This window comes from Streptomyces sp. NPDC041108 (assembly GCF_055592645.1).
Map to the genome: position 1 here is coordinate 296,421 of NZ_JBVIYK010000001.1, position 56,409 is coordinate 352,829.

The following is a 56,409-nucleotide window of genomic DNA, read 5'->3' on the forward strand; positions in this document are numbered from 1 at the left end:
GAGTCGCTCCCGGCGGCGGGCGCCGGCCTGCTGGCCGCGCTCGCCTGCGCCCTCCTCGGCACGGCCGTCGGCGCGCTCACGAACTGGCCTCTGCTGCGCTCGCCGGGCCGGTCCGTGCCGACCCTGCTGCTGGGTGCGCTGCTGGCCCTGGTCGTGGCCGGCTCCCCGGCCCGGATCGCGGTCACGGCCCTGGTCGACGGCTCGCGGCGGGCGGCCGTCCCGGTCCCCGTCCTGCCCCTGATCGCGGCCGGTCTGCTCACGGCGGCCGCGACCGCCGTGGCGTGCGCCCTGACGACCCGCCGCTCAGCCTGAACAGGCGGTCCGCTCGGCCTCCCGCCACTCGCACACCGGGCAGAGCGTGATCCCCCTGTGGGACTCCGGGTACTCGGTGGGCTCGCGGCACAGGACGCACTCGGCGAAGGGCTCCGCGTCGTCCGCGGCAGGGGCGGACCCCTGAGCAGCGGTCGTCTCGTCGGTTCCGCGGTGGTCGCTCATCCCTCCAGCGTAGAACGGGCGGGCGCAGGGCGGACCGGTGGCGCCGCGCCCCGCGCTGCTCAGCCCCGCGGGACCCCGCGGGCGTACGCCCCCGCTCCCTTCGCCGCCGTGGCGGCCGTCGTCCCGACCAGCTCCGACACCTTCACGAACCGGAACCCGCGCGCCCGGAGCGCCGGCACGATCTTCCGTACGGCCCGTTCCGTGACCGGTGCGGCGCTGCGCGTGCAGTGCATGACCACCACGGACCCCGGCCGCACCCCGTCCAGCACCTGCCGCACCACGTCGTCCGCGTCCGTCGCGAACGCGTCCCCGCTCACCACGTCCCACTGCACGGCCGTCACCCCGGACGCGCTGAGCCTGCGCAGCGCGCGGCTGTCGTAGCAGCCGCCGGGGAACCGGAAGTACGGCATCGGGTCCGTCACGCCCGCCTCCCGGAACACCCGGTAGGCGCGCTCCAGGTCGGCCCGCATGCGTTCCGGCGCCATGGTCGGCAGGCCGTGGCAGTCCTCGGTGAAGGCGTGATGGCTGTACGAGTGGTTCGCCACCTCGAACAGGGGGTCCCGCCCGATGGACCGCGCCTGGATCGGGTACTCCTCGGCCCAGCGTCCCGTCATGAAGAGCGTGGCCGGAACGTTCAGCCGGCGCAGTGCCGCGATCAGTTCCGGATTGTCGAACCGTTCACCGGCGGCGGCCCTGTCCCCCTGGTCCGCGGTCATGTCCGCGTCGAAGGTGAGCGCGACGGTCTTGTCGGTGCGGCTGCGGAGACCGTGCTCGAACACCGGGGTCAGTCCGGCCGGGCCCGGCGCGAGCGTGGGCGGACGGGACGCCGCGGCCACCGAGGGGCTGGCGGTGGCGGTGACGATACGCGTCGAGGGCTGCGGGGTGCCGCAGGCGGAAAGCCCGGCGCCGAGCGCGCCGAGTGCGCAGAGCGCGGTGATTCTTCGTACAGGACTGATCACCGTACGAACGTACGGCGTGGGCTCGGCGGACAGCCGGTTCAGCCGCCGAACGACAGGGAGTCCGACGCGAAGTCACCCGCCTGGGCGACGAAGGGTACCCAGGCGGCGGGGGAGAGGGACCGGCTCCGGGCTGCCGGGGAGCTTGGAGTCACGGATGTACTCGGTGGAAGGGAGGGCGGCGACCTCTCCGCAGTCGTCGCCCTCGGTGCCGCTGTACGTCGACCATCGAACAGGGAGGTACGGGCCATGCCCGTACCTCCCTGTTCGGTCCCGCGTCAGGTCATGGTCACGTACGACGCCACGGCCCCGTCACCGCGAAGGTCGTCCCCGGGGTGTAGCAGTTGACGTACATCGTCCGGCCGTCGGGGGAGAAGGTGACGCCGGCGAACTCGCCCCATTCGGGCTCCGCCGGGGTGCCGATGTTCTGGGCGTTGCGGGCCATGGCGTAGACCTCGCCGCGGCGGGTGACACCGTAGACGTGCTGTGCGCCGTTGCCGTCCTCGCAGACCATGAGGCCGCCGGAGGGCGCGAGGCAGATGTTGTCGGGGGACTCGCCGGGGAGCTGGAGGTCGGTGTCGGGGCCGAAGGCGATCACCAGGGTGAGCGTGCGGTGGTCGGGGTCGTAGCGCCAGATCTGGCCGTAGTGGTCGGCGGCCGAACCGTCCGCGCTGCGGGCGAAGGACGAGACGAAGTACACGCAGCGCCCGCCCCAGTAGCAGCCTTCGAGTTTCTGCGCGTGGGTGATGCCCTTGGTGCCGAAGTCCTGGTGCCGGATGGCGGTCCGGGTGGCCAGGGGGTCGGGGACGTCCACCCACTCGATGCCCTCGAAGCAGGCTCCGGGGTCCTGGATGGGGGAGAGGTCCGGCACGCCGGGGACCCGCATCGCCTGGAGCCGGCCGCCCGCGCGGAGCGAACCCAGGCCGCCCTTGGGCTTGTCGGGCAGGAAGCGGTAGAAGAGGCCGAAGGGGCGCTCGAAGGCGTCCTCCGTCTCGTAGACGACACCGCGCCTGGGGTCGACGGCGATCGCCTCGTGCTGGAAGCGGCCCATCGCGGTCAGAGGCACGGCCCCCGAGCGGCGCGGGTCCGCCGCGTCCACCTCGAAGATGAAACCGTGGTCCTTGGTGTAGCCGTTGGTGCCGGCCCTGTCCTCGGTCTCCTCGCAGGTCAGCCAGGTGCCCCACGGGGTGGGTCCGCCCGCGCAGTTGACGGCCGTGCCGGCGATGGCGACGCCCTCCGCGAGGACCTTGCCGCGGGCGTCGAGCGTCAGGGACGTACAGCCGCCCTTGCCCATCGGGTCGTAGGTCAGACCCTCGACCGTGGGGACCGGGATGCGGCCGGTGTGCCGGTTCTCGTGGTTGCGGACGAGGTGGACCCGCCCGTGTCTGCCGGGGAAGGCGGACATGCCGTCGTGGTTGCTGGGGACCGGGCCCTCACCGGAGCGCAGGGCGTCGCCCTCACGGGACAGGGCCTGATAGCGGAAACCTTTCGGCAGATCGAGCAGACCGTTCGGGTCGGGGATCAGGGGGCCGTAGCCGGAGTGGCCGAGGTCGCTCTGGGCGGCGGCCGAGCCCGCGAAGAGTTCGGAGAGGGCTCCGGTGAACGCGATGCCTGCGATGCCTGCGCCGGAACGGGCGAGGGCCTGACGGCGGGTCACTGACACGGGACTACCTTCCTGTTGGCGGACAGGATGTGACCCGCCTGTGTGTATCACGCGGTCACGGCCACGTGAACCACGCGCAGAGAAGGAAGCGGAGGAGTCGCACCCGTGTCACTCGGTCGGCGGGAGCGGGGACGCGGGGGGCGGGGAGGGCGCCCGGGGCGGCTGGGGCGGGTCCGGCGCTGGGCCTGCCTGGGCTCGTTCCAGGAAGCGGAGCAGCTCCACCGGGAAGGGCAGGACGAGGGTGGAGTTCTTCTCCGCGGCGACCGCCACCACCGTCTGCAGCAGGCGGAGTTGGAGGGCGGCGGGCTGCTCGGACATCTGCTGCGCGGCTTCCGCGAGCTTCTTGGATGCCTGCAGCTCCGCGTCCGCGTTGATGATGCGTGCCCGGCGTTCGCGGTCGGCCTCGGCCTGGCGGGCCATCGAGCGCTTCATGGTGTCGGGCAGGGAGACGTCCTTGATCTCCACGCGGTCGATGGTGACACCCCACTCCACCGCCGGACTGTCGATCATCAGCTCCAGGCCCTGGTTGAGCTTCTCGCGGTTGGAGAGCAGGTCGTCGAGGTCGCTCTTGCCGATGATCGAACGCAGGGAGGTCTGGGCCATCTGGGAGACGGCGAAGCGGTAGTCCTCGACCTGGACGACCGCGTTCGCCGCGTCGACGACCTGGAAGTAGACGACCGCGTCGACGCGTACGGTGACGTTGTCGCGCGTGATGCCCTCCTGGGCCGGCACGGGCATCGTCACGATCTGCATGTTGACCTTGCGGATGTGGTCGATGCCGGGGACGACCATGGTGAACCCGGGGGCTCTGGGGGTGCCGCGCAGGCGGCCCAGCCGGAAGACCACACCTCGTTCGTACTGTTTGACGACCCTGGCCGCGGCCGCGACGTAGACGACCGCGGCGGAGCCGATCGCTGCGGCGGTGATGACCAGCGTCTCGACCATGACGACCCCCTTGAGTCGTCCGCCATCCGTGCGCCTACCACGATATGTCGGAGGTGGGGGGCGGGGCGACCGCCGGCCGGGGGTGGGTGGACGGAGCGCCCCGGTGCCCCGGCGCGGAGGCCGGGGCACCGGGGCGCCGTGGCCCGGTCAGAGCGTGCCTGACGTGGCCTTCTCCAGTTCCGGAACGGTCATGCGCACCGGTTCCGTGCCGGTCGTGCTGTGGCGGGAGGCCCAGTTCTCCAGGGCCGTGCGGCAGGCGTGGTCGAGGTGGTGGAGTCCGGTGAGGTGGAGCTCCACCGGACGGTCCTGGGGGAGGGACTCCAGGTTGTCGAGGATCTTCGGCAGACGCAGGAAGGTCGCGTTGCCGGAGAGGTACGCCTGGACGGGGCCGGCGCCCTTGTCGATGACCTCCAGCTTGATGTGCGAGGCCTCCCAGGCGGTCTTGGCCACGGAGAGGGCCAGACCGATCAGCACGCCCTCGAACATGTTGACCGCGACGATCGCCACCGCCGTGGCCACCAGGATCAGGGCCTCGCCCCGGTGGGTGCGCCACAGGGAGACGACCCCGCGGAAGGGGATCAGCTTGAAGCCCGCGTGGACCAGGATGCCGGCCAGGGCGGGGAGCGGGATCAGGGCGAGGGCGCCCGGCAGCAGGGCCGCGAACAGCAGCAGCCAGACACCGTGCATGACCCGGGACGCCTTCGTCCGCGCACCGGCCTGGAGATTGGCGGAGCTGCGCACGATCACGGCCGTCATCGGCAGCGCGCCCAGCAGACCGCACACGGTGTTGCCCGCGCCCTGGGCCATCAGCTCCTTGTCGTACTCGGTGCGCGGACCGTCGTGCATCCGGTCCACGGCCGCCGCGCTGAACAGGCTCTCGGCGGAGGCGATGAGGGTGAAGGCGAGGATCGTGCCGAGGATCGCCACGTCCGCCAGCTGGCCGAAGGCGTCGAGGCCCGGGGGCTGGATGGCGTCCAGCAGGCCCTTCACCTCGACGTTCGCCACCGGCAGGCTGAAGGCCAGGGTGGCGAGCGTGGCCAGCAGGACCGCGGCGAGGGCGCCGGGCACCAGCTGGGCCTTCTTCGGCAGCCGCTTCCACAGCACCAGCACGGCGACGGTGCCCGCGCCGATCGCCAGCGAGGCGAGCGCGGTGGTGCTGCCCAGAGCCTCGACGAAGGCGCCGGGCAGGCCCGCGATCTTGTCGATGCCGGAGGCGGGAGCCTTCAGACCGGCCGCCGCGTAGAGCTGACCGGCGATGATCACGAGCCCGATGCCGGCGAGCATGCCCTCGACCACGGAGACGGATATCGCGCGGAACCAGCGGCCCAGCTTCAGCGCGCCCATGGCGAGCTGGAGCAGACCGGCGGCGAGCACGATCACCCCGAGGGCGGGCAGCCCGAACTGGCGCACCGCCTCGAAGACCAGCACGGTCAGACCGGCCGCCGGGCCGGAGACCTGGAGGCTGCTGCCGGGCATCAGACCGGCGACGAGACCGCCCACGATGCCGGTGACCAGGCCGAGTTCGGCCGGGACACCGGAGGCGACGGCGACGCCCACGCACAGCGGGAGGGCGACCAGGAACACGACGAGCGAGGCGCCGAGGTCCTGTCGCAGATGGGGGAACCTGGATATCAGAGAGGACGGGGACGATGCGGAAGACATGGAGGTCCTGGAAGTCTCGGAGGTCTGGTCGGTCGTCTCGGACACCTGGCCGTCGCTCACAGGGTCTCGAACCGGTCGGTGTCCGCGCGGTGTTCGCGCACGGCACCGGTGTGGACCTCGTAGTACCAGCCGCGCAGCCGCAGTCGGCCGTCGGCGAGGCGCTTCTCCACGCACGGGTAGGAGCGCAGGCGCAGCAGCTGGCTGAGGACGTGGTTCTGCACACCGTCGGCGACGGCCGGATCCTCGACGGCCCCCTCGGGGCGCGGGGTGGCGTGGGTCAGCCAGTCGCGGACGGCCGGTACGGCGTCCAGGTCGTCGCCGCGCACCAGGGCGCCGACGGCCCCGCAGTGCGAGTGTCCGCAGACCACGATGTCGGTGACGCCGAGGACCTCCACGGCGTACTCGATGGTGGCCGTCTCGCCGGTGGGGCGGTCGGGGGCGTACGGGGGGACGATGTTGCCGGCGGTGCGCAGCTCGAAGAGCTCGCCGGGGCGGGCGCCCGTGATCAGGGCCGGGACGACCCGCGAGTCGGAGCAGGTGATGAACAGGACCTCGGGGGACTGGCCTTCGGCCAGCCTGGCGAACTCCTCAGGGCGCTGTCCGAAGGTACGGGCGTTGTCGATGAGGGGCTGCATGATGTGGTGACTCCTCCTGGCGCGCCTCGGTGGCGCGTCGGGCTTGCACGGCAAGGTGTGGGGGGAACGAAGCTGACGTGGCTCAGCAGCGGAAGACCTGGAGAGCGGCCGGGGTGTGGGCCGTGCGGGATCTCGCCGCCCGGTGGTGCCGGGGCGAGGGGTGTTCGGATCGGCTCGTGGCCGCCGGGTCCTCCTCCCGCGACGGACGCGCGGGGGCCCCGGGAACGGTGTGCGGTGCCGCGCGATGCCGGTCGCGGGTGCGGAGCGGACCGGTCGGGTCCTGAGCGGGTGCGCATGTGCGGTGGGTGGCCGCCTTGTCACGCACCGGCTTCGCGGCGGGAGTGTTTCCGGGCTCGGCTTTGGCCTTGACGTGACCAGGCGTGTGCGCGGCTGCGAAGGAAGCCGCGGGAGCGAAGAACGTGAGGGTGAGCAGGACGGCGGCTAGGGCCGAAAGGACGGTCCGGGTCGTCGTACCACGCAATAGGGGCCTCCTCCCTGGCGGTTCTTCGTGTCTCCCACGCGTCGACAGTTGCCCGACTTGGTCAACCATTGGTCAACCGCTGGTCAAGAAACACGTTAACCCTGCAAAGTTGTTTGCAGGGTTAACTTAACGTTGCGAGCTGAAGAGAGCCTGAAAAGCGAGGGCGGGTTGGCCGGAATCCACCCTTGACCTGGGGGAGTTCGTCAGGGGCGGCGTGCGATCGGTGCTGGTGGGGTCAGTGCTCCACGAGCCGCTTCGCGTCGCGCGCGAGGGCGGTGAGGCGGGAGATGGCGCGGAAGTACTTCTTCCGGTAGCCGCCGTTCAGCATCTCCTCGCTGAACAGCCGGTCGAAGGGCAGCCCCGAGGCGAGCACGGGCACCTCGCGGTCGTACAGCCGGTCGGCGAGCACCACGAGACGCAGGGCCGTGGACTGGTCCGGGACCGGCTGGACGTCGGTCAGGCAGACCGCTTCCAGGCCGTCCGTGAGGGCGCCGTACCGGCTGGGGTGAACGCGCGCGAGGTGGCCCAGCAGATGCGGGAAGTCGTCGAGCGAGGCGCCCTCGGTGGCGTACGCCGCCTTGGTGACCTCCTCGTCGGAGTACGGCTTCGGGGCCTCGGGCAGACCGCGGTGGCGGTAGTCCTCGCCGTCGATGCGCAGCGAGCGGAAGTGGGCCGACAGACCCTGGATCTCGCGCAGGAAGTCGGCCGACGCGAACCGGCCCTCACCGAGCTTGCCCGGCAGCGTGTTCGAGGTGGCGGCCAGGGCCACGCCCGCGTCGACCAGCTTGCCGAGCAGGGTCGACACCAGGACGGTGTCGCCCGGGTCGTCCAGCTCGAACTCGTCGATGCACAGCAGGCGGTGCCCGGAGAGCGTCTGGACCGTCTTCTGGAAACCGAGGGCGCCGACCAGGTTCGTCAGCTCCACGAAGGTGCCGAAGGCCTTGAGGGAGGGTTCGGCCGGGGTGGCGTGCCAGAGGGAGGCGAGCAGGTGGGTCTTGCCGACGCCGTAACCGCCGTCCAGGTAGACACCGCGGGGGCCGGCCGGGACCTTGGGGGCCTTCGCCCTGCCGAAGCCGAGGAAGCCGCGCCTGCCCGCGCCGGTGGCGTGCGCCCCGCCGAGACCCGCCGCGAAGCCGCTCAGGACGCGGACGGCCTCGGTCTGGCTGGGCTGGTTCGGGTCCGGGAGGTAGGTGTCGAAGCGGACCGCGTCGAAGCGGGGCGGCGGCACCATCTCGGCGACGAGCCGGTCCGCGGGGACGTGGGGCTCGCGGGTGCACAGGGACGAGGGAGCCGCTCCGGGTATCGGGCCGATTCCGGACACGGTGGCTGAGGACGACGACACGGTTACCGAGTCTAAGGGTCGTGCCAGACTGCACGACATGCGACGCCTGTTCCCTGTGACCGAAGAGACAGCGGCCCCGACACGCGATGGGGCCGGTGGTGCGAAGGCGACCGAGGTTCGAACGTCCGGCTCCGTCGACCGGGAGTGGAGTCTCGACGAGCTGGCCGCCGCGTACGCCTATCCCGAACCGGCGCCGGGCGGGCGGAAGCCGTGGCTGCGCGTCAACATGGTGTCCACGCTCGACGGCGCCGCCCAGCACGACGGCCGGTCGCAGCCGATCTCCAGCGACGCCGACATGCGGATCTTCGGCACCCTGCGGGGGCTCGCGGACGTGGTGGTCGTCGGCGCGGAGACCGTACGTCAGGAGGGGTACCGTCCGGCCCGGGCGCGCGAGGCGTTCGCCGAGGCGCGCCGGGCGGCCGGGCAGACACCCGCCCCGGCCGTCGCCGTGGTGAGCGCGAGCCTGGACCTGGACTTCTCGCTGCCGCTGTTCAGCTCGCCCTCGGTCCCCACCCTCCTGCTGACCGGTGCCGCCGCGCCCCCCGACCGGGTCGCGGCCGCCGAGAAGGCCGGAGTCCGGGTCCTGGTGGCCGGGGACGGTGCGGGGGTCGACCCCGCGCGGGCCGTACGGGCCCTCGCCGGCCTGGGGCTGACCCGCCTGCTCAGCGAGGGCGGGCCCCGGCTGCTGGGGCAGCTCATCGCCTCCGACGTCCTCGACGAACTGTGCCTGACCGTGTCGCCGATGCTCACGGCCGGGGACGCCCAGCGGATCGCCGGAGGCCCCTCCGTAGCGGTGCCCACGCGCTTCGCGCTCGCCTCGCTGCTGGAGGAGGGCGGGTTCCTGTTCGGTCGTTACCGTCGCACGTGAAAGCGGGCGGAATCTTCCGTTCCGTTTGGCGTTCGCCGGGCACACTAGAACCCTGAGGAGTGAGGGCCCGCGGGGCCCTCCGATTAGAAGGGCGCCTGTGGTGTCGTTCACCAGCGTATTGATGATCGAGAAGGCTCTGACCTCGGCGGACGTGGAGTTCGTCACGACCCTGCACGGCGACGAGCGTGCCTTCTTCCATGTGCTGCTCCAGCCCCGGGGCAATCAGGCCGACCGGCTGCTGCGAGCCATCGACGACCTCGCCCTCGGAGAACTCGACGAGGCGGCGCGGGAGGGGGAGACGCCGGAGGGGGAGCAGGCGCTCGACGCCGGGGAGCGGGCCCTGGAGGTGTCGTTGCAGGCGCTGCGGGCGGCCGGGAGTGCGGCCGAGGGGCGGCTGATCGAGGATCACCCGCTGGACGCGCTGAAGTCGCTGGTGGAGGAGGTGCGCGCGGACGAGGTGCTGGTGCTGACCGATCCGCACTACGTGGAGGAGTTCTTCCACCGGGACTGGGCGTCGCGGGCCCGGCACAAGGTGGGGGTGCCGGTGCTGAAGCTGTTCTCGCACGCCCGGGCGTAGGAACGCGGGCGCCGTGGGCGCGGGCGCGCGGCTCCCGCCCCACGGCCCAGGGGGACCCGGTTGCGCAGGCAATAGGGTGGGGGTGCGCCCGCTGTGGGGCGTGGATCGTCTTCGTACCGTCGCTTGGAGAACACGCATGGCTCCCGGACTGCCCACCGCCATGGAACGGCCGCACTTCATCGGGATCGGCGGGGCCGGGATGTCGGGGATCGCGAAGATCCTCGCGCAGCGGGGGGCCGAGGTGGCCGGGAGCGACGCCAAGGAGTCGGAGACGGCCGAGGCGTTGCGGGCGCTCGGGGCGACCGTGCACATCGGGCACGCGGCGGACCACCTCGCGGACGACGCCACGTGCGTCGTCGTGTCGTCGGCGATCCGGGCCGACAACCCCGAGCTGGCCCGCGCCGCCGAGCTGGGGATCCCCGTGGTCCACCGGTCGGACGCGCTCGCCCGGCTGATGGACGGTCTGCGGCCGATCGCCGTGGCCGGCACGCACGGCAAGACCACCACGACGTCCATGCTGGCGGTCTCGCTGGGCGAGCTGGGGCTGAAGCCGTCGTACGCCATCGGCGGCGACCTCGACGTACCCGGGTCCAACGCGCTGCACGGGGACGGGGAGATCTTCGTCGCCGAGGCGGACGAGAGCGACCGGAGCTTCCACAAGTACGCGCCCGAGGTGGCGATCGTCCTCAACGTCGAGCTGGACCATCACGCCAACTACGCCTCCATGGACGAGATCTACGAGTCCTTCGAGACGTTCGCGGGCCGGATCGTGCCCGGCGGCACCCTGGTGATCTCGGCCGACCACGAGGGCGCGCGGGAGCTGACCTCCCGGCTGTCCGGAGTGCGCGTCGTGACGTACGGCGAGCGCGAGGACGCCGACGTGCGGGTGCTGTCGGTCGTCGCCCAGGGGCTGAAGAGCGAGGTCACGGTCCTGCTGGACGGCCAGGAGATCACCTTCGCCGTGTCCGTGCCGGGACGGCACTACGCGCACAACGCCGTGGCCGCGCTGGCGGCGGGCGTCGCCCTCGGGGTGCCGGCGGCCGAGCTGGCGCCCGCCCTGGCGGCGTACACCGGCGTGAAGCGGCGCCTGCAGCTCAAGGGCGAGGCGCGGGGCGTCCAGGTGATCGACTCCTACGCCCACCACCCGACCGAGATGACCGCCGACCTGGAGGCCATGCGGGCGGCCGCCGGGGACGCGCGGATCCTGGTGGTCTTCCAGCCGCACCTGTTCTCCCGCACCCAGGAGCTGGGCACCGAGATGGGGCAGTCCCTGGCGCTGGCGGACGCCTCGGTCGTCCTCGACATCTACCCGGCCCGCGAGGACCCGATCCCCGGGGTCACCAGCGAACTGATCATCGGGGCGGCGCGGAGCGCGGGCGCGGACGTGACGGCCCTGCACGACAAGGCGGAGGTGCCCGGCACGATCGCGGGAATGGCGAAGCCGGGTGATCTCGTTCTCACCATGGGCGCGGGTGACGTGACGGACCTGGGCCCGAAGATCCTGGACCGACTCTCCGATTGAGGGGCTGAGACGCATGTCGTACGACGTCGAGAAGCCGGACGAGCAGTGGCGCGCGGAACTGACGCCGGCCGAGTACGCCGTGCTCCGACAGGCCGGCACGGAGCCCGCGTTCGTCGGTGAGTACACCGACACCAAGACCAAGGGCGTCTACTCCTGTCGCGCCTGCGGGGCCGAACTCTTCACCTCCGACACGAAGTTCGAGTCGCACTGCGGCTGGCCGTCCTTCTACGACCCGAAGGACACCGACGCGGTGGAGCTGCTGTCCGACCGGTCGCACGGCATGGTCCGCACCGAGGTGCGGTGCGCCCGGTGCGGTTCGCACCTCGGGCACGTCTTCGAGGGCGAGGGGTACGCCACCCCGACCGACCAGCGGTACTGCATCAACAGCATCTCCCTGACGCTGACCGCCGACGAGAGCTGACACGGTCGCCGGCCGTTCGCCGTTCGGCCGCCGGTGGAGAGAGCCTGTCCGCAGGCCCTCTCCACCGGCTCCGGAGCCGCGGGTACGCCGACCGGGTGCCGGGTGGTTCAGCCGCCGTGCAGGGCCGTGCGCAGCGTGCCCGTGGCCAGGGTGATCGCGGCCTCGGCGGCATGTGTTCCGCGCAGGGCGTCGAGCATGACGAAGTCGTGGATGACGCCCTGGAAGCGCACGGCGGTCACCGCCACGCCCGCCTCGCGCAGCTTGTTGGCGTACGCCTCGCCCTCGTCGCGCAGGACGTCGGCCTCGCCGGTGACGACCAGGGCCGGGGGCAGGTCCCTGAGCTGTTCGACGCTCGCCCGCAGCGGGGAGGCGGTGATCTGGGCGCGCTCGGCCTCGTCGGTCGTGTACTGGTCCCAGAACCACCGCATGCCGTCGCGGCGCAGGAAGTAGCCGGTCGCGAACTGGTGGTAGGAGGCGGTGTCGAAACCCGCGTCCGTCACCGGGTAGAACAGCACCTGCCGGACCAGCGGCACGTCACCGCGCTGCTTGGCCATGAGGGTCAGCGCGGCGGCCATGTTGCCGCCGACCGAGTCCCCGGCGACGGCCAGCCGGCTGCCGTCCAGGTCCTTGGACGCGCCCTGCTCGACGACCCACTTCGCGACCGTGTAGTTCTGCTCGATCGCGACCGGGTAGCGGGCCTCGGGGGAGAGGTCGTACTCGGGGAAGACCACGGCGGCGTTCGCTCCGACGGCCAGTTCGCGCACCAGACGGTCGTGGGTGTGCGCGTTGCCGAACACCCAGCCCGCGCCGTGGATGTAGAGAACCACCGGCAGGACGCCCTCGGCACCGGCGGGCCGCACGATCCGCGCCCGCACACTGCCCGTCGGACCGCCCGAGACGGTGACCCACTCCTCGTCGATCTCCGGTTTCGCGATCTCGCCGGACTGCACCTCGTCGACCGCCTTCCGGCCCTCGGCGGGCGGCAGTTCGAAGAGGAAGGGCGGGTTGGCGGTGGCCTCCGCGAACGCGGCGGCCGCCGGCTCCAGGACCGGACGGGTCGGATCGAAGGTGTCGGACATGTGGATCTCCTGGTCTGGTGCGGTGCGTCTGCAGGTGGGTGGTGCGGTGTGGTGCGTCTGACGAGGGAGGCGCGTGGTGTTCGGGCGCGGTGCTTCGTCCGCGTCCGGCGCCTGCTCCGGCCGGCAGGCTAGAAGCGGAAGGCCGTGGGGAGTCGTCCGCCGGCGCACCGGAGTCGGTCCGAGAGCGCACTGACCGGGAGCACCACCGCGTGTCAGATCCGTCCGCCGGGGCGTCCCGCCGTGTCCCGCCACTCGCTCGGCGACATGCCGTACGCCGCCCGGAACACCCGGCTGAAGTGGGTGGCGCTCAGGAAGCCCCAGCGGCCGGCGACCGAGGCGATGGTGCGGCGGTTGCGCAGGCCGTGCACCAGGTCGCGGCGGCACTCCTCCAGGCGGCGGCGCTGGATCCAGCGGCCCACGGTCGTGCCCTCGTCCCGGAAGAGCTTGTGCAGATAGCGCACCGAGATGTGGTGGGCCCCGGCGATCACCTCGGGCGACAGGTCCGCGTCGGCGAGGTGCTCGTCGATGAACCGCACGACACGCGCCACCATCGGCGACCGGTCGCCCGGTGTGTCCGACACCTCCCGCCCCGACCGCTCCGTGGCGAGGGTGGCCAGCAGGTTCACGGCGTTCCGGGCGAGCATCTCGGCGACCGGGGGATCGGCGGAGACCGTGTCGGCCAGCTCGGACAGGAACGGCGACAGCAGCGTCCCCAGACGGGAGGTCCGGGCGACCGGGGCCGCCACGACGTGCCGCAGATCGCCGTCCTCCAGCCCCAGTTCCTCGCGCGGGACGAGGAACACCTTCAGCCGGCAGTGCTCGGGCAGATCCGGCGACGGCGGGTGGCCGGCGTCGTAGAAGCAGATGTCACCCGGCCGGAGGTGGACGTCCGGTATCCGCCCGGCGAGCGGCGCACCGGTCCCGCCCACCCCCACCAGCAGATACGTGCCACCGGTCCGCCCGGTCAGCCGGTACGCGTCCGCCCCGGGCCGGCCGCCCCCGGGCAACGCCCCGGCCGCCCCGTCGAGGACGGAGACACGGAGGCCCGCCGTCTCCACGAAGCCGGTGTCCGACCTGGTCATCTCTCTTCTCCTCCGCGGCAGTTCGAGCACGGCGTCAGCCACTGCACTCGGAGCGTAGGAAGGGAGATGTGAAAAAAGAGTGACCGTGAAGTGACGGCGGCCGCTACGGGGAGTCCGGGCCTGAGCCATGGGCGTGGGCGGCGGCCAGTTCGGCGGCGTAGACGCGCAGCAGCTCGTGCTGGGCGTAGCGGCCGGGCGCGCGCTCGGTGACGAGGTGGGCGTCGGCGAGGCCGTCGAGCAGGAGCCGGGCGCGGCGGACCGTGATCCCGGCCAGCGCGGCGGCCGCGCCGGGGGTCAGACCGGGCCCCGGGTGCCGGGCCAGCAGCCGGAACAACCGGGCGCTCTCCGGCTGCAGCCGACGGTAGGACCGGGCGAAGGCGGCGCGCAGGTCGGGTGATGCGCCGGGGTGCGGGCCGGGCTCCCGTCGGCCGGCGGCGGGGCCGGTGGGGGTGTCGGATCTCGACGGCGGGGCGGCGAAGGCGTCCAGGGTGTCCCGGGTGTGCCGGAGTTCGCTCGCGAGGGCCGTGAGCGGGACGTCCGGGTGGGCGGCTGCGCGGGTGGCGGCGATCGTCAGGGCCAGCGGCAGCCGGCCGCACCGGGTGACGATCTCGTCGGCCGCCCCGGGGTCGGCGGCCGGCCGGGCGTGACCGGTGTGCGCCGCCAGCATCGCGCGCGCGTCCGCCGCCGACGGCAGGTCCAGGCGCAGCGGATGGGTGCCCGAAGCGATCAGACCGGCCAGCCCGTGGCGACTGGTGACCAGGGTCAGACAGCCGGGCGAGGCCGGCAGCAGCGGCCGTACCTGCTCGGTGTCCGCCGCGTCGTCCAGCACCACCAGCAGCCGCCGGCCGGCCAGCAGACTCCGGTACAGCCCGGCCAGGGAGTCCGTGCGGTCCGGCATCCGGGCGGCGGGCACCCCGAGCGCGGTGAGCAGCGCGCGGAGCGCCGCCGCCGGGTCCAGCGGTGCCCGGACGGGGTCGAACCCGCGCAGCCCGACATCGAGCCGGCCGTCGGGGAAGCGTCCGGCCACCTCGTCGGCCCAGCACAGTGCGAGGGCCGTCTTCCCGATGCCGGGCATCCCGCTGATCAGCACGGACGCGGGTGCGTCCGCGGTGGTCCCGGTGGCGGGGGCGGCCTCGTCCGTGATCTCCGCCAGACGGCCGAGTTCGGCTCGCCGTCCGACGAACACCCGTGGCGCAAGCGGCGGTTGGGCGGTGCCGGTGGCAGGCTGGGAGGGTGCCCGACGGGGGGACGGCGGCGCGGGCGAGGAGACGCCCGGTTCTGCGTCCGTGCGGGCGGCGGCCGTGGCAGTCGGCGGGCCGGCTGCCGGTGTGCGTGTGGCGGGGCCCGGCGGCGCGGCCGGCCGGGCGGCCGCCGGGTCCGGACCCGTCGACGCCCGCGACCGGCTCGGTCCCCACTCCTGGCGGAGCACCCTGCCGTGCGCCGCGACGAGTTCCGCGCCGGGTGCCACTCCCAACTCCTCGGCCAGCAGCCGTCGTACGCGCTCGTACGCGGCCAGCGCCTCCGCCTGGAGGCCGGATGCGGCCAGTGCCATGACGAGCGCGGCCTGCAACGACTCGTCGAGCGGGTCGCGTTCGAGGGCCTGCCGCAGCCGGGGCAGCACCTGCTCGCTGCTCCCGCTCAGGAGCGCCGCGTCGGCGGCCATCCGTGCCGTGGCGGCCAACTCGCGTTCCACTTCGGCGAAGACGGCGTGCTCCCGTACGACGGCGGGCATCCCCATCCCCACCGGGCCCCGCCACTCGCTCAGCGCGTCCAGGAAGTGCCGGGACGCCACCTCCGAACGCCCGGTGGCCGCTGCCCGCTTGCCCCGTTTGGTGAGCGCGCGGAACCGCAGCAGATCGGCCTCGTCCTCGGCCGCCTCCAGCAGATAGCCCCCGGCGCGGCGCAGCAGCCGCCGTCCGGGTGCCCGGGGCGACAGCCCGGGTTCGAGCAGCCGCCGCAGCGAACCGGCGTACCGGCGCACCACGTTCCGCGCGCTGGCCGGTGCCCGCTGCGGCCACAGCACGTCCACGATCTCGCCCGCCGGCACCGGACGGCCGGCCCGGACCACCAGCAACGCCAGCAGGGCCCGCTGCTGGGGGAACCCGAGGTCGAGTTCCGTCCCGCCCCGGCGGACCCTGAGCGGCCCCAGCACCTCGAACCGCATCAACGCCCCCGCGGGACCCGGGCCGCCGGTCACCCGCATCGCTCGCTCGCGATCAGGTCCCGTACCCGGTCGGCGTCGGGGTGGCCGAGGGTGATGAGCAGGGTGAGGGCCTGCTGCCGGACCTCGTGGGCGGTGCGGTGGTCGCCCATCGCCGCGTGCGTGTCACCGATGTGGACGAGGGTGCAGGCCTCCAGGTACGGCACGCCCAGCTCCCGGTAGAGGGCGAGGGAGTGGCCGTAGCCGACGAGGGCGTTCGGGTGGCGGCCCTGGTGGTGGTGGGCGTACGCGAGGGTGTGCCACGTGGCGGCCTGGCCGTAGCGGTCGCCGAGCCCCTGGAGCAGGACCAGGGCCTCCTGGCAGTGGCGCAGGGCCTCCCGGTACTCGCCGAGCAGCGCGTGGTACCAGCCGACGGAGTTGAGGACACTGGCGTACGCGGCGTGGCTGCCCGCGCCGCGGAAAAGGTCCATCGCCAGCCGGTTGTGACGGAGGGCGCCGGGCAGATCGCCCTCCTGGTCCCGCGTCCAGCCGAGACTGCGATGGGTGTCCGCCAGGCCGATGTCGTCACCCAGGTCGGCGAAGATCCGCAGCGCACGATCGAGGCGGGGGCGGGCGACGCCGTGCAGACCGAGCCGGCTCTCGGCCCTGGCCAGCGCGCGCAGCCCCCTGGCCTCGTACACGGGATCGGCCAGCCGCAGGGCCGCGTCGAGGGCGATCCGCTGGATCGCCGCCCAGTCGTGCCAGTGGCCCCGGCGGTCGAGGAACGGCTCCAGCGACCAGGCGAGCAGACACGCCGACCGGTCGCGGCCGGACCGGGCCGCCGCTCCGACGACGGCGAGCAGCACCGGATACTCGGCGGTCAGCCAGGCCAGCGACTGCTCGTGGCCGACGAGCGGCTCGGCACGGACACCGGCGGGCAGCGGCCCCGGGGGCATCGGGTCGGCGTACGGGGCCAGGAGCGGTTCGGTGGCGTGCGCGGTGTGCAGGTAGTACGCGTACAGCCGCTCGACGGCCGCCTCGCGCCCGGCGTCGGGGACCCGGTCCTCCAGGAGTTCGGCCGCATGGGCGCGCAGCAGGTCGTGCAGGGCGTACCGGCCGGGGGCGGGCTCGCCCACCAGGTGGACGTCGGCCAGCTCGGCGAGGAGCGACCGTGTCCGGCGCACGGGCAGTCCGGCCAGTGCGGCCGTCGCGGACACGGAGAAGTCCGGCCCGGGGTGCAGGGCGAGCAGCGGGAAGAGGCGCGCCGCCTCGGCCGACACGGCATCCAGCGACCAGGAGAAGACCGCGCCCACGTTCGCGGAGGCGTCCGTCCGGCTGAACGCGTCCAGGCTGCCGTGCGCCGCGCGCAGCTCCGCCGCGATGGCCGACAGCGGGAAGTCGGGGTGGACGGCGGCCCGCGCGGCGACACAGGCCAGGGCCAGCGGAAGCCCGCCGCACCGTGCCGCGATCTCCGCCACCGCCCGCGACTCACCCGTGAGCCGCCGGGCACCCAGCCGGCGTTCGAGGAACACCCGTGCCTGTCCGGCGTCCAGCGGCCGCAACGCCAGCGTGTGCGCGCCGTGCGCGGACACCAGGCCCGACAGCTGGTCGCGGCTGGTGACGATGGTGAGGCAGCCGGGCGTGCCCGGCAGCAGGGGCCGCACCTGCTCGGTGTCCCGCGCGTTGTCGAGCAGCACCAGGAACCGGCGCCCGGCCAGCAGGCTGCGGTACAGCGCGGCCTGGGCGTCCACCCCGTGCGGCATCCGTTCGGGCGGTACGCCCAGTGCGTCGAGGAAGATCCGTACGGCTTCCCCCGCCCGCATCACGGCACCCGAGGGCGCGAACCCGCGGAGGTTGACGTAGAGCTGGCCGTCCGGGAAGCGGTCCGCGACGCGATGGGCCCAGTGCACGGCGAGCGTGGTCTTGCCGATGCCGGCCATCCCGCCGATGGCGCTGATCACGACGGTGCCGGCGGACGGCACGTCGCCGCCGGCGCCGGAGCCGGGACCGTCGAGGAGGGCCAGTGCCTGCTCCAGCTCGGCTCGGCGGCCGGTGAAGGCCGGCAGGTCGTGGGGGAGCTGGGCGGGCACGGCGGCGGCCGGAGCGCACGGCACCGGAGCGGCGGGGGGCGTGGCCGGGGCGTCGGCCTCCGCCAGGGCCTCCGCGTGGACTTGGGCTCGGGCCTCGGCTCGGGTCCCGGTTTCGGCTCCGGCTCCGGCTTCGGCTCCGCCTAGAGACCCGGTTCCGGCTTCGGCTCCGCCTAGGGTCCCGGCTTCGGCCTCGGCTCCGCCTAGGGTCCCGGCTTCGGCTTGGGCTTCGGCTCGGGTCCCGGCTTCGGAGGGGGCGGGCGCGGCCGTACCGGCGCCGCGTACGACCGCCGCGTGGGCCTCGCGGAGTTCCGCTCCGGGATCGATGCCCAGCTCGTCGGCGAGCCTCGCACGGGCGGCCCGGTAGGTGCCCAGCGCCTCCGCCTCGTGCCCGGCGGCGGCCAGCGTGAGCACGAGCCGGGCCAGCAGCGGTTCGTCCGAGGGGTCGTCGGCCGCGGCCTGCCGGAGCAGGGGCAGGACGGCGGCGGGGGCTCCGGCGCGCAGCGCCGCGTCGGCCGCGTCCCGCAGGGCCGCGGGCCGTTCACGGTCGACCGCCCGGAACCCGGCGCGCTCCCGCACCTCCTCGGACAGCCCCGCCGCGACGCGGGGCCCCCGCCACAGGCCGAGGGCCTCGGTGAGCAGCGCCACGACCCGGCCCGGCGACTCGCGGCCGTCGGCACCGAGGCGACGCGCCTCGTCCCGCAGCCGGCGGAACCGCAACAGGTCCAGGGAGTCGGCGTCGACCGCGAGCCGGTACCCGCCCGCGTCCCGCATCAGCCACCGGCCGGGCGCCCGGTTGGGCAGGCCCGGCTCCAACAGCCGTCGCAGCGTGCCCACATGACGTCTGATCACATTCACCGCGCTGTCCGGAGGACGGCGCCCCCACAACACGTCGACGATCTCGCCGACCGCCACGGGCTGCCCCGCCCGCACCAACAGCAGCGCCAGCAGCGCCCTTTCCTGTGGACGCCCCGCCGCCGGCTCCACCCCCGCCCGCTCCACCCGGACCGGCCCCAGAACCGCGAACCTCACCGGCTCCAGCGCCAATTGACCCTCCTGATATCTCGTATCTCGTATCTTCCCCGCGCCCCATGACGATACGTGACAGGCCGAATCGCCCAGAGTCACGTCCGCGTTGCCGTCGGTGGGCGGGCCGGACCCGGCCCCGTCTCCGGTGCGCCGCCCCGAAGGCCCACCGGCCACGGTGATACTGCTGTGCATCAGATGGATCTCCGGAAAGAAAGGGGTGCGGTCGGTGAACTCGGTACGGACAGAAGGCCGTTCGATCTCAGCGGGGGCGGCCGGATCCGCGGGGCGGCACGTGGTGATCGTCGGAGGCAGCCTCGCGGGGCTGCTCGCCGCGCGGGCCCTCGTCGGTCACGCGGAGCGGGTGACGATCGTGGAACGGGACCGTCTCCCGAAGGAGGACGCGCGGGGAGCGGCGTCGCGGCCGGGGGTGCCGCAGGGCCGCCATCCGCACGTCCTGCTGGAGGGCGGCCAGGTGGCCCTCGACGCGCTGCTGCCCGGGTTCATGGCCGAGCTGACGGCGGCGGGCGCGCCACGGGTCGGGATGCCGGCGGACATGGCGCAGTTCCAGAGCGGCCGCTGGTTCCGGCGGATGCCCGCCTCGACCCACATCCACACCGGGTCGCGGGCGCAGATCGAGGGGCTGGTGCGGCGCCGGGTCCTCGCCGAGCCGTCGGTCACCCTGATCGAGGGGACGGAGACGGTCGGCCTGACCGGGGACGCCGCGCGCGTGCGGGGCGTCCTGGTGCGCGAGCGCGGCGAGGGGGCCCGGGGCGAACAGCGGGAACTCGCCGCCGATCTGGTCATCGACGCCTCCGGCCGCGGTACGAAGGCGCCGCGATGGCTGGCGGCCCTCGGTGCGCAGGCCCCGCGCGAGGAGATCATCGACACGGGGCTCGCCTACGCCTCCCGCGTCTACCGCGACACCACCGGCACGCTCGGCGGCGGCCCGTCCGCCGGCACCCTCGGCCTCCATGTCGTCCCCGACCCCACGCAGCCGTACGGTGCCGTCGTCGTCCCCTTGGAGGACGGCACCCATCTGGCCACCTTCTCCGGCCTGCGCGGCGACGAACCGTCCACGGACGAGGAGGAGTTCGAGGGCTACGCCGAGCGGCTGCCGCACCCCGTGGTGCACCGCTGGATGCGCGACGCCGAGCCGCTGTCGCCCGTCTCCGGCTTCCGGCGCACCGCGAACGTACGGCGCCGCTACGACCTGCCGGGCCGCCGCCCCGCCGGCTTTCTGGCCACCGGCGACGCCCTGTGCACCTTCAACCCGATCTACGGGCAGGGCATGGCCGTCGCCGCGATGGGCGCCGTCGCCCTGCGCGACGCGCTGGCCGACCCGCGCCGTACGCCCACCACCCGCAGGGTGCAGCGGGCGCTGCTCGCGGCGTCGCGGCAGGCGTGGGACATCTCGGCCGGGGCGGACAAGAAGATGCCGGGGGCGATCGGCAACGCGGTCGCGGGCCGCCCCGCGGACCGCGTCGCCGGCTGGTACCTGCAGCGGGTGCGGGAGCGTGTCCCGGGCGACCCGGTGGTGGGCCGTGCCTTCCGCTCCGTCGTCTCCCTCAGCGAGCCGCTGGGCGCCCTGCTGGCTCCCGCGGTGGCGCGGGCGGTCCTCTTCGGGCCCGTCAAGGAGACGCCCGCCGAACCGCCGATGGCGCGGGAATGAGGTGAGGGCGCGAGGCGGGGAGAGAACGGTGCCTCCCGGCCCTTGACGCCGATGGAAAGCGCTTGCCACACTCGCGGCCCGCCACCTGAAGCACCTGCCGCCACACCGCCGTACGGTCCTGCGCCGTCGTGCAGCCGCGCCACTCCAGGTCACCGGCCCTTCGGGGAACCCCTCGACCACCGTACGGCCCGGTCGAATCGGGTTCGACGCGGGCCGCCGCCCGGGCCTCCGGCCGGTTCCGGCCGGGGCTCACCCGGGTCCCGGGCGAGTCCCGCCGCATCCCGGCCGGGTCCTGCGCGGGTCCGCGACGGAGTGCGCGGCGGACGGCGGACGGCTCGGCAGGCGCGCCGAACCCCTCACAGGAGAAGCCGAGATGGGACGCAGAGCCGCAGCCCGGACCGCCGACACCAGCACCCCCCACATCCGCGGCGCGGCGCCGGGCGACCCGGCCGCGGAAGCGGTCGACCGGTCCGCCCGCCCCGCCGCCCGCCGTACGCGAGCCCTCGTCACCGCCGCCTTCGCCTGCGCGCTGCTCACCGGCGCCGCCACGCTGACCGCTCCCGCGCGTCCCGCCGCGGAGCCGACGGCGGCCCCCGTCGCCGCCGAGGCGGGGACCGCGGCGGCGTGCGGAGAGGGCGCGTACCAGGCGGAGGCCGTGCTCAGCGGCGGTACCTGGACCGCCAGGCGCGGCAGCACGGTCACGTACACCGGAACCGACATGCGCGCGGCGATGCAGGCCGCCGTCAACAGCCTCACCGCCGGCCGGACATCGAAGGAGCGGGTCGTCGTGCGTGGCTCGGGGTCGATCGGCGCCGGCTCCCGCGTCTCACTGCCCAGCCACACCGTGCTCGACGTGTGCGGCACGATCGACGTCACCGGCACGGGCTCCGGCGACCAGGCGCCCGTCTACTCGCGCGGCACCCGGGACATCGAGGTCCAGCACCTCAACCTCACCGGCACCCCGCTGTACGGGATCTTCCTGCGCAACGTCCAGAACGTCGTCCTCGGCCGGCTCGACATGCGCCTCTCGCGCGGCCTCGGCGTCCGGATCGACAACCGGGGCGACACCAGCCAGTGGACCCGGAACGTCAGGATCGACAACGTGTACGTGTCCGGCGCGAGCAGCCACGCGGTCGAGACGTACGGCGTCGACGGACTCACCGTCGGCACGGTGACCGCCCGCAACGTGGGCGAGTCGGGGCTGCTCCTCAATCAGACGATCAACGCCACCGTCGCCAAGGTCGACGCGGACGGCGCGGGCACCGGCACCGGTTACGCGGCCTTCCGCATGGCCAACCGCAACGGCCGGGTGGGCAGTTCGTACCCGACCAACATCCGGGTCGGCGAGGTGATCGCGCGCGGCGGCGGACGCGGGGTCTTCTGCGTCTCCGAGAGCGGCGGCGCGGTGATCGACCGGATCAGCCTCACCGACACCGGCAACAACGCGATCCTGATCGAGAACTGCTACAACGTGAACCTCGCGGCCCAGAGCGGCACCGTCTCCGGCGGGGGCGGGATCCGGCTCGCGGCGCGCTCGGAGTTCGCCAACAACCGTGACATCACCGTCCAGAACCTGACGGTCACCAACTCCTCCCTCAGGGAGAGCCCCTGCGGCGAGAACACCACCTTCCGCAACAACCGCCTGGTCGGCAGCGCGCAGAACATCTGCTGACCGGCCCTCCGGCAGGGCGCGCCCGGCACCCGCTCCCGGGCGCGCCCGCTCTTTCCGCGCCGGTCACGTCCGGTGCTGCGCGGGGGCCGGCCACCGACCTCTCCCCGGCCCCGGGCGCGGGCTCGCCCTGCGCGACCCGCACGCACCCCCAGCGGCCCCCGTACCCCATCCGTCACTCCCGCACCGCCCCCGGCGCACAAGCCCGCGGGAGATCTTGACGGCGCTGATGTTACCGGTAACACTTCGAGGGTCCCAGTCACGGAGAGGCGGATCCCGGCGTGCCCGAAGCATCGACCGCGCAAGAGGTGAAGCCCGTCCGGCCGGCCTCGGAGAGCCGGGTCTTCAGCCCGGCCGCCGTGGTCGCGTCGTGCGGCGGATTCGTCCTCATCGGCGCGCTCCAGGCGCTCTACGGGCCCGCCATCCCGGCCTTCCGCGACGACTTCGCGCTGTCGCCCTCGGCCGCCGGGCTCGGGCTCAGCGCCCACTTCGTCGGCGGGGTCGCCGGCGTCCTGGTCTTCGACCGGCTGTACGGGCGGCTGGGCAACCGGCGGCTCCTCGGCTCCTCGTACCTGCTGATGGCCCTCGGCGCGGCGGGCTTCGCGCTCGCCCCGAACTGGCCCGCCGCCCTCGTCGCCGCCCTGCTCGCCGGACTCGGCTTCGGCGGCATCGACTACGGCCTCAACCAGCTCTTCGCCGTCGGCTTCGGCCATCGCTCCACCGCCATGCTGAACATCCTCAACGCCCACTTCGGCGTCGGCGCGATCCTCGGCCCCGCCCTGGTCGCCGCCGTCGGCGCCGAGCACTACCCGGCGCTCTTCCTCGCCTTCGCCGCCGCCAACCTGCCGCTGCTGCTGTGCCTGCGGGGCGTACGCGACCAGGTGCCCCAGCCGGCCCACGGCACGACCGCCGCGCCCGGCACGGCGGCGGGCGGCTCGCCCCTCTCCCGGAGCCTCGGCTCGGTGCTCACCGTGTTCGTCGCCCTCTACGTCCTGCACGTCGGCATCGAGGCCGGGGTCGGCGGCTGGGAGCCCACGCACCTGGAGGCGGTCGGATACGGTGCCGGGGCCGCCGCGACCGCCACCTCCGGCTACTGGCTGATGATGACGGCAGGCCGCTTCCTGGCCGCCCCCCTCGCCCTGCGCCACTCACCCCGGACGATCATCACCGTGTCCTGCGCCGGCATGACGGTCTGGCTGCTGCTGGCCTCGGTGCCCGCGCTCGCCCCGTACGCCTACGCCGGAGTCGGCCTGTTCATCGCACCGATCTTCCCCACCGGCCTGCCCTGGCTGAACGCGGCCGCACCCCGGGCCCGACGGGCCGGAGCGCTCGTCATCGCCGCCTCCATGATCGGCGGAGTGGCGGCCGGCCCGGCGCTCGGCAAGGCCATCGAGTGGTCCGGCGTGCGCGCGGTCCCGCTGCTGCTCGGCGCGGTGTCCGCCCTGTGCCTGCTGGCCACGCTGTGGCTGATCCGCGCCACCCGCTCCCCCTCGCCCTCGCTGCCGCCCTCGCCCTCGCCGTAGCCGGGCCGCGGGCGACCGCCCCGCCGCCCCCCACCCCGGGCCGCCGCCCGACCCGTACCCCGGACCGTCCCCGCACCCCCCGTACACCCCGCCGAAGGGAAACAGCCTTGAGCACGCCCGCTCTGACCACGTCGTCCGACGGTTTCCTCCTGAACGGTGAACCGTTCCGGATCGTCTCCGGCGCGATGCACTACTTCCGCATCCACCCCGACCTGTGGGCCGACCGGCTGCGCAAGGCCCGGCTGATGGGCCTCAACACCGTGGAGACGTACGTCCCCTGGAACCTCCACCAGCCCGACCCCGACAGCCCGCTCGTCCTCGACGGGCTGCTCGACCTGCCCCGCTATCTGAGCCTCGCCCGCGCCGAGGGCCTGCACGTCCTGCTGCGCCCCGGCCCGTACATCTGCGCCGAGTGGGACGGCGGCGGCCTGCCCTCCTGGCTGACCTCGGACCCCGGCATCCGGCTGCGCTCCAGCGACCCCCGCTTCACCGACGCCCTCGACCGCTACCTCGACGTCCTGCTGCCCCCGCTGCTGCCCCACATGGCGGCCGACGGCGGCCCCGTCATCGCCGTCCAGGTCGAGAACGAGTACGGGGCGTACGGCGAGGACACCGCGTACCTCAAGCACGTCCACCAGGCGCTGCGCGCACGGGGTGTCGAGGAACTGCTGTTCACCTGTGACCAGGCGGGCTCCGGCCACCACCTGGCCGCCGGCAGCCTGCCCGGTGTGCTGTCCACCGCCACCTTCGGCGGGAAGATCGACGAGTCCCTGGCGGCGCTGCGGGCGCACATGCCCGAAGGGCCCCTGATGTGCTCGGAGTTCTGGATCGGCTGGTTCGACCACTGGGGCGAGGAGCACCACGTCCGGGACGCGGAGAGCGCCGCCGCCGACCTCGACAAGCTGCTGGCCGCCGGCGCCTCCGTCAACATCTACATGTTCCACGGCGGCACCAACTTCGGCTTCACCAACGGCGCCAACCACGACCAGTGCTACGCCCCGATCGTCACCTCCTACGACTACGACGCCGCCCTCACCGAGTCCGGCGACCCGGGCCCCAAGTACCACGCCTTCCGCGAGGTCATCGCCCGCCACGCGCCGGTCCCCGAGGAGTCGGCCCCGGCGCCCGCCCCCAAACTCACGGGCATCACCGTGGAGTTGGACCGCCGGGCGCTCCTGCTGCCGTACGCGACCGGCCTCGCCGCCGCGGCGGAGCGCACCGAACACCCGCCGACCATGGAGGAGCTGGGGCAGCGCTCCGGCTACGCCCTCTACCGCACCACCCTCCCCGAGGCGGGTGACGGCCTGCTGCACTTCGACGGCGGGGTCGGCGACCGCGCCCAGGTCTTCGTGGACGGCGCCCCCGTCGGCGTACTGGAACGCGAACGGCACGACGAGACCCTGCCCCTGCGCGTCCCGCGCGCCGGCGCCACCCTCGACGTCCTGGTCGAGAACATGGGCGGCGTCAACTACGGCCCCCGCATCGGCGCCGCCAAGGGCCTGCTCGGCCCGGTCACCTTCAACGGCACCGCCCTGCACGGCTGGGACACCCACCGGCTCCCGCTGGCGGACCTGGCCACGGTGCCCTTCGCCCCGGCCGAGGCGGCCCCGGTCACCGTCCCCGCCTTCCACCGCGGCACCTTCGAGGTCGACACCCCCGCCGACACCTTCCTCTCGCTGCCCGGCTGGACCAAGGGCCAGGCATGGATCAACGGCTTCCACCTCGGCCGCTACTGGAACCGGGGCCCCCAGCGCACGCTGTACGTCCCGGGTCCCGTCCTGCGCCCCGGCGCCAACGACCTGGTCCTGCTGGAACTCAACGCCACGACCAGTTCCCGGGCCGAGTTCACCGACGTCCCCGACCTGGGTCCGGTGAAGCCCTGATGGAGCGGCCGCTCCGCGTGCGCCTGCCACGGCTGGACGACCCACCGCTGCGCGGGCACCTGCCCTTCGCCGACGCGCCGGGCGTGCCCGACCCCGTCGAGGTCACCAGCCGCTGGCTGACGCGGGGCGGCCGCCCGTGGTTCCCCGTCTCGGGAGAGTTCCACTTCTCCCGCTATCCGGCGGGGGAGTGGGAGGAGGAGCTGCTGAAGATGAAGGCGGGCGGGGTCACGGCCGTCGCCGCCTACGTCATCTGGATCCACCACGAGGAGGTCGAGGGCCGCGTCCGTTTCGACGGCGACCGTGACCTGCGGCGCTTCGCGGAACTCTGCGCCCGCCACGGCCTGGACCTGATCCCCCGCATCGGCCCCTGGGTGCACGCCGAGGTCCGCAACGGGGGCCTGCCGGACTGGGTGCTCGCCCGCACCGACGCCCCCCGGACCGACGACCCGGCCTACCTCGGCCCGGTACGTGCCTGGTACGCGGCGATCGCCGGGCAGTTGCGCGGCCTGGACCGCTCCCACGGCGGTCCGGTCGTCGCCCTCCAGATCGAGAACGAGCTGTACGACCAGCCGGGCCATCTGCTGACGCTGAAGCGGACGGCCCAGGAGGCCGGTCTGTCGGCCCCTCTGTGGACGTCGACGGCCTGGGGCGGGGTGCGGCTGCCGCCCGACGAACTCCTGCCCCTGTACGGCGGTTACCCCGAGACCTTCTGGACCGAGGCGGACGGCGGCTGGCCCGACACCTGCCGCAAGCACTTCTTCTTCACCCACGAGCGTGACGACGAGGGCATCGGCGCGGACCTCCGCCCGACGAGGGAGCACGGCCGTGACGGGACGGAGCCGGCGGGCCGGTTCCCCTGGGCCACCTGCGAGCTGGGCGGCGGCATGGCGGTGGCCTATCACCGCCGGCCACACGTCGACGCCGCCGACGTCGGTGCCCTCGCCCTCACCAAGATCGGCTCCGGCTCGGTCTGGCAGGGCTACTACATGTTCCACGGCGGCACCAACCCGCCGGGCGACCGCACCTCCCTCCAGGAGTCCCACGCCACCGGCTACCCCAACGACCTCCCCGTCCTCACCTACGACTTCCAGGCCCCCCTCGGCGAGTACGGCCAGTACCGCGCGTCCTACGACGAACTCCGCCTCCAGCACCTGCTGCTGGCCGACTTCGGCCCCCTCCTCGCCCCGATGGCCTCCGCCCTGCCCGAGCGGCTGCCGACGGGCCAGGACGACCGGGAGACCCTGCGCTGGGCGGTCCGCGGCGACGACCGGTCGGGCTTCCTCTTCGTCAACAACCACCAGCCGCACGAGCCGTTGCCGGACCACCCGGGGACGACGTTCACGGTGGAGTTCCCGGACGGACCCGAGGGGGCGCTGTCCCTGCCGAGCGAACCGGTCACCATCCCCCGAGGGGCCTGTTTCTGCTGGCCGTTGCGGCTGGAGGTCGCCGGGCTGCGGCTGGACTGGGCCACCGCGCAGCCCGTCTGCACGGTCGACGACGGACGCGGCCGCACGATCCTGGTCCTGGCCGCGACCGACGCAGTCGCCCCCGAACTCGCCCTGGACCTCTGTACGGTGACCACCCTCTGCGTGCCGTCCGGCGAGGTCACGACGGTGGGCGGCCGTGTCCTGGTGACCGGACTGCGGCCGGGCACGGACGCCCTGGTCGAGGTCGACACCGCCGACGGCGGCCGGGCCGGCCTCCTGGTCCTGGACGCGGCCACGGCCCGCACCGTGTACCGGGGCCGGGCCTGGGGCGCCGACCGGCTCGTCCTGTGCGGGTCCGGCGGCGGGGTGGTCTTCGACACCCACGCGGACGAGGTACGCCTCCACGGCCCGGCCCCGGAACCGTCGTTCGCCGTGCTGCCCGCCCCCGAGCGGGCGCCGGTGGTGCCCGGGGCGGTGCTGCAGGAGACGGCCGACGGGGTCTTCGTCCGCTACACGGTGGTGCCGGACGACGACGGGCGGCGCGGCGAGCTGCCCCTCACGCTGATCCGGCCTCCGGGCGAGGCACCTCCGGTCACGACGGGTGTGCTGGGGCGGGCGAGCGTGCCGGCCGACGAGCACTTCGACACGGTGGCCGCCGAGTACGTCGTCGAACTGCCGGACGACGTGCCGCCCGGCACCCTGCTCCGCGTCCACTGGACCGGCGACGTGGCCCGCGCCCATGTGGGCGGCCGTCTCGTCGCCGACCAGTTCTACTCGGGCCGGGTCTGGGAGATCGGCCTCGACCGGCTGCCCTCCGGGCCGGTGCGGTCGCAGGGCCTGCGACTGCGGGTGCTGCCGCTGCCCGCGGGGGCGCCGGTGCACGTACCGGGCTGGACGGGCGAGCGCGCCATCCCGGCGGCGATCACCCGAGCGGAGTGCACGACCCGACGAACCTGGCCGCTCCGTCCCGGCTGACCTCGTGGGGTGCGTGGCCTGGTGCGGGCGGGTGGGGGCTTCTCGCGCGGTTCCCCGCGCCCCTCAAAGCACCAGCCCCTGCTTTTCAGGGGGCGGGGAACCGCGCGACCAGCCCTCCACCGGACCCGCGGCTGGGGGTCGAAGGGGCGCAGCCCCTGGAGGAGGGGGCGGGTAAGGGCGGCGGGGCGAGAATCCCGGCCCCACCACCCCGCACCTATCCTGTGCCCCACACAGAACACGACAGACCGGACCACCCCGGCCCCACTCTCAGACAGGAAGCAGCCGCATGCCCCGAAGCACCACGGACGGCACCGCGGCCGAACCCCCCACGGACCCCCGACCCACCCGCGGCCGCACCCGGAGCAGACGCAACTTCGCCGGCTCCCGCCCGGTGATGGACGACGTGGCCCGCCTCGCCGGCGTCTCCAAGCAGACCGTCTCCCGCGTCCTCAACGACCACCCGGCCGTCCGCACGGAGACCAGACAGGCCGTGCTGGAAGCCATGCGCACCCTCGGCTACCGCCCGAGCCGCAGCGCCCGCTCCCTGGCCAGCGGCCGCACCCGCATGCTCGGCGTGATCTCCTTCGACGCCGCCCGCTACGGCCCCGCCTCCACCCTGACCGCGATCAACACGGCCGCCCAGAAGGCCGGTTACCTCGTCAGCTCCATCGCCCTCGACACGGCGGACCGGAACACCGTCGTCGAGGCGGTCGACCGGCTGTCGGCCGAGGGCGCGGACGGCATCATCGCCATCGCCCCCCAGCGCCCGGTCGCCACCGCGCTCGCGCGAGCCCGCCCGGACACCCCGCTGGTGATGCTGGACAACGGCCTCGGCGACGGCACTCCGGTGGTCTCCTCGGACTTCACCGCGGGCGCCCGGCTGGCGACCGGGCACCTGCTGGACCTCGGCCACCCCACCGTCCGCCATATCGCGGGCCCCACGGGCTGGACCTCCGCCGACCGGCGCGCCGCAAGCTGGCGCGAGACCCTGACGAGGGCCGGGGCGCGCGTCCACGAGCCCCTGGTCGGGGACTGGAGCGCCGACTCCGGCTACGAGCTGGGCCGCCGGCTGGCGGGCGACCGGGACGTCACCGCCGTCTTCGTCTCCAACGACCAGATGGCGCTCGGCCTCCTGCGTGCCCTGCACGAGGCGGGACGCGGGGTCCCGGAGGACGTGAGTGTCGTCGGCTACGACGACATCCCGGAGGCGGCGCATCTGCTGCCGCCGCTGACGACGATCCGTACGGACTACTCCTCGATCGGCACGATGGCGCTGCGGCTGCTGCTGCGGCAGCTCGACGGCCCGGAGCCGACGGCGGACGCGCCGGAGCGGGACCCCGTCGTCCCTGTCGAGCTGATCGTCCGGGACAGCACGGCCGCGGCGAGGTAGCGCGCCCACGGGGGCGGCAGGGCCCCTGGCCCGGCCCCGTGCCCCCGGCCCGGCACAGGGCGCCGGGCCAGGGGCGAGGCGTGCCGGGGGCTCAGGGCTTCCGTGCGATCGCCCCGTACATCGCGATGTCCTCGTCGCGGATGTTCTCCTCGCCGGTGCCGTCCGGGTGCCACTTGTGGACCTGGACGATCCCGGGCTCGACGAGTTCGAGGCCGTCGAAGAACTCGTGGGCCTCGTCGATCGTGCGCAGCCGCATCGGCATGTCGCGGGCGGCGTACTCGCGGGCGACGCGCCCCACCTCCTCGGGGGCGAACTCGGCGGTGCCGATGGTCATCGCCAGGTAGCTGCCCGAGGGGAGCGGTTCGAGGAGACGGCGGACGATGCCGACCGCGTCGTCCTCGTCCAGCACGAAGTGGACGATCGCGATCACGGTGAGCGCGACCGGCTTGCTCAGGTCGAGGGTCTCCGCGAACTCGGCCGAGCCGAGCACGGTCTCCGGGTCCTGGAAGTCGGCCTCGATGTAGGCGGTCCTGCCCTCGGGAGTGCTGGCCAGCAGTCCCTGGGAGAGGGTGAGGACGATCGGGTCGTTGTCCACGTAGACGACCCGGGACTCGGGGGCCACCGACTGGGCTATCTCGTGGAGGTTGGGCGAGGTGGGGATGCCGGTCCCGATGTCGAGGAACTGGCGCATGCCCGCCTTCTCGGCGAGCCAGCGCACCGCGCGGTTCATCCAGTCGCGGTTGGCGCGCATGTGGACCGGCAGGGCCGGCCACTCGTGCGCCATCGCGTCACCGGCCTCCTTGTCGGCCGGGTAGTAGTCCTTGCCGCCGAGGATGTAGTCGTAGATACGCGCGGAGTGCGCGTGCTCGGTGTCGATCCGGTCGGCCGGCCATCCGTTGTCGGGCAACGCCGTCCCTCCCATCAGGTCGTGTCATACATGTGTACGGTCGGGCGGTGCCGGGGGTTCGGCGGACGAGGAACCCGCCGGCGAAACAGGTGGTGCGTCAACGAGGCGTGGCAGCAGGCAGGTCAGAGCAGGAAGTCGGCCTCGCCCGCCTTCACACCGGCCAGAAAACTGGTCATCTCACGGGGGGTGAACAGCAGCGCCGGCCCGTCCGGGTCGGTCGACTGGCGTACGGCGACCCGGCCGTCGGCGAGCTTCTTCACCTCCACACAGGCACCGCCGGCGTCGTCGCTCCAGGGCCGGTGCCAGTCCTGCTTGCCGAGTTCGCGGGCGGGCATGCCGTTGCGGACGTCGTCGTGTACTCCGTCGGGGTTGGGGTGGTGCACGTCAGAGCTCCTTGCGTAGCGCACCGAGGAGGGCCTCGGTCTTTCGGGCGGGCGCCGACTGCGCGCCCAACCGGTCCAGGGCCTCGCGGTAGACGACGACGTCGTCTCCCTTGTCGAGGTAGACGGCGCCCACCAGACCACTGAGGTAGACGATGTCCGGCAACTCCGGTGCCCTGAACCGGAAGAGGTGGAAAGCACCGGCTCGCATCGCCGGATGCGGGCCGTTGTGGAACGGCATGAGCTGGACCGTCACATGCGGCAGCCGGTTCAGCTCGATCAGATGGTCGATCTGGGCGCGCATCACCTCCGGGCCGCCGACCGGCCATCGGAGCACGGTCTCGTCCATCACCACCCACAGCCGGGGCGGCTGGGCACGGGTGAGGAGTTCCTGGCGCCGCATCCGCAGCGCCACCCGCCGCTCGGTGTCCTCGGTGGCGGCGTGCGGATTGCCGGCGCCGAGCAGGGCGCGGGCGTACTCCTCGGTCTGGAGCAGGCCGTGCACGAACTGCGCCTCGTAGGCGCGGATCTGGAGCGCCGCCTGTTCCAGGCTGAGGTAGGCCGCGAACCAGTCGGGCAGGACGTCGCGGTAGGTGTGCCACCATCCGCGCTTGTTGGCCTCCCGGACGGACTTCAGGAAGGTCTCGATCTCCTGCTGGTCCCGCACCCCGTAGATCTGGAGGAGCTTCTCCACGTCCGGGAGGCGCAGCCGGGCGACCTTGGCGGCCTCCAGGCGGCGGATCGTGGAATGGCTGACACCGATCGCCTCACCGGCCTGTTCGAACGTGAGCCCGGCGCGCGTGCGCAACTCCTCCAGCTGTCTGCCGAGGATCATGCGCAGGACGGAAGGGGCGCCGCCCCACTCGGTCTCCGCGGTCACGCCCACCACCCCCTCACGCCGAGCACTGAGGTCATGCCGAACTGCCTTACTGCTCTTGCGCACTTTCCTTCAAGGGTTGCGCGTTGTTGTGCGAGTCGCTTCGAGTGCGCAGTCTGACACGATCTTGGCTCGAACGGCGGCGACATGCGTCCCGCAAAATGCAAATTTCAACTTGCTGGTTGCGAGGTGTTGTTCGCGGATGCCACAGTGGACGTACCGTCACGGCTTCGGCGAACACCGGAGCTGCGCGGCCAGGTTGGGGGAGATGTGGCCGCAACTCAGCGCTGTTCGCCATGAGTTGCCCCAGCTCGCGGCGTACGGCGAGACGGCCGTGGCACCGGTGCCCCTCCGGTGCGAAGGGCCAACGAAAGGCTTACGGCGATGGCTCCGCCCACTCTCCCCCCCTCCACGGACCGGTTACTCCCCACCATGTACCCACCCCTTGGAACAGAGACGTACGAACCGCACCGCGCGGGCGTGTTCGGACTGCCCGCGGTGCCCGCGTCGGCGGGTGAGGCGCGCAGAACCGTGCGCGAGCTGCTCGGCGAGTGGGAGGTGCCCGCGGAGACGGCCGAGGACGTCCTTCTGATCACGTCCGAGCTGGTCACCAACGCCTTGACCCACACGGACAGCGAGTGGATCGTGTGCCGGCTGCAGTTCACCGGCCGTCGGCTCCGTATCGAGGTCGAGGACCAGAGCGGCGGTCCCACACAGCCGGCCCGGCGTCGCCCGGGCCCCGACGACCAGAACGGGCGTGGGCTCATGCTGGTCGGCATGCTCAGCAGCGACTGGGGGGTGCGCGACACCCCACAACGGTCCGGTCGTGTCGTCTGGGCAGAACTGCCGTCGGAGGGCCGGGAAACCCCCGAGCCCGCCCCTCCGACGGCTCCGCACGAGAACGAGGCTCTCCCCATGGCCGACCCGTCCTGGACCTAGGTCCCGCCCCGCGGCCGGGCCACGGCCCGGCCCGTGCGAGCCGGTGAGGGTGACCGGAATCCCGCTCCGGTCACCCGCCGGCCCGCCCGGACGTACGCTGCCTCCACAGTGAACCCCTCGCCGCTGGAGGCACGTTGCGCACCGAGTCCGAGATCGATGTCCTCGTGCTGGGCGGGGCGGGCGTCGACACCATCGTCTACGTCCCCGAGCTGCCGCTTCCGTTCGCCGACAGCCATCTGGTGCCGGCCATCGAGACCCGGGCCGGGCAGACCGGCGACTTCCTGGCGGTGGCCGCGCACGGTCTCGGCCTGCGGACCCACCACCTGGACCTCCTCGGCGACGATCACGAGGGCGACCTCGTCCGCGCGCTGCACCGGGACCGGGGCGTGCCGCTCACCGAGGGGCCCCTGCCCGGCGGCACCCGGCGCGCGGTGAACCTGGTCGGCCCGGACGGCCGCCGCTGCTCCCTGTACGACGGCAGCCGCAGCCAGGAGGTGGACGAACTGCCCCCGGACGCGGTCCGGGCCCTGGCCGGGGTCAGCCGGCACGTCCACGTCTCCATCAGTCAGCCGTGCGCGGCCTCCCTGCCCCTGCTGCGCGAGCTGGGCGTGCCCGTCTCGACCGACCTGCACGACTGGGACGGCTCCGACCCGTACCACGAGTCGTACGCCCACGCGGCCGACCTGGTCTTCCTCTCCGCCGCCCGGCTCACGGACCCGGAGCGGACCATGCGCCGGATCACCGAGCGGGGCCGTGCGCGGACGGTCGTCGCCACGGACGGGGCGCGGGGCGCCTACCACCTGGTCGACGGCGAACTGAGCCACGTCCCGTCGGCGACCCCGCCGTCACCGGTGGTGGACTCCAACGGCGCCGGGGACGCCTTCGCGGCGGGTTACCTCTTCGGCCGGCTCACCGGCGAACCGCCGTACCGCTGCGCCCTCTACGGGGCGATCGCGGGCGCCCACGCCTGTACCGTCCCCTCGACCCGCACCGACTCCATCAGCCGTGCGGACCTCCTCGCCCGGGCCGGGGAACCGGCCCTCTGAGCCCGGGCCCGGCCCGCCGGTCCACCGGCTCGCCGGTCCACCGGCTCGCCGACCGGTCCCGCGGGCCCGGCAGCTCAGCCCGGCCGGAGGCCCGCCGCGACCAGCCGGGCCTCCATCTTCCGGCGGGCCGCGCCGAGCACGGCCAGCAGGAGTTCCTTGCTGGACTGGCGCTGGCGGACGTCACAGAGGAGGACCGGGACGGTGGGTGCCAGGTCGAGGGCCTGGCGGACCTGCTCGGTGTCGGCCTCACGGCGGCCGTCGAAGCAGTTGACGCCGACCGCGAAGGGGATGGAGCGCGACTCGAAGAAGTCGACCGCGGCGAAGGAGGCGTCGAGCCGCCTGGTGTCGGCGAGGACCACGGCTCCGAGGGCGCCGCTGCACAGGTCGTCCCACATGAACCAGAAACGGTCCTGGCCGGGCGTACCGAAGAGATAGAGCACCAGTTCGGGGGAGACGGTGATGCGGCCGAAGTCCAGGGCGACGGTGGTCGACACCTTCCGCTCGACACCCCTGAGGTCGTCCACCCGCCGCCCCGCCGCGCTGATGTGCTCCTCGGTCGCCAGCGGGGTCACCTCGCTGACCGCGCCGACCATGGTGGTCTTGCCGACGCCGAAGCCACCCGCGATGAGGATCTTCAGGGCGGTGGGTACGACGGTCTCGGAGCTGACGGACACCATCCATCACCCTTTCGACGAGTTCCGGGCCCGGCCGCCGCGGCGGCTCACGCGTCCTGCACGTAGTCGGACGGGGTCTCCGCACGGGGCGCGGCGCTCAGGTACTTGCCGACCTGCTTGACCAGGGTGCCCATCTCGAACGCCATCATCCCGACGTCCACCTCCTCCGAGGCGATCGCGGCCAGCCGCGCGCCCCGGCCCGCGGCGGTGACGAAGAGGAACGCCCGCTCCATCTGGATGACCGTCTGCTGGACCTCGCCGCCGTGGAAGTGGCGGGCCACACCACGGGCCAGGCTGTGCATGCCGGAGCCGACCGCGGACAGGTGCTCGGCGTCGTCGAACCGGATGTCCTTGGACTTGCCGATGAGGAGGCCGTCGCCGGACAGCACGATGGCGCAGCGGATCTCGGGTATGCGCTCCACGAGGCCGTCCAGCAGCCAGTCCAGTTGGGGACCGGTTCGTTCCTGCTCTGTCATGTCGTGCGTGTTCCTCACGGTCGGTCGGCGCCGGTGTGGGCGCCGGTTCGTCGGGGCGCCGGGGGGAGCGCCCGTCAGGCGGCGTCGGGGCCGGGCCGTGGTGCCGGTCGGCCGTCGGTGCTGTCGGTGTCGTCCGGTCCGGCGAGCCGGGCGCGGTCCGAGCCGCGCCTGATCGCCACCATGGCGCGGGCCAGGGCGTCCGGGGAGAGGGTGTCGTCCGTGTCGTCGTGCGTTCCGGGGGCCTCGGCCGCGTCCTCGGCGGTCGTGGGCGCGGAAGAGGTGCTGCGGGGCCGGCGGGGCAGGCCCTGGAGGCGGTGCGGGGCGGCGGCCTCGGTGCGGGGCGTGTCACCGCTCATCGGGGCCGCCGTGTCGCGGTCGTGTCGCGCGTGGGGCCGATGCGGGGGAGGGGGCCTGGCATCTGCTTCCTCGTACGACAGCGAACGTCCGATGGCTGTGGGGGGCGCCGCGAACCGCTCGGCAGCCCTGTGCTCCGGCTGGCCGCACGGCGGCGGGTATCAGCGGGCGGACGGAACGGTATCAGGACACGAGCCCCGTCGTCAGCAATCTCCGGGCCGCAACTTGGCCTCCGGCACCGTCACTTGACGGCCCGTGCGGAGACCGCCCTGGCGGGCCCGGGGTCGTTCTGCGGAAGCATCGCTTCCGTGGGCTGCCCCGAATGGGTACTTGTCGACACGGCAGGGTCTCCGAATCGCCACGGTCCGGCCACATTCGTCGCTTGCGGATGTGGCTTGAAATCTGTGTAACCTTGATCAAACCTGCCCGGACGGCGTGTCAGTTTGGTATTTGGGGGTGCACAGCGCCGAGGGAAGCCCTGTCTGAGCGGGTGTGCCTGGTGGTCCGACCGATGTCTGCCCGGAGTCGGGTCAGGGTGACTGTGCAAGTTCGGCTTGGAAAGTATCAAAATGTGGACAACACCCCTTCTCCTTCCCACATTTACGTTCAGATTTCAACTGCCAATTTTTCGGCCAAACCCTCTTAACGATCTTGGCGTTAGAGGTTGATTTGTAGACCATGTTGCAGGTCGGCCCGTCTTCCCACCGGAACCACGGCTGACGCACAGCCACCGCGTCGCCCCCGGGCGCGGGGTAACGCTCAGAAGGGCTCGGCGTGGAACACGTCTTCACAACCCAGGACCACGAGGATCTACGGCAGCGGGTACGCGAGTTCGCCGAACACGTGGTGCGGCCGCTGATACCCGAGATGGAAGCCTCCCGCACCGCACTGGTGGGGCTCTCCCGGCAGATCGCCCGACAGGGCTGGATCGGCGCCACGATCGACCCGGTCCACGGAGGCATGGGCGCGGGCCACCTCGCCAAGACCGTCATCATCGAGGAACTGTCCCGTGTCAGCGGCGCGATGGGGGCCATGGTCCAGGCGTCCCAGCTGGGAGTCGCCAAGATCGTCCACTTCGGCGACGACAGCCAGAAGAGCCACTGGCTGCCGAGGATCGCCGCCGGAGAGGTGCTGCCGACCATCGCGGTCACCGAGCCGGGGTCGGGGGGCCATGTGGCCGGCATGGAGAGCAGCGCGGTCCGGGACGGCGACGACTACATCCTCAACGGCCGCAAGATCTTCGTCGGCAACAGCCATGTGGGCGATGTGCACGGCGTCGTGGTCCGTACCGGTCCGGGCTCCGGGGGCATGACGGCGTTCCTCGTCGAGTCCGACCGGCCGGGCTTCTCCCTCGCCGAGCAGGTGCCCTCCATGGGGCTGCACGGGTTCAGCTTCGGAGAGCTGGTCTTCGACAACTGCCGGGTTCCGGCCGCCAACCGGCTCGGTGAGGAGGGCGAGGGGCTGGCCGTCGCCTACTCCTCCTCCGTCCTCTACGGCCGCCTCAACCTGACGGCGGTGTCGCTCGGCATCCACCAGGCGGTGTTCGAGGAGACCGCGCGGTACTGCGCCGAGACACAGCGCTACGGAAAGCCGCTCGGGCATCTGCCCAACATCAAGATCGAGCTGGGGCGGATGCTGCAACGCCTCACCCTCGCGCGGCAGAGCGCCTACCTCGCCGCGCATCTGCTGGACCAGGGGCGGCCCTGCGACATCGAGCTGATGTCCGCGAAGCTCTTCAACGTCGAGTCGTCCATCGAGTCCGCCCAGGCGGCCGTCAAGATACACGCGGCCTGCGGTCTGTTCACCGACCGCCCGGTGGAGCGCTACCTGCGCGACGCCTTCCACATCTACGCCCCCGCCGGCACGTCGGAGATCCAGGGGCTGCGACTCGGCGAGTTCGCACTGGGTGAGAACAAGGGCCAGTGGTCCGAACGCCTCGCCGACCTCGTCCGCACCCCCCAGCCCGAACCGCGGGAGCAGGAACCGACCCCGGTCGGCGAACTGGTCTGAACCCGCCGGCGACGCGCACCCGAGGGCCCACGGGGGAGCCCTCGCACCTCACGGCCGGGCGGCGGTGACAGGGGATCCCGTCGGGCTCGGGGGTGCGGCCGCGGTCTCCGACGCCGTCCGTTCGCCGAGGTCCGGCCGAGCTGCCGGCCGTACGGGATGCGCCCGTACCCGTCCGTGTCCCGATCACATCCGGATCGCGTGCCGACCGCGTCCCGGACGCGGAGAAACCGCGGACACGGTGTCGTGTCCGCGGCCTTCGTGCGTGTGGGGGGCGGGTGCTCGCCGGTCCGGTTGTTCTCGACCCGGGGGACCGGTGGCGTACGTCGGGCTCAGCGGCCCGAGGCGATGGCGTGGATCTGGTCGGACATCTCCTGGGCCATGTGCTTGATGATCTCCAGCCGCTGCCGGCCCCAGGTGCGGGAGTCGGTGTCGACGACGCAGATCGTGCCGAGGTTCATCCCCGCCAGTGTGTCGACCAGCGGCGCGCCCATGTAGGAGCGGATGCCGATCTCGTCCACGACCGGGTTGCCCGCGAACCGCGGGTAGTCGCAGACGTCGTCGAGCACCAGCGCCGCGGTCCGCTTGACGGTGTGCGGGCAGAAGCCGTGGTCCAGGCGCATCTCCCGGCTCATCGAGCTCTCGCTCACCAGCCCCTGCGCGATGTTCACGGGCCCGGCGTCCGGGGTGTAGAGCCCGGCGAAGAACTGGCGCTTGTCGTCCACGAAGTTGACCATCGCGTACGGCGCGTCCAGCTCCAGCGCCAGCCGGCGCGCGAACGCGTCGAACTCGGCCCGGGGGGTGTTGGCGAGCCCCAGCTGGGCGAGCCGGGCGGCACGTTGCGGGCCGCCCGGATCCTCGGGGGTGAGGAGCAGGCGGTCGAGCGGCGGCTCATAGGAGGAATAGGGGCTGTTCATCGGAACTCCGTTCGCGGTAGGCCGAGTTGGAGAAGTATCAACGGAGCACGGGTGGCTCGTACGTCGCCACACCGGGTGTCATGCCGAGCAGGTGCTGCACGAGTTCGACGAGCACACCCGTGCCGGAGCTGCAGTGCCGGGCGTCGCAGAACACGATCGGCGCGTTGGACTTCAGGCCGATGGCGTCACGCACCTCCTCGACGGAGTACTGGTACGCCCCGTCGAACTCGTTCACCCCCACCACGAACGGGATCCCGCGCACCTCGAAGAAGTCCACCGCGGGGAAGCACGCGTCGAGCCGGCGGGTGTCGGCGAGCACCACCGCGCCCAGCGCCCCGTCGGACAGCTCGTCCCACATGAACCAGAACCGTTCCTGCCCGGGGGTGCCGAACAGGTACAGGACGTGCTCCGAGTCGAGGGTGATCCGGCCGAAGTCCATGGCCACGGTGGTGGTGTACTTCTCCTCCACCCCGTCGAGACTGTCGGTGCGGACGCTGGCCGTGGTGATGACCTCCTCGGTGCTCAGCGGAGCGATCTCGCTGACCGCCCCCACGAAGGTCGTCTTGCCCACCCCGAACCCTCCCGCCACGAGGATCTTCAGGGCGGTCGGGAAGGGGTCAGAGCCGTGCGCGTAGGCCATTGAGCACCGCCTCCAAAACATTTCGGTTGGCGGCGGAGGCCGCCTCGACCGCACGGGGCGCCCGTGCGGTGAGCGCCTCGTGCTGCACCAGGTCGGACAACAGGACTTTGGTGACGGCGATCGGGAGGTTCATCCGCGCGGCCACCTCGACCACCGGCACCGGCCTGAGACACAGGCCGAGCACCAGGTCGTGGTCGGGGCCGAGGTCGGCGGTCGGCCGGACTCCGGTGGCCATCACCAGGGTGAGCAGGTCGAACGACGTCGAGGGTCGAGTGCGCCCGTTGCTGACGGTGAAGGGCCGGACTAAGCGTCCGGCCTCCTCGTCCAGGAACAGCTCGTCCGTCATCACGTCACATCCCCGCGCCGGACGGCGCGTTGGGGCGACGGGCCGGTGTGGCGAGGAACGGCTGCACGGCCCGGATCAGCATGCCCATCTCGTAGCCGAGCGTCTCGGTGTGCGTCGTCGCGTCCGCGGTGACCGCCAGCACGGCGCCGTGGCCCGCCGAGGCCACGATGAGGATGCCGTTGTGCAGTTCCACGATGACCTGCCGGACGGTGCCGCCGTTGCCCAGCACCCTGTCGTGACCGAAGGAACGGCCCAGGGAGTTGAGCCCGGAGGCTATCGCGGCCAGCCGGTCGGCGTCGTCGGTGCTCAGATCCACATGTGCCTTGCTCAAGCCGTCGGACGACAGCAACAGGACCTGCCGGGTGCCGGGGACGGTCTTCTTGAGGTTGTCCAGCAGCCAGTCGATGTTCTGTCCGGTGGGGTGGCTATCGCTCACCATGGTGGGGTTCTTCTCCTTGCGGTCGGGGCGGGGCCCAGCGCGCGTCGTCGACGGGGATCGCGTCGGAGGTCGCGCCGGCGAGACCGAAGCCTCGGTTGATACCGGCCAGGAGGCCGGGACTGAAGTTGAGGTCCTGCTCGTGGGTCTCGGGGCGCGCGGGAGGTCCCTGGCGCAGCTCGGGCGCCAGGTGCTCCATCGCCCGGCGCTTGGGCAGGACCGGCCGGGCGGACCCACCGGAGGCCGGACCCTCGTAGCCGGGCGAGGGCCGGTACTCGGACCGTGTGCCGGAGACGGGCTGCGACCGCTCGTGCCGGGCCGCGGCCGGCGGAGGCCCGGGGGCGGCCGACCGCTGCGGCACACCGGCCGGGGGACCGGCGTGGGCGTGGGCCGGGGGACCCCCGTGCGACGGTACGGCGCCGGGCGGCGTCGCGTGGGACCTGGCCTCCCAGGCGGGCGCGGACGCCTGCAAGGGGTGCGGTGCGGCCGGGTGCGCCTGCACCGGGTGGGGTGCGGCCGGGTGCGCCTGGACCGGGTGGGGTGCGGCCGGGTGCGCCTGCACCGGATGAGGTGCGGCGGGGCGTGCCTGGACCGGTGGCTGCTGAACGGGCGCCTGGGCGGGGGCGTGCCCCTCCTCCTCGCCCAGCAGCCCCTGCGGGAGCACCAGGACGGCCTGGACGCCGCCGTAGATGTTGCCCTGCAGCTGGACCGCGATGCCGTGCCTGCGGGCCAGCGACGAGACCACGAACAGTCCGATGCGGCCGTCGGCGAGCAGTTTGGCGACGTCGATGCGGGCCGGGTCCGCGAGCAGCGTGTTGATCCGGTCCTGGTCCTCCTGGGGGATGCCGAGGCCGCGGTCCTCGACCTCGATGGCGATGCCGGCGGTCACCCGGCGGGAGCGCAGGAGGATCTGGGTGTCCGGGTGGGAGAACATGGTGGCGTTCTCGACCAGCTCGGCCAGCAGATGGATGACGTCGGCGACCGCGTGGCCGCGCAGGGTGCCCTCGATGGGCGGCACCAGCTTGACGCGGGAGTACTGCTCGACCTCCGCGATGGAGGACCGCAGCACCTCGGTCAGCGTCACCGGGTTGGTCCACTGGCGACGGGAGATCGCCCCGCCGAGCACCGCGAGGTTCTCGGCGTGCCTGCGTATTCGGGTGGCGAGGTGGTCGATGCCGAAGATGCGCCGGAGCAGGTCCGGATCCTCGACCTGGTTCTCCAGGTCGTCCAGTTCACGGATGGTGCGGTGGACCAGCGACTGCAGCCGGCGGGCCAGGTTGACGAAGACCTCGACCTTGTCGCTGTTGTCGTCGGAGGCGGCCTGGAAGTGGCTCGCCGCCCAGACGAGGGCCTCCCGCGCCCGGTGCTGAGCCTCCGTGACCTCGTACTCCAGCTTCTGGTACGGGTCTTCGGCGCGCGACGCCTGGTAGGCGAACCCGCGCGAGAGCAGGGGCTCGCCGCGCTTGAGCCGGGTCAGGTCCTCTTCGAGGGCCCAGTTGCCGGTCGTGATGGTCTGCCGCAGCGACTCGGCGCGCTTCGCGTCGGACCTGGCCCGTGACCTGGCCGCCCGCACGGCACCGGCCAGGCACCCGCACCCGAGGACCGCGCCGCCCGCCAGCACACCCCAGGTGGTGCCGTCGGCCGTGCCCTCCTGCAGTCGCAGGACCGTGCCGGTGACGGCGGTGGATATGCCGGCCATGACAGCGGCGGGCAGCACGGCGAGGCGGGTCAACCGTGGCTGGACCGCCGAGGAGTTCGCGGAATCCGACGCCCCGGACTTTCCGGCCCGGTGACGGGACGGGGGAGCCGTCGCGTCCGGCCGACCGCGTTCCGGGGTCGCTGCGAAGGGCGGGGGTTCAGGCATCGGAGTCCTCTCGATCAGCCAGTACGCGACAGAGTAGCGAAGAACGTCAACCAGCTGACCAGCGGTCCTGGACGCTCGGGGGAGGTCTGTCACCTGAGATGCCGTCAGTGACGGCAAGGGTCTGTGACGCCTTTCTACCGTCAATTCACGAGGCGGCGCCGCAGGAGTTCTTCACACCCCGGCCACGGTCCCCGGCAGTCTGTGAAAGACGGCCGCCGGGCGGCTGGTCACCTGCGGGTTCCTTGTCCCGCGGGGGTCGCCGGGAGTGCGCGCGGCGCACAGTTCACGCCATTCGGCCGCAATGCTGTCTCGTGTCAACTTTCGCCGTGGCATGCGGAATCGGGTGCGGAACGGGCTCGGTCGCACAAGGCGCGCACCGCGTACCCGAGGAACATTCACACCAGGAGGCCCGGAAAACCAGGGAGATCGCGACTTGGGTATGCTTTTACTAAGCTTTAGACTTCAATCGAACGACGGGGCCGGGCCGGTGTGGCAGCCTGATCGGGAAAGGGCCGCGCCGCATGTTTTTCGCCGAACTCTAGGGACTTCCGTCGCAGTTGGGCTGACGTATGCTCTGACGCATCTCCCGCGGGCTCACGTCGTAGCGTCGGCGGAAAGCCGTGCTGAGGGCGCTGGCGGACGAGAATCCGGCGGCGTAGGCGAGATCCGTGATCGTCATGTGCTCGCACTCCGCGCACAGCAGCCGGTCCCGGACCAGGCGCAGCCGCTCCTCGCGGATCAGCTCCCGGGGCGTGGTCCCCGCCTTCTGCAGGGCCAGCTGGACCTGGCGCAGCGACCAGCCGAGGGCGCGCGCCACCGCCGTACCCGTGAGGTTCGGGTCGGCCACGTGGTCGCGCACGTATCGGCGGACGAGGGCCTCCACCTCACCCAGCTGTCCGGGGGCGTCGGGGCGGTCGTCGTCGGCGGCGAGCATGCACACCAGCTCCACCACCCGGTCCGAGACGGCGTCGAACTCCGCGTCGGACAGGTGCTCCCGCTCCTCGTGCAGTCCGGTCAGCATCGAGCCGACGATCCGGCCGAGGCCCCTCGTGAGGTCCAGGCCGCTGGCCACCGGCGACCGGGTGTTGAGCCGCCCGTCCACCTCACGGGCCGGGATCGTGAGGATGAACGCGTCGATGGCGTCGCTCTGGAGACACTGGAAGGGCGCCGCGAAGGTGATCAGCGCAGCCGTGCCCGGGGTCAGCCGGGCCTCGCCGCCGTCCTGCCGCAGGACGATCTCGCCGTTCATGGGCAGCAGCAGCCGGTAGTCCTCGTCCGGCTCCCGGCGGATCTGGCGCATCGTGCGGGTGTACTCGATCTCGTCGGACCGGTACTTCACCAACTGGTACGTGTCGGTGCGCTGGCGGACGGTCTCGCCGCGGAAGTCGTCGGACCGGGCGTAACCGAAGCCCATCCGGGACTGGTACGAGCCGATCCGTTCGGTCCAGAAGTCGGCACGCTCACGCGGGTTCACCTCCTCGGTGGTCAGCGCCTCGACGCTGTAACTTCCCGCGGGCAACGCCGCTCCTCCCTGGTGCCGGCCCCGAACGCCTGCCTGTGGTCCTTTACGGATTCCGGCGGGAAAATCTTCAATCCACGAGTGATCAGAGGTAGTTACCGACCGGTCGAACCCGGAAGGCACCCTAGCGTGGCAAGCGGTTGCCGTGCCGTGGGCCGACGGTGGCCGAACATGCCGACGGAAGAGTCACGGCTTCTCTCGGGCCCGTTGCGGCACTCGTGCGCCCCGTGAAAACTTCCCTGCGCGTCACGGAAAGTACCCGCGCGGCCCCGCCGCTAGCGTCGGGCGCTCCGTCAACTCCCGTCCGCCGTCCCGCATCCGCCGGCCGACGCAGGGGACTTGAGGACGTAAGGACTCGTACTTCATGACCGAACCGATACCGCAGGCGGTGACCTGGTCGCTCGCGGCCGCCCTCCTCGCCGCCGCCGTGCTCCTGCTGCGCCAGTGGGGGATCGCCCGGCGGCAGCGCCGAAGGAACGCCGCCCTGGCCGAGGACCTGCGGGCCCGGGAGGAGGAACTGCGTCATCTGGTCACGGTCCGCCTGCCGGCCCTCGCCGACGCCGCCGGCGGGGCCGTCCCCGCCGTCGGACCGCTCGACCCGCGGCTGGCCGACACGGAGTTCGGCAAGAGCCTCGACGAGGTGCTGAACCGCTTCACCGGGACCGTCGAGCACGCGCGCACGCGTGCGGACCGGTCGGCCAAGGCCGCCCTCAAGGCGTCCATGCGTGCGATCCAGGCCCTCGCCAACGAGCAGCAGGTCTCCATCTCCGAGATGCAGGACCGGCACGATGACCCCGACGTGCTGCGCGACCTCCTCGAAGTCGACCACACCAACGCCCAGTTCGGCCGGCGCGCCCAGGCCATCGCCGTCCTCTGCGGCTCCTGGCCGGGACGGCAGCGCGCCACTTCCCCACTCGTGGAGGTCGTCCGGGGCGCCACCTCGCGCATCCGCGACTACCGGCGCGTCCGCGTCCACGGCCAGGCCGGCATCGCCGTGGTGAGCCGTGCCGTCGAACCCGTCGTCCTCGCCGTCGCCGAACTGCTCGACAACGCCGCCCGCCACTCGCAGCCCGGCACCACGGTCGAGGTCGACGTCCAGCACGTGCACAACGGCGCGTGCGTCGTCATCGACGACGCGGGCGTCGGCATGGACGCCCACGCCGTGGCACGCGCCACCCGGCTGCTCGGCGGCCACGGCGAGGTGGACGTCACCCGCCTCGGCGACCCGCCCCAGTTCGGCTTCGCCGTCATCGGGATGCTCGCCCGGCGCTACGGGTTCACCGTCTCCGTGGACACCCGCTCCCCGTACGGCGGCGTCCGCGCCGTCGCCCTCCTGCCCACCGCGCTGCTCACCCAGCCGGAGCCCGCCGCCCCGGAGCCGGCGGCCGGCCCGGCACCCGCGGCGGCGACACCCGTGACCGGGTCCGCCGCCCGGCCGGCCCCCGCCGGGAACGGCGCCCCCGAGGACACCACCGCGGGCGGGCTGCCCAGACGCCGCCGGCGCACCCCCGGGACCACGGCCGCCCCCGAGCCGCGGCCGGAGCCCGCCGCCGAGGAGAAACCCGGCCGCTCACCCGAGGACAACGCCCGCATCATGGGCGCCTTCGCCCGAGGCACCCGCTTCGGCCGGGCGGCGGGACGCATCCTCGACGAGGACGAGTACGTCCCCGACACCGCCGCCGGCACCGGGCGGACCGCCCCCCACGACGACGAAGGGACCCCCCACGCATGATCGAGCCCACGAGGAACGAGCTGGGCTGGATGCTCGACGACGTGCTGAAGGTGCCCGAGGCCCGCCACGCCGTCCTGCTCTCCGCCGACGGCATGCTCCGCGCCCATTCCGCCGACATCGACCGCGACGACGCCGAGCGGCTCGCGGCCGGACTCTCCGGACTGCAGTCGATCAGCCGCAGCACCGCCGAGTTCTGCGGCCCGTCGGAGAGCCCCTGGCGCCAGACCCTGATCGAGTTCGGCCACGGCTACGTCTTCCTCGTCGCGGCCGGCGAGGGCGCCTACCTCGCGGTGTCCACCGGCGACGAGGTCGACATGGAGTCGGTGACGTACCGCATGCACAAGCTCGTCGACCGGCTCGGCAAGGAGCTGTCCAGCCCGGCGAGGACGGACACGGGAAGCAGGGCATGACACCCCGCCGCCGGCCCGCGGGACGTCTGGTGCGGTCCTACGTCGTCACCGGCGGCCGTTCCCACCCGACCCGCAACACCCTCGACCTGGTCACCCTGCTGATCGCCACCGGCGACCTGCCGCTGTCCGGTCTCACCCCGGAGGCGCGCCGGGTCACGGAGCTGTGCCGGCCCGGCGCCCTCTCCCTCGCCGAGGTCGCCGGCCGGCTGTCGCTGCCGGTCAGCGTGACCAAGGTGCTGGTCGCCGACCTCATGGACAGCGGCCACCTCGTCACCCGCGCCCCGGTCCCGGCCGCCCGGCCGTCCGACGCCAGAATCCTCCAGGAGGTCCTCGATGGGCTCCGCGCCCGCCTCTGACGACGTCCACCTGCGGCCCACGGTACGGACGGCGGCCAAACTGCTCGTCGCCGGTCACTTCGCGGTCGGCAAGACCACGTTCGTCGGCACCCTCTCCGAGATCCGGCCGCTGCGCACCGAGGAGGTGCTGACCGAGGCCGGCGCCCTGGTCGACGACCTGGCCGGCACCCGTGACAAGACCACCACGACGGTCGCCATGGACTTCGGCCGGCTCACCCTCGACGACTCCCTGGTGCTCTACCTGTTCGGCGCACCCGGACAGCAGCGCTTCACCCGGCTCTGGCGGGACATGACCCGTGGCGCGCTCGGCGCGCTCGTTCTCGCCGACACCCGGCGGCTGTCCCACTCCTTCGACGTGATGGGCGTCCTGGAGGACATCGGCCTGCCGTACGCGGTCGCCGTCAACGACTTCGGCGGCGCTCCCGTGCACGGGCTGGACGAGGTGCGCGAGGCGCTCGACCTGCTCGACGAGACCCCGCTGGTGCGCTGCGACGCCCGCGACCCGGACTCCTCCACCCGGGCCCTGATCGCGCTCGTCGAGTATCTGCTGAGCGGCGAGACCGAGACCGAACCGGAGCCCGCGTGACCTCCACACCCCCGGCCGGGCCGCCCCCGGGCTGCCCGGCCCACCAGCCCATGTACGGGCCGGAGTTCGGCGCCGACCCGGCCGCGTTCTACCGGCGGGCGCGTGCGCACGGCCCCACCGCTCCCGTCGAGCTGGCCCCCGGTGTCCGGGCCACCCTCGTCACCTCCTACGAGGCCGCGCTGCACGTGCTGCGCGGCACGGAGACCTTCGCCAAGGACGCGCGCCGCTGGAACGACCTCGACGACGGCACGGTCCCCCCGGACAGCCCCGTCGTCCCGATGATGATGTACCGGCCCAACGCCCTGTTCTCCGACGGCGAGGAGCACCGGCGGCTGCGCGGCGCCATCACCGACAGCCTCGCCCGGGTCGAGCCCCACACCCTGCGCGGCTACGTCGAGCGCAGCGCCGACACCCTCATCGACCGGGTGGCGCCGACCGGCGGTGCGGACCTCCTCGGCGAATACGCCCAGGTGCTGCCCCTGCTCGTCTTCAACCACCTCTTCGGCTGCCCCGCCGAGCTGGGGGTCAAGCTGGTCGAGGGCATGTCCGCCGTCTTCGACGGGGTCGACGCCGAGCGCGCCGACGCGCTGCTCACCGCCACGCTCTTCGAGCTGGTCACGCTCAAGCGGAAGCGGCCCGGGCCGGACGTGACCTCGTGGCTCACCCTGCACCCCGCGAAGCTCACCGACGAGGAGATGATCCACACCCTCGTCGTCCTCATGGGCGCGGGCACCGAACCGCAGCAGAACCTCATCGCCAACGCCCTGCGCCTGCTGCTCTCCGACGACCGCTTCGCCGGGGAGCTGTCCGGCGGCAGCCTCCCCGTCGAGGACGCCCTCGACGAGGTGCTGTGGACCGACCCGCCGATGGCCAACTACGCCGTGCACTACCCGAAGCGGGACGTGCTCTACGAGGGCGCGCTGCTGCGGGCGGGCGACCCGGTCGTCGTCTCGCTGGCGGCCGCCAACACCGACCCGGCCCTCAGCACCGATCAGCGGACGGGCAACCGGGCCCATCTGGCATGGAGCGCCGGTCCGCACAACTGCCCCGCCCGGAGCGAGGCCCGGCTGATCGCTTCGGTGGCGGTCGAGAAGCTCCTCGACCGCCTGCCGGACATCGAACTCGCCGTAACCGCAGAGGAGTTGGAGTGGCGCCCCGGTCCCTTCCACCGGGCCCTGGCCGCACTGCCCGTGACGTTCCCGCCCGCACCGGCCCTCGCCGCTCCCGCCCCCGCCCGTCCGGCACCGGAGCCACCCGCCCCCGGCCCGCGCCCGCCGGAGCCCGCCCGCCCGACGAGCGGCCGGACCCGGCTGCTGTCCTGGTGGCGAGGCGAGCGGCCCGGCCGGGCATGACGGCCGCGGACGGCACGCCCCCCGGCGGTCGTGCGGGCCTTGCCCGTCAGCCCCTGCGCACCGGCAGCCGGCGGTGGCCGTTGGAGATGAACGACTCCACGTGGCCCAACTCCTCCTCCGAGGCGGCCAGTTCGAGATCCGGGAAGCGTGCGAAGAGGGCCGGGAGCGCGATGCGGGCCTCCATGCGGCCGAGCGGGGCGCCCAGGCAGTGGTGCACGCCGTGGCCGAAAGCGAGGTGTTCCTTGTCGGCGCGGGTGACGTCGAAGACGTCGGCGTCCTTCCCGTGGCGCTCGGGGTCGCGCCCGGCGGCCGCGTAGGCGGCCAGGATCGGGTCGCCCTTGGCGATCACCACCCCCGAGGGGCCCCCGAACTCGCCGAGGTCGAGGTCCTCCACGGCGTAGCGCAACGGCAGGCTCGCCACCGGCGCCTCCACCCGCAGCGTCTCCTCGATCACGTCGTCCCAGGTCGCGCGGGACTCCCGGACATGGGCCAGCTGTTCGGGGTGGGCCAGCAGGGAGTGCACGGCGCGGTCGAGGAGGTTGACCGTGGTCTCGTGCCCGGCGCTGACCACCAGCACCAGGGTGTCCAGGAGTTCCTGCTCGCTGAGCCGGGTGTCGTCCTCGTCCCGGGCGGCGATCAGCCCGCTGGTGAGGTCGTCGCCCGGCGACTCCCGCTTGGCGGCGACGAGTTCGCCCAGCACGCCGTACATCCGCTCGTACGCGGCGGTCATCTCGCCCGGCTCGGCGGAGGTGTCGAACAGCTTGTCCACCAGCTCCTTGAGCACCAGCCCCTTCTCCTCGGGGAGCCCGAACAGCTCGCTGATCACCTGGATCGGCAGCGGGTAGCAGAACTCCTTCCGCAGATCGACCGCCGCGCCGCGCCCGAAGCCCTCCTCGACACGGTCGAGCAGTTCCTCGGTGATCTCCTCGATACGCGGCCGCAGTGCGGCCGTCCGCCGTGCCGTGAGCGCCTTGGACACCAGGATCCGCAGCCGCCTGTGGTCGCCGCCGTACGCGGTGAACATGTTCTGCACGGCGACCCAGGCGAACAGGGGCCACTCCGGGGTGATCTCGCCGGCGGCCAGCCTCGGCCAGTGCTGCCGCGCGTCCTTCGACACCCGGGGGTCGGCCAGCAGCCGCTTGAGCAGATCGGGGCCGCTCACCGCCCAGGCCTCGACATCGTGCGGCCCCGGGAGCAGGACCCGGGTCGCCGGGCCCCGTTCGCGGATCCGGGCGGCCTCACCGTGGATGTCACGGCCGGTCGGGTCGATCACCAGGGGGCTGGGGTGGCCCATGAGGGGTCCTCCTGCGGTCTAAAGGAGTCCAACAGCGCAACGTACGAGCCCGGTCACGCTACGGTTCCACGGCCCCGCCCGGCGAGATCCCGCACCATGCGCTGCGTACGACGGCAACTTCCCTGCGCGTGCCCGCAAGTCGTGTGCGGCGCCCGCTCCTAGGATCGGGCGCACCCCCCATGAAGAGCCGGTGAGTGCCATGACTGTCAGCAGGGTCCCACGCTGGTTGTGTTCGTACAGCCGTGAGGTACGTACCGTGCCGGCCGGCCGCTGGTGGTCCGCCGTGCGGGTGCCGGCCGCCCTCGGCGCCCTCGTGCTGGAGCTGCTCGGGGACGAGACGGGCGCCGTCATCAAGGACGGCTACGGCGGCATCATGTACTGGCTGGTCCCGCCGGGCGACGCCTCGGGCTGGCAGCTGCCCGGCGTGCAGGTCCTCGGCCGCGGCAGCCATGTGGCCGTCCCGCCGCCGGGCCGTACCTCGGGCCCCGGTCTCTACTGGCGCGTCCCGCTCTCCCACGACAGCTACTGGACGGACACCGCACGCCTGCGCGCGGCCCTGACCGAGGTGACGGCGACATCCACTCCCTGAACGCCGAACCCCGCGCCCTTCGAGGGCGCGGGGTTCGGCGCAGGTGACCACGACGGGCCGGCGGACGCCGTGCCGGCCGTGACTACCCGACCTCCGCGGCGTGCTTCTCCGGCTGCTTGGCGGAGCGCTTGCGCCGGGGTTCCTGGTCCGGCAGCCAGCCGAAGGCCATCGTGCTGCCCACGGCCCCCATCAGCAGACCCACCACGAAGCCGCCGATGTTGGACGTGAGCCAGGTGCCCAGGGAGAGCATGATCCCGAGAATGGAGTAGAACAGCCGCTGAGTGGGGTTGAAGAGGATCAGCAACCCGCACACGATCATCAGCGAGGGCAGCAGGTAACCCGCCAGACCCTGCATCCCGATCTTCAGGATGACCGGCAGCGGTGCCTTCATGGTCAGCAGGATCTCGGCGCCGCCCAGCGTGAGCAACACACCACCGGCGAACGGCCGGTGCCCCCTCCATTCCCGGTATCGGCTCACTTCGGGCAGCCCCCGCTCGTGAAGTTCATGTGCAGGTCGGGGAGCTTGAAGACGGCCGCGGTGGCGGCGTAGTTGTGCTGGTACAGGTCGGTGATGGTGACCGAGTCGGCCTGCTGGCCATAGACACCTTCGGGACCCTGCTTGTCGACCTTGTCGAACGTGCTGGAGTCCCGGCCGATCTCGATGTTGTTGAACGAGGCGTCACCCGAGATGTCGTCGGAGTCGATCGCCAGGTTCTTCACGCTCACCGGCGTGCCCTTGTTGCCGGCAGTGAGGACGAGCTGGATGCCGCCGAGGTCGACGCTCTGGCACAGGTTCGTCAGCTTGCCGTTCTTCACGACCGAGGTCACGACCAGCACCTGACCGCCGGTGTCACCCTCGTTCGGGCTGTTCTCGATCATGTGGTCGAGCGCGCCGAACTGGGCGAAGCCCTGGCCTTCGAGCTTGTCGGCGGTGACCACGAACGGCATGCCGGAGATGGCGAACTGGACACCCAGAGCGCCCTGCGCGGTGAGGATCATCAGACCCGCGGCGACCGCCGTGGCCGGCACCGCCATCACGGCGGCGCGCTTCAGACGGACCCGCCCGCGTCTTCCGGACGCTTCGGGACCCTCGGGTCTTTCGTTGGTGGACGCCGTGGCGTCCGAGGACGAGGCCATGTGTGCTCCCTGGACTTCCATGTCATTGCAGGTGGGGCTTCGACGGCACGTTGTCCTGGCGCGGACACCGGTAGCGGCGCAACGCTCGACGCACCTCCCGTAGGTGCAAGGGCTTACTTGCTACGCCGCAGTAGCCATTTGGGAAGTTACCGGTGGTTACTTTCAAGGGTCAAGGCGCTTGTGGCAAAAGGATGTTGGTTGTGCCGCCCCTGTGAAACGTGAACATCTCTCACCTTTGGTTTTGCCGCCACGGACCTCGAATTCCGGCCAACGCCGGAGTGATCAAGAAGCGGCAACTTGCCTACGATGCCTTGACGTTGACTCTTCCTCAGGTCTACAACTCATCGGGGTTTCCCCCACGGATCCGTGGCGCCGGATCCGACGCGCAGCGCATGCCACTGTCCCGAACTCCCCGTCGCAGGCGGGGAGTGGGTGGTACCACCTGACCGCGCTGCGCGGCCCGACGCAGCACCACCCTTCGCCGCGGTGCCGGGCACGGTCGCCTTCCCCTCCACTGGGCCGTGTCCGGACCCCGGTTGTCGCTGTCGATCCGTCACGTACGGAGAAGGCGTGCCACGGATCGGCAGCGACCGTACGGCGCCGTGCGGCATCGCCGCGTCACCCCCGCGCGAACGGTGTCACCTCGCGCCCTCTGTCCAGCCCGCTTCCTGAGGGCTGTCACCCGCACGTCCCGAGAGCCGTCACCCGCGGCCTCACTTCATGAGAAGAGGCACCCCCATGCGTACGCGATCCCTCCTTGCCCTCGCCGCCGGCACCGCCGCCCTGATGGTGTCGGCCGTCAGCCCCGCCTCCGCCGCCGACACCGTGCTCACCACCGGCGGCCTCGCCGGTGACGCCGTGGCGGTCGGCGACGTGCTCAACGCGTCGCTCGCGGCCGGCACGACCGGCAAGTTCTACTCCAGCGCGACGGGCACGAGCGGCGTCAACTGCGCCGCGTCGACCTTCACCGCCACGGTCACCGACAACCCGGCCGCGCCGGGCACCGCCACCGAGCGGGTCGACGCCCACACCTTCGGCAACTGCACCAGCAACGTCTTCGGTGTCACGGGCGTCAACAGCGTCACGGTCAACAACCTGCCGTACACCACCGCCGTGACCTCGGACGGCGTCGTCACGGTCACCCCGGCGGCCGGTTCGGTCCTGCAGACCACCGTCGTGCTGCGCACCCTGCTGGGCACGATCAACTGTGTCTACCAGGCCGCCAGCATCACCGGCACCTCCAGCAACGACGACAACAGCATCAACTTCACCGCCCAGCCGTTCACCAAGACGTCCGGCTCGTCCCTGTGCTTCGCCACCGGTTACTTCACGGCGAAGTACTCGCCCGTCACGGACGCCAACCAGGGCAACGCGACGGTCTTCACCAACTGACCCGACCCACCTCAGACGTCGGTTACCGGTCCGGCGGCCGGTAACCGACTCGACCGAGCCGAACGGGCCGGCCGCCCGACCGGCGGCCGGACCCGTCCGGCCGGTCAGTCGTCGACACGAGAGCGGTGCCTGCGTCCGCGGAGGAACAGGGCGGCGCCCACGGCCAGTACCAGGGCCGTGGCGCCGCCCGCCACCAGCGGTACGGAGGTGCCGCTCTCGTCCGTCGTGGAGGCGACGGGAGTGCCGGGGTCCGCCGCCTGCGCGCCGGCGCCGCTGTCCGGGGGCGGGGCCTGCGTGCTCCCGCTCGGTGCCGTCGAGGCGGGCTCGGGCGTCCCGGAGGCCGGCGTCCCGGCCCCGGCCTGCTCGCGCTCGTCGGGCGTCTCCTGCGAACTCGCCCCGCCCGTACCGGAGTCGGCCCGCTTCGCCTTCGGGAACACCACGTCCGAGCACGAGTAGTAGGTGTCGACCGTGCTCGTGTTCTGCCAGATCGTGTACAGCACATGGCGCCCGGACCGGTCCGCCGGCAGTTTCGCCGAGAACCGGTACGAGCCGTCCCGCAGCGGCGGGTCCGTGACCGAGGCGAACGGTTTCTCGGGCAGATCGGACCAGGTCAGCGGTTTGGTGGGGTCGTACCCCGGTTCGGTCAGGAACAGTTTGAAGGTCCCGGTGTGCGGAATCGTCGACCGGTAGGTCAGGTTCAGCGTGCCGCCGGGGGAGAGGCGGGTCGAGGGCCAGTCGGCGCGGGCCAGGTCGAGCCCCTTGTAGGCCGCGAGCCCGCCGCTGCACAGCTGCCCGTCCGGGACGACCTCCCGGTCCCGGCCGTTCACCCCGGCGATCCGCATGTTGTCCCACGCGGTGAAGGGGGCGCCGTTCGCGGCGACCGCCGCCCGGCACGCCGCCGACCCCTCGGCCTCGCCCTCGGGCGAGCACGCCGAGACCCGGCTCACCGGATCCGTCGGCGCGCCGTGCGCCCAGGCCGGGGTGGCGGCGCCCGCCGTGAGGAGCAGCGGGGCCACGACGACGACGGCGGCGGCCGTCGGAACCGCGACGCGGCGGCGGGTGTGGCCGGGGCCGGTGTCGCGGTGGGCGCTGGTGCGGCGGGCGGACAGGCGGTACATCCGATACGTCCGATCCATGGGGGTCGAGAGGCTGACGGTCCACCGTGTCGTACGGGACCCGGGGGTGCCGCGTTCAACACCGCGACCCCGTTCGACCGGTCGGATCCGGCCAGGTGCCGTGGGGCGGCGGCGCCTCGGCAAACCCGGCGAAGCGGCACATCGGGACCCGACTGCCCTGCCGCATAGGGGAGTTCCCGAGGGGTCGAGGGTTTTCCCCGTATCCCCATGACCAGCGCTTTGCCTACTGTCATCGCCACAGCCGAACCATAGGTAACCCCTGGTGGACGGCTCGCGCTTGGCCGGCATTCTGCGCCATCCCTTTCTGGATCCCCCGCCGCTTCGATGAAGAAGCGTTTCACCGCCCGCTCCTCCCCTGACATGAGCAGGCCACGAAAGGCGAAGCCCTTGCGAACCTCCACCTCTCGTCTCACCGGACGGAAGCTCATATCCGTCGCCGCGGTCTCCGTCGCCCTGGTGGCCGGCATGACCTCCTCCGTCGCCGTCGCCCAGGCCCCCTCCGCCAAGGCCGACGCCGAGCCCGCCGTGGCCGGTGCCACCGAGGCCGCGCCCGGCACCACCGCCGAGCGCCTGATCGTCGGATACAAGTCCGGCGCCGCCGAGGCCACGTCGAACAAGGCCGCCGACGCGGACGCCGCGGCCAAGGGCAAGGAGGCCGGAGAGAGCCTCGACTTCCAGCGCCGGCTCGGCAGCGGCGCGGCCCTCGTCGACCTGGGTGACGACGTCACCAAGGCGGACGTCGCCGACGTCATCGCCGAGTACCAGGCCGACCCGCAGGTCGCCTATGTCGCCCCGGACCGCCTGAACAAGGCGCTGGCCACCCCGAACGACACCGAGTACAGCAAGCAGTGGGACCTGTACGAGGCCACCGCGGGCATGAACGTGCCCGGCGCCTGGGACAAGGTCACCGGCACCGGAGTGACGGTCGCCGTCATCGACACCGGTTACGTCGCCCACTCGGACCTCGCCGCGAACATCGTCGGCGGCTACGACTTCATCGCCGACACCACGGTCGCCAACGACGGCAACGGCCGTGACAGCAACCCGGCCGACCCGGGAGACTCGACCGCGGCCAACGAGTGCGCCGCGGGCGACCCGGCCAGCACCTCCTCCTGGCACGGCACCCACGTCGCCGGCACCATCGCCGCCGTCACCAACAACAGCAAGGGCGTCGCCGGTATCGCCTACGGCGCCAAGGTCTCCCCGCTGCGGGTCCTCGGCAAGTGCGGCGGCTACGACTCCGACATCATCGACGCCATCACCTGGGCGTCCGGCGGCACCGTCTCCGGCGTGCCCGCCAACACCAACGTCGCCAAGGTCATCAACATGAGCCTCGGCGGCGGCGGTGCCTGCACCTCCGCGACCCAGAGCGCGATCACCGCCGCCGTGAACCGCGGCACCACGGTCGTCGTCGCGGCGGGCAACAGCAACGCCAACGCGGCCAACTACTCGCCGGCCAGCTGCAACAACGTGATCTCGGTCGCGGCCACCAACCGCGCCGGCTCCCGCTCGTACTACTCCAACTTCGGTTCGGTCGTCGACATCGCGGCCCCCGGCGGCGAGACCCGCACCGTCGAGTCCGGCGGCATCCTGTCCACGCTGAACGCGGGCGCCTCGACCCCCGGCAGCGAGTCCTACGACTACTACCAGGGCACCAGCATGGCCGCCCCGCACATCGCGGGCCTCGCCGCGCTGGTGAAGTCGGCGAACTCCGCGCTGACCCCGGCCCAGATCGAGTCCGCGATCAAGACCAACTCGCGTGCTCTGCCGGGCACCTGCTCGGGCGGCTGCGGCGCCGGCCTCGCCGACGCGGCCAAGACGGTGCAGGCGGTGACCGGAGGCTCCACGGGGGGCACCACCTTCACCAACACCACGCCGCTCTCCATCCCGGACAACGGCGCGGCGGTCGAGTCCTCGATCTCCGTCACCGGCCGCACCGGCAACGCGCCCTCGGCGCTCCAGGTCGGCGTGGACATCACCCACACCTACCGCGGTGACCTGGTCCTGGACCTGGTGGCCCCCGACGGCTCGACCTACCGTCTCAAGGCGTCCAGCTCGGACTCCGCCGACAACCTGGTCACCACCTACTCGGTGAACGCCTCCAGCGAGGTCGCCAACGGCACCTGGAAGCTGCGCGTCCAGGACGTCGCGGCCTCCGACACCGGCCGCCTCAACAGCTGGAATCTGACCTTCTGATCCTCGGCCCCCGGGCCGAACCCCCGGCCGGACGGCCGGACCGCAGGACCGCCACCCCCCACTGCCGGCGGCCGACCGATGCGAGCGGGCATCGGCCGGCCGCCGGCTCTTGTAGGCCGGGCGTTAGCGTATGCGTATGCCGACAGAGAACTCCGAGGTGCCCGCCCCCGTGCCGGCCCCGGTGACCTGCCCTCGCTGCGGGGCCTCGGGGCCCACGGTGCGCACGGTCCCCGACGCCTGCGCCGATCCCGACTCCCGTCGCTCCGGCCTCTCCGACCGGCTCGCGAAGGCCCCGGGCGCGCATTCCGGATTCGACAGCTTCACGCACTTCCTGGAGGGCATGGTCCTCGCCGGCATCGGCGCGGGCCTCGCCTACAGCGGCGTGCAGAACGACAAACCCCTCTACACGGTGGGCGGTGCGATCCTCGCCGTCCTCCTCTTCGCCGGCACCCTCTGGGTGATCCGCGGCGAGTCCCGCGAACGTGCCGTCGTCACGGCGGGCGGCCCCCGCGCCGACGCCCTGTGGCGGCCCGCCCACCACTGCGCCTCCTGCGACTGCGTCTTCTACCCCACCGGCACCCCGTGGCCCGGTCCGCTGACGACGGACCAGTTCCGCAAATACGTCTGGACCGAGGCCGGCTTCGACCGGTACATGGAAGCGCGGCTGGCCACGGTGGAACTCCCACCCCGGACGCCCGCCGGTCCGGCCGGTCCCCTCGACCCGAGGGGCACCCACGGCCATGCCTGACGCCCCCGTCGTCCACGGCGACGACCCGGCCTCCTTCCCGCACGGCGTCCTCGCCGAACGGCACCCGGCGCTCCTCCGCAAGGTCCGCGACGCGACTCCCTACGGCCCCGAACAGCGCCGCGCCCTGGACGAGTTGCTGCACAACACCCTGCACGGCACCGTCGAACCACCGCCGGACGACGACTGGTGGGACACCTGGGACGTACGCCGCCACGCGGGCCGCTCCTGGTTCACCCTCCCCTTCCTCGTCGCCGAGAGCTGCTTCTACCGCCAACTCCTGCGCGCCGTCGGCTACTTCGGCCCCGGTCCCTGGCAGGGCGTCGACCCGTTCCGCCCCTTCAAGCTCGCCGAACTGGACACCCCCGAGGCGGCCGCCGAACTCACCGCCCTCGGCCCCCTGTCGCAACGCCCCCTCCCGGACCAGCTCCTGGCCCTCCTGCACGGCTCCCTCTGGGGCAACCGGGCGGACCTGGGCTTCCGCCTCCAGACCGAGCAGGACGGCGAGACCCCCGCCTCGTCCCCGCTGGTGGCGGACGACACCGACCGCCTGCTCTCCCTGCTGACGGCCGGCGGCCACGG

The 56,409-nt window shown here is 72.7% G+C and carries 53 protein-coding genes (2 of these 53 running past the window's edge); 24 read left to right on the top strand and 29 right to left on the bottom strand.

Annotated features, from left to right (window positions below):
- Window positions 1-312, top strand: partial view of an ABC transporter gene (locus ACZ6BB_RS01205; protein ID WP_471613252.1) — the final stretch only. Its footprint begins 360 nt before the window's first position; 312 of the gene's 672 nt are visible here — the last part of the coding sequence; its start codon lies off the left edge, out of view; it ends in the stop codon at window positions 310-312.
- Here ACZ6BB_RS01205 and ACZ6BB_RS01210 read toward each other — a convergent pair.
- The 9 genes from ACZ6BB_RS01210 to zapE form a co-directional block, all read right to left on the bottom strand.
- Complete coding sequence (locus ACZ6BB_RS01210) at window positions 304-495, bottom strand: hypothetical protein (RefSeq protein WP_471613253.1); 192 nt, start codon at window positions 493-495, stop codon at window positions 304-306. The genes ACZ6BB_RS01205 and ACZ6BB_RS01210 overlap by 9 nt on opposite strands.
- A gap of 59 nt (window positions 496-554) precedes the next feature.
- Window positions 555-1,454 (bottom strand): polysaccharide deacetylase family protein, encoded by a 900-nt coding sequence (locus tag ACZ6BB_RS01215; RefSeq protein ID WP_471613254.1) that lies wholly within the window; start codon window positions 1,452-1,454, stop codon window positions 555-557.
- A 72-nt stretch (window positions 1,455-1,526) separates the two neighbouring features.
- Window positions 1,527-1,733, bottom strand: coding sequence for a DUF397 domain-containing protein (locus tag ACZ6BB_RS01220; protein WP_471614087.1), 207 nt, complete (start codon window positions 1,731-1,733; stop codon window positions 1,527-1,529).
- Window positions 1,734-1,740: 7 nt separating this feature from the next.
- Entirely contained in the window at window positions 1,741-3,108 is a 1,368-nt protein-coding gene (locus tag ACZ6BB_RS01225; protein WP_471614088.1) for a PhoX family protein, read from the bottom strand.
- A gap of 114 nt (window positions 3,109-3,222) precedes the next feature.
- Window positions 3,223-4,059, bottom strand: coding sequence for a slipin family protein (locus ACZ6BB_RS01230; protein ID WP_471613255.1), 837 nt, complete (start codon window positions 4,057-4,059; stop codon window positions 3,223-3,225).
- A gap of 147 nt (window positions 4,060-4,206) precedes the next feature.
- Complete coding sequence (locus ACZ6BB_RS01235; RefSeq protein WP_471613256.1) at window positions 4,207-5,721, bottom strand: SulP family inorganic anion transporter; 1,515 nt, start codon at window positions 5,719-5,721, stop codon at window positions 4,207-4,209.
- 56 nt (window positions 5,722-5,777) lie between these two features.
- Window positions 5,778-6,356 (bottom strand): carbonic anhydrase, encoded by a 579-nt coding sequence (locus ACZ6BB_RS01240; RefSeq protein WP_037724457.1) that lies wholly within the window; start codon window positions 6,354-6,356, stop codon window positions 5,778-5,780.
- An 82-nt stretch (window positions 6,357-6,438) separates the two neighbouring features.
- Entirely contained in the window at window positions 6,439-6,837 is a 399-nt protein-coding gene (locus tag ACZ6BB_RS01245) for a hypothetical protein (protein WP_471613257.1), read from the bottom strand.
- A gap of 235 nt (window positions 6,838-7,072) precedes the next feature.
- On the bottom strand, window positions 7,073-8,218 hold the full coding sequence (gene zapE / locus ACZ6BB_RS01250) for a cell division protein ZapE (protein WP_471613258.1): 1,146 nt from the start codon (window positions 8,216-8,218) through the stop codon (window positions 7,073-7,075).
- Here zapE and ACZ6BB_RS01255 point away from each other — a divergent pair.
- From ACZ6BB_RS01255 to msrB, 4 genes are all read left to right on the top strand, one after another.
- Window positions 8,217-9,047: a pyrimidine reductase family protein gene (locus tag ACZ6BB_RS01255; RefSeq protein ID WP_471613259.1), complete on the top strand. Its 831-nt coding sequence runs from the start codon at window positions 8,217-8,219 to the stop codon at window positions 9,045-9,047. The genes zapE and ACZ6BB_RS01255 overlap by 2 nt on opposite strands.
- Before the next feature lie 121 nt (window positions 9,048-9,168).
- Entirely contained in the window at window positions 9,169-9,624 is a 456-nt protein-coding gene (locus ACZ6BB_RS01260; RefSeq protein WP_471613260.1) for an indole-3-glycerol phosphate synthase, read from the top strand.
- Between the two features lie 136 nt (window positions 9,625-9,760).
- The gene (murC, locus tag ACZ6BB_RS01265) at window positions 9,761-11,146 is read left to right on the top strand and encodes a UDP-N-acetylmuramate--L-alanine ligase (protein WP_471613261.1); all 1,386 of its coding nucleotides are present in this window, start codon (window positions 9,761-9,763) and stop codon (window positions 11,144-11,146) included.
- A gap of 13 nt (window positions 11,147-11,159) precedes the next feature.
- A complete protein-coding gene (gene msrB, locus ACZ6BB_RS01270; RefSeq protein ID WP_012999892.1) occupies window positions 11,160-11,567 on the top strand; it encodes a peptide-methionine (R)-S-oxide reductase MsrB in 408 nt (135 codons plus the stop codon).
- A gap of 107 nt (window positions 11,568-11,674) precedes the next feature.
- On the opposite strand, the gene ACZ6BB_RS01275 is transcribed toward msrB, so the two are convergent.
- The 4 genes from ACZ6BB_RS01275 to ACZ6BB_RS01290 form a co-directional block, all read right to left on the bottom strand.
- Window positions 11,675-12,646 carry an alpha/beta hydrolase gene (locus tag ACZ6BB_RS01275; RefSeq protein ID WP_471613262.1) on the bottom strand — a complete coding sequence of 324 codons (972 nt, stop codon included), beginning with the start codon at window positions 12,644-12,646 and terminating at the stop codon, window positions 11,675-11,677.
- Window positions 12,647-12,858: 212 nt separating this feature from the next.
- Window positions 12,859-13,728, bottom strand: a complete 870-nt coding sequence (locus ACZ6BB_RS01280; RefSeq protein ID WP_471613263.1) for a helix-turn-helix domain-containing protein — start codon at window positions 13,726-13,728, stop codon at window positions 12,859-12,861.
- A 103-nt stretch (window positions 13,729-13,831) separates the two neighbouring features.
- Window positions 13,832-15,892 (bottom strand): AfsR/SARP family transcriptional regulator, encoded by a 2,061-nt coding sequence (locus ACZ6BB_RS01285; protein ID WP_471613264.1) that lies wholly within the window; start codon window positions 15,890-15,892, stop codon window positions 13,832-13,834.
- Window positions 15,893-15,921: 29 nt separating this feature from the next.
- Window positions 15,922-19,002: an AfsR/SARP family transcriptional regulator gene (locus ACZ6BB_RS01290; protein WP_471613265.1), complete on the bottom strand. Its 3,081-nt coding sequence runs from the start codon at window positions 19,000-19,002 to the stop codon at window positions 15,922-15,924.
- Window positions 19,003-19,276: 274 nt separating this feature from the next.
- Between ACZ6BB_RS01290 and ACZ6BB_RS01295 the strand changes: the two genes are divergently transcribed.
- The 6 genes from ACZ6BB_RS01295 to ACZ6BB_RS01320 all read left to right on the top strand — a co-directional run bounded on the left by ACZ6BB_RS01295 (window position 19,277) and on the right by ACZ6BB_RS01320 (window position 29,520).
- On the top strand, window positions 19,277-20,653 hold the full coding sequence (locus tag ACZ6BB_RS01295; RefSeq protein WP_471613266.1) for an FAD-dependent monooxygenase family protein: 1,377 nt from the start codon (window positions 19,277-19,279) through the stop codon (window positions 20,651-20,653).
- 373 nt (window positions 20,654-21,026) lie between these two features.
- Entirely contained in the window at window positions 21,027-22,325 is a 1,299-nt protein-coding gene (locus tag ACZ6BB_RS01300; RefSeq protein WP_471613267.1) for a hypothetical protein, read from the top strand.
- Window positions 22,326-22,603: 278 nt separating this feature from the next.
- Window positions 22,604-23,845: an MFS transporter gene (locus ACZ6BB_RS01305; protein WP_471613268.1), complete on the top strand. Its 1,242-nt coding sequence runs from the start codon at window positions 22,604-22,606 to the stop codon at window positions 23,843-23,845.
- Window positions 23,846-23,952: 107 nt separating this feature from the next.
- A complete protein-coding gene (locus tag ACZ6BB_RS01310) occupies window positions 23,953-25,728 on the top strand; it encodes a glycoside hydrolase family 35 protein (protein WP_471613269.1) in 1,776 nt (591 codons plus the stop codon).
- Entirely contained in the window at window positions 25,728-28,130 is a 2,403-nt protein-coding gene (locus ACZ6BB_RS01315; protein WP_471613270.1) for a beta-galactosidase, read from the top strand. The genes ACZ6BB_RS01310 and ACZ6BB_RS01315 overlap by 1 nt, the downstream gene beginning before the upstream one ends.
- 286 nt (window positions 28,131-28,416) lie before the next feature.
- A complete protein-coding gene (locus tag ACZ6BB_RS01320) occupies window positions 28,417-29,520 on the top strand; it encodes a LacI family DNA-binding transcriptional regulator (protein ID WP_471613271.1) in 1,104 nt (367 codons plus the stop codon).
- 91 nt (window positions 29,521-29,611) lie between these two features.
- Here the strand turns inward: ACZ6BB_RS01320 and ACZ6BB_RS01325 are convergent, their stop codons facing one another.
- The 3 genes from ACZ6BB_RS01325 to ACZ6BB_RS01335 all read right to left on the bottom strand — a co-directional run bounded on the left by ACZ6BB_RS01325 (window position 29,612) and on the right by ACZ6BB_RS01335 (window position 31,687).
- Window positions 29,612-30,427, bottom strand: coding sequence for an SAM-dependent methyltransferase (locus ACZ6BB_RS01325; protein ID WP_059079799.1), 816 nt, complete (start codon window positions 30,425-30,427; stop codon window positions 29,612-29,614).
- 122 nt (window positions 30,428-30,549) lie between these two features.
- Complete coding sequence (locus ACZ6BB_RS01330; protein ID WP_471613272.1) at window positions 30,550-30,810, bottom strand: DUF397 domain-containing protein; 261 nt, start codon at window positions 30,808-30,810, stop codon at window positions 30,550-30,552.
- A 1-nt stretch (window position 30,811) separates the two neighbouring features.
- Window positions 30,812-31,687, bottom strand: a complete 876-nt coding sequence (locus ACZ6BB_RS01335) for a helix-turn-helix domain-containing protein (protein ID WP_471613273.1) — start codon at window positions 31,685-31,687, stop codon at window positions 30,812-30,814.
- Window positions 31,688-32,116: 429 nt separating this feature from the next.
- On the opposite strand from ACZ6BB_RS01335, the gene ACZ6BB_RS01340 reads away from it, so the two are divergent.
- On the top strand, window positions 32,117-32,623 hold the full coding sequence (locus ACZ6BB_RS01340; RefSeq protein WP_471613274.1) for an ATP-binding protein: 507 nt from the start codon (window positions 32,117-32,119) through the stop codon (window positions 32,621-32,623).
- 134 nt (window positions 32,624-32,757) lie between these two features.
- The gene (locus tag ACZ6BB_RS01345; protein ID WP_471613275.1) at window positions 32,758-33,669 is read left to right on the top strand and encodes an adenosine kinase; all 912 of its coding nucleotides are present in this window, start codon (window positions 32,758-32,760) and stop codon (window positions 33,667-33,669) included.
- A 74-nt stretch (window positions 33,670-33,743) separates the two neighbouring features.
- Here ACZ6BB_RS01345 and ACZ6BB_RS01350 read toward each other — a convergent pair whose 3' ends face one another.
- The 3 genes from ACZ6BB_RS01350 to ACZ6BB_RS01360 all read right to left on the bottom strand — a co-directional run bounded on the left by ACZ6BB_RS01350 (window position 33,744) and on the right by ACZ6BB_RS01360 (window position 35,175).
- On the bottom strand, window positions 33,744-34,346 hold the full coding sequence (locus tag ACZ6BB_RS01350; protein WP_471613276.1) for a GTP-binding protein: 603 nt from the start codon (window positions 34,344-34,346) through the stop codon (window positions 33,744-33,746).
- Between the two features lie 44 nt (window positions 34,347-34,390).
- On the bottom strand, window positions 34,391-34,819 hold the full coding sequence (locus ACZ6BB_RS01355; RefSeq protein WP_471613277.1) for a roadblock/LC7 domain-containing protein: 429 nt from the start codon (window positions 34,817-34,819) through the stop codon (window positions 34,391-34,393).
- Between the two features lie 74 nt (window positions 34,820-34,893).
- Complete coding sequence (locus ACZ6BB_RS01360) at window positions 34,894-35,175, bottom strand: hypothetical protein (RefSeq protein WP_471613278.1); 282 nt, start codon at window positions 35,173-35,175, stop codon at window positions 34,894-34,896.
- A gap of 772 nt (window positions 35,176-35,947) precedes the next feature.
- Between ACZ6BB_RS01360 and ACZ6BB_RS01365 the strand changes: the two genes are divergently transcribed.
- Window positions 35,948-37,183: an acyl-CoA dehydrogenase family protein gene (locus ACZ6BB_RS01365; RefSeq protein ID WP_471613279.1), complete on the top strand. Its 1,236-nt coding sequence runs from the start codon at window positions 35,948-35,950 to the stop codon at window positions 37,181-37,183.
- Between the two features lie 329 nt (window positions 37,184-37,512).
- Here ACZ6BB_RS01365 and ACZ6BB_RS01370 read toward each other — a convergent pair whose 3' ends face one another.
- The 6 genes from ACZ6BB_RS01370 to ACZ6BB_RS01395 form a co-directional block, all read right to left on the bottom strand.
- Window positions 37,513-38,097: a GAF domain-containing protein gene (locus ACZ6BB_RS01370; RefSeq protein WP_471613280.1), complete on the bottom strand. Its 585-nt coding sequence runs from the start codon at window positions 38,095-38,097 to the stop codon at window positions 37,513-37,515.
- A 37-nt stretch (window positions 38,098-38,134) separates the two neighbouring features.
- Entirely contained in the window at window positions 38,135-38,737 is a 603-nt protein-coding gene (locus ACZ6BB_RS01375; protein WP_046919245.1) for a GTP-binding protein, read from the bottom strand.
- Window positions 38,715-39,083 (bottom strand): DUF742 domain-containing protein, encoded by a 369-nt coding sequence (locus tag ACZ6BB_RS01380; protein ID WP_471613281.1) that lies wholly within the window; start codon window positions 39,081-39,083, stop codon window positions 38,715-38,717. The genes ACZ6BB_RS01375 and ACZ6BB_RS01380 overlap by 23 nt, the downstream gene beginning before the upstream one ends.
- A gap of 4 nt (window positions 39,084-39,087) precedes the next feature.
- Window positions 39,088-39,522, bottom strand: a complete 435-nt coding sequence (locus tag ACZ6BB_RS01385) for a roadblock/LC7 domain-containing protein (protein ID WP_012999870.1) — start codon at window positions 39,520-39,522, stop codon at window positions 39,088-39,090.
- On the bottom strand, window positions 39,509-41,383 hold the full coding sequence (locus ACZ6BB_RS01390) for a sensor histidine kinase (protein WP_471613282.1): 1,875 nt from the start codon (window positions 41,381-41,383) through the stop codon (window positions 39,509-39,511). The genes ACZ6BB_RS01385 and ACZ6BB_RS01390 overlap by 14 nt, the downstream gene beginning before the upstream one ends.
- A 538-nt stretch (window positions 41,384-41,921) precedes the next feature.
- Window positions 41,922-42,902 carry an AraC-like ligand-binding domain-containing protein gene (locus ACZ6BB_RS01395; RefSeq protein ID WP_471613283.1) on the bottom strand — a complete coding sequence of 327 codons (981 nt, stop codon included), beginning with the start codon at window positions 42,900-42,902 and terminating at the stop codon, window positions 41,922-41,924.
- Window positions 42,903-43,266: 364 nt separating this feature from the next.
- On the opposite strand from ACZ6BB_RS01395, the gene ACZ6BB_RS01400 reads away from it, so the two are divergent.
- Genes ACZ6BB_RS01400 through ACZ6BB_RS01420 form a run of 5 tightly spaced genes read left to right on the top strand, consistent with a single transcriptional unit; the run spans window position 43,267 to window position 47,338 of the window.
- The gene (locus ACZ6BB_RS01400) at window positions 43,267-44,634 is read left to right on the top strand and encodes an ATP-binding protein (RefSeq protein WP_471613284.1); all 1,368 of its coding nucleotides are present in this window, start codon (window positions 43,267-43,269) and stop codon (window positions 44,632-44,634) included.
- Window positions 44,631-45,044, top strand: coding sequence for a roadblock/LC7 domain-containing protein (locus ACZ6BB_RS01405; protein ID WP_471613285.1), 414 nt, complete (start codon window positions 44,631-44,633; stop codon window positions 45,042-45,044). Before ACZ6BB_RS01400 ends, ACZ6BB_RS01405 begins: the two co-directional genes overlap by 4 nt.
- Window positions 45,041-45,400 (top strand): DUF742 domain-containing protein, encoded by a 360-nt coding sequence (locus tag ACZ6BB_RS01410; RefSeq protein ID WP_471613286.1) that lies wholly within the window; start codon window positions 45,041-45,043, stop codon window positions 45,398-45,400. Before ACZ6BB_RS01405 ends, ACZ6BB_RS01410 begins: the two co-directional genes overlap by 4 nt.
- Window positions 45,378-45,986 carry a GTP-binding protein gene (locus tag ACZ6BB_RS01415; RefSeq protein ID WP_471613287.1) on the top strand — a complete coding sequence of 203 codons (609 nt, stop codon included), beginning with the start codon at window positions 45,378-45,380 and terminating at the stop codon, window positions 45,984-45,986. Before ACZ6BB_RS01410 ends, ACZ6BB_RS01415 begins: the two co-directional genes overlap by 23 nt.
- 50 nt (window positions 45,987-46,036) lie before the next feature.
- Window positions 46,037-47,338, top strand: coding sequence for a cytochrome P450 (locus ACZ6BB_RS01420; protein ID WP_471614089.1), 1,302 nt, complete (start codon window positions 46,037-46,039; stop codon window positions 47,336-47,338).
- Between the two features lie 46 nt (window positions 47,339-47,384).
- On the opposite strand, the gene ACZ6BB_RS01425 is transcribed toward ACZ6BB_RS01420, so the two are convergent.
- Window positions 47,385-48,632, bottom strand: a complete 1,248-nt coding sequence (locus ACZ6BB_RS01425) for a cytochrome P450 family protein (protein ID WP_471613288.1) — start codon at window positions 48,630-48,632, stop codon at window positions 47,385-47,387.
- A 199-nt stretch (window positions 48,633-48,831) separates the two neighbouring features.
- Here ACZ6BB_RS01425 and ACZ6BB_RS01430 point away from each other — a divergent pair, with 199 nt between their 5' ends.
- A complete protein-coding gene (locus ACZ6BB_RS01430) occupies window positions 48,832-49,221 on the top strand; it encodes a hypothetical protein (RefSeq protein ID WP_471613289.1) in 390 nt (129 codons plus the stop codon).
- An 82-nt stretch (window positions 49,222-49,303) separates the two neighbouring features.
- Here ACZ6BB_RS01430 and ACZ6BB_RS01435 read toward each other — a convergent pair whose 3' ends face one another.
- On the bottom strand, window positions 49,304-49,651 hold the full coding sequence (locus tag ACZ6BB_RS01435) for a DUF6114 domain-containing protein (protein WP_471613290.1): 348 nt from the start codon (window positions 49,649-49,651) through the stop codon (window positions 49,304-49,306).
- Window positions 49,652-49,695: 44 nt separating this feature from the next.
- Complete coding sequence (locus tag ACZ6BB_RS01440) at window positions 49,696-50,358, bottom strand: DUF6230 family protein (protein WP_471613291.1); 663 nt, start codon at window positions 50,356-50,358, stop codon at window positions 49,696-49,698.
- A 738-nt stretch (window positions 50,359-51,096) separates the two neighbouring features.
- On the opposite strand from ACZ6BB_RS01440, the gene ACZ6BB_RS01445 reads away from it, so the two are divergent.
- Window positions 51,097-51,750 carry a Tat pathway signal sequence domain protein gene (locus ACZ6BB_RS01445; RefSeq protein WP_471613292.1) on the top strand — a complete coding sequence of 218 codons (654 nt, stop codon included), beginning with the start codon at window positions 51,097-51,099 and terminating at the stop codon, window positions 51,748-51,750.
- A 104-nt stretch (window positions 51,751-51,854) separates the two neighbouring features.
- On the opposite strand, the gene ACZ6BB_RS01450 is transcribed toward ACZ6BB_RS01445, so the two are convergent.
- Window positions 51,855-52,886, bottom strand: a complete 1,032-nt coding sequence (locus tag ACZ6BB_RS01450; RefSeq protein ID WP_471613293.1) for a lytic polysaccharide monooxygenase auxiliary activity family 9 protein — start codon at window positions 52,884-52,886, stop codon at window positions 51,855-51,857.
- Window positions 52,887-53,273: 387 nt separating this feature from the next.
- On the opposite strand from ACZ6BB_RS01450, the gene ACZ6BB_RS01455 reads away from it, so the two are divergent.
- The 3 genes from ACZ6BB_RS01455 to ACZ6BB_RS01465 all read left to right on the top strand — a co-directional run.
- A complete protein-coding gene (locus tag ACZ6BB_RS01455; RefSeq protein WP_471613294.1) occupies window positions 53,274-55,082 on the top strand; it encodes a S8 family peptidase in 1,809 nt (602 codons plus the stop codon).
- A gap of 136 nt (window positions 55,083-55,218) precedes the next feature.
- Entirely contained in the window at window positions 55,219-55,830 is a 612-nt protein-coding gene (locus ACZ6BB_RS01460) for a hypothetical protein (protein WP_471613295.1), read from the top strand.
- A protein-coding gene (locus ACZ6BB_RS01465; protein WP_471613296.1) for a damage-control phosphatase ARMT1 family protein crosses the window boundary here: on the top strand, window positions 55,823-56,409 show its 5' portion. 574 nt of this gene lie beyond the right edge of the window; 587 of the gene's 1,161 nt are visible here — the first part of the coding sequence; its start codon is at window positions 55,823-55,825; the stop codon falls past the right edge of the window. Before ACZ6BB_RS01460 ends, ACZ6BB_RS01465 begins: the two co-directional genes overlap by 8 nt.

Coding starts and splice junctions, on each gene's coding strand:
- ACZ6BB_RS01210 (WP_471613253.1), bottom strand. CDS start 495: ATGAGCGACCACCGCGGAACCGACGAGACGACCGCTGCTCAGGGGTCC.
- ACZ6BB_RS01230 (WP_471613255.1), bottom strand. CDS start 4,059: ATGGTCGAGACGCTGGTCATCACCGCCGCAGCGATCGGCTCCGCCGCG.
- ACZ6BB_RS01235 (WP_471613256.1), bottom strand. CDS start 5,721: ATGTCTTCCGCATCGTCCCCGTCCTCTCTGATATCCAGGTTCCCCCAT.
- ACZ6BB_RS01240 (WP_037724457.1), bottom strand. CDS start 6,356: ATGCAGCCCCTCATCGACAACGCCCGTACCTTCGGACAGCGCCCTGAG.
- ACZ6BB_RS01255 (WP_471613259.1), top strand. CDS start 8,217: ATGCGACGCCTGTTCCCTGTGACCGAAGAGACAGCGGCCCCGACACGC.
- zapE (WP_471613258.1), bottom strand. CDS start 8,218: ATGTCGTGCAGTCTGGCACGACCCTTAGACTCGGTAACCGTGTCGTCG.
- ACZ6BB_RS01260 (WP_471613260.1), top strand. CDS start 9,169: ATGATCGAGAAGGCTCTGACCTCGGCGGACGTGGAGTTCGTCACGACC.
- murC (WP_471613261.1), top strand. CDS start 9,761: ATGGCTCCCGGACTGCCCACCGCCATGGAACGGCCGCACTTCATCGGG.
- msrB (WP_012999892.1), top strand. CDS start 11,160: ATGTCGTACGACGTCGAGAAGCCGGACGAGCAGTGGCGCGCGGAACTG.
- ACZ6BB_RS01275 (WP_471613262.1), bottom strand. CDS start 12,646: ATGTCCGACACCTTCGATCCGACCCGTCCGGTCCTGGAGCCGGCGGCC.
- ACZ6BB_RS01280 (WP_471613263.1), bottom strand. CDS start 13,728: ATGACCAGGTCGGACACCGGCTTCGTGGAGACGGCGGGCCTCCGTGTC.
- ACZ6BB_RS01285 (WP_471613264.1), bottom strand. CDS start 15,892: ATGCGGTTCGAGGTGCTGGGGCCGCTCAGGGTCCGCCGGGGCGGGACG.
- ACZ6BB_RS01300 (WP_471613267.1), top strand. CDS start 21,027: ATGGGACGCAGAGCCGCAGCCCGGACCGCCGACACCAGCACCCCCCAC.
- ACZ6BB_RS01315 (WP_471613270.1), top strand. CDS start 25,728: ATGGAGCGGCCGCTCCGCGTGCGCCTGCCACGGCTGGACGACCCACCG.
- ACZ6BB_RS01320 (WP_471613271.1), top strand. CDS start 28,417: ATGCCCCGAAGCACCACGGACGGCACCGCGGCCGAACCCCCCACGGAC.
- ACZ6BB_RS01340 (WP_471613274.1), top strand. CDS start 32,117: ATGTACCCACCCCTTGGAACAGAGACGTACGAACCGCACCGCGCGGGC.
- ACZ6BB_RS01350 (WP_471613276.1), bottom strand. CDS start 34,346: ATGGTGTCCGTCAGCTCCGAGACCGTCGTACCCACCGCCCTGAAGATC.
- ACZ6BB_RS01355 (WP_471613277.1), bottom strand. CDS start 34,819: ATGACAGAGCAGGAACGAACCGGTCCCCAACTGGACTGGCTGCTGGAC.
- ACZ6BB_RS01360 (WP_471613278.1), bottom strand. CDS start 35,175: ATGAGCGGTGACACGCCCCGCACCGAGGCCGCCGCCCCGCACCGCCTC.
- ACZ6BB_RS01370 (WP_471613280.1), bottom strand. CDS start 38,097: ATGAACAGCCCCTATTCCTCCTATGAGCCGCCGCTCGACCGCCTGCTC.
- ACZ6BB_RS01375 (WP_046919245.1), bottom strand. CDS start 38,737: ATGGCCTACGCGCACGGCTCTGACCCCTTCCCGACCGCCCTGAAGATC.
- ACZ6BB_RS01380 (WP_471613281.1), bottom strand. CDS start 39,083: ATGACGGACGAGCTGTTCCTGGACGAGGAGGCCGGACGCTTAGTCCGG.
- ACZ6BB_RS01385 (WP_012999870.1), bottom strand. CDS start 39,522: ATGGTGAGCGATAGCCACCCCACCGGACAGAACATCGACTGGCTGCTG.
- ACZ6BB_RS01390 (WP_471613282.1), bottom strand. CDS start 41,383: ATGCCTGAACCCCCGCCCTTCGCAGCGACCCCGGAACGCGGTCGGCCG.
- ACZ6BB_RS01400 (WP_471613284.1), top strand. CDS start 43,267: ATGACCGAACCGATACCGCAGGCGGTGACCTGGTCGCTCGCGGCCGCC.
- ACZ6BB_RS01405 (WP_471613285.1), top strand. CDS start 44,631: ATGATCGAGCCCACGAGGAACGAGCTGGGCTGGATGCTCGACGACGTG.
- ACZ6BB_RS01410 (WP_471613286.1), top strand. CDS start 45,041: ATGACACCCCGCCGCCGGCCCGCGGGACGTCTGGTGCGGTCCTACGTC.
- ACZ6BB_RS01415 (WP_471613287.1), top strand. CDS start 45,378: ATGGGCTCCGCGCCCGCCTCTGACGACGTCCACCTGCGGCCCACGGTA.
- ACZ6BB_RS01420 (WP_471614089.1), top strand. CDS start 46,037: ATGTACGGGCCGGAGTTCGGCGCCGACCCGGCCGCGTTCTACCGGCGG.
- ACZ6BB_RS01425 (WP_471613288.1), bottom strand. CDS start 48,632: ATGGGCCACCCCAGCCCCCTGGTGATCGACCCGACCGGCCGTGACATC.
- ACZ6BB_RS01430 (WP_471613289.1), top strand. CDS start 48,832: ATGACTGTCAGCAGGGTCCCACGCTGGTTGTGTTCGTACAGCCGTGAG.
- ACZ6BB_RS01440 (WP_471613291.1), bottom strand. CDS start 50,358: ATGGCCTCGTCCTCGGACGCCACGGCGTCCACCAACGAAAGACCCGAG.
- ACZ6BB_RS01445 (WP_471613292.1), top strand. CDS start 51,097: ATGCGTACGCGATCCCTCCTTGCCCTCGCCGCCGGCACCGCCGCCCTG.
- ACZ6BB_RS01450 (WP_471613293.1), bottom strand. CDS start 52,886: ATGGATCGGACGTATCGGATGTACCGCCTGTCCGCCCGCCGCACCAGC.
- ACZ6BB_RS01460 (WP_471613295.1), top strand. CDS start 55,219: ATGCCGACAGAGAACTCCGAGGTGCCCGCCCCCGTGCCGGCCCCGGTG.